Raw genomic sequence first — 57,671 nt, 5'->3', positions numbered from 1 at the left:
TCATAAAAAAAGCGGGTATACGTTGTTTCCACGATTATTTGAAACAAACAGAGAAACAAACCAGCGAATATGATCAGCTTAAACAATTAGAGATAAAATATGGCTCAACTGAACCATATTTATGGTTGGGTAAATATTTTTTGGTTATTGCCCAAAAAGATACATGGTGAGTTGAATTATTCAGATAATAATTTTTCAATATCCTCGATCATTTCTGTAGGCTTAGTTGTGGAAGCATAACGTTTAGTTACTTCTCCTCGTTTGTTGACTAAAAACTTGGTGAAGTTCCATTTGACACTTTTGCTACCCATCACTCCAGGCGCCGCTTCCTTTAAATATTGGTATACCGGCGCTGTGTTTGAACCATTCACCTCAATCTTCTTAAACAAAGGAAATTTGACATTGAAGTTGAGGCTACAAAATTCTTGGATCTCGGCATCTGCTCCAGGCTCTTGATGACCAAATTGGTCACATGGAAAGCCAAGCACTTCTAAACCTTGTGGTTCAAATTGTTTATATAGGCTCTGTAGGCCATCATATTGTGGTGTAAAGCCACATTTACTTGCGGTGTTGACTATTAATAATACTTTGCCTTTATAGTCATTAAAATTTATATTTTCACCATTATTTAATATGGCCTCAAACTGATATATGGTATCCGACATAATCATTCTCTTTATTACACGTGTTATCTATATTGTCATTATCTAGCTGGTTTCAACTACTTAAGTCAATAATTTAAAATTAAGGTAAATCCTAATTAAGGAAAGTAAATTGGTACAAAAAATAGCGTTTATTGGTTTAGGAGTCATGGGTTACCCTATGGCTGGACATTGTCAAAAATCAGGTCATGAAGTTACAGTATTTAATCGCACTACAAATAAAGCCCAAGCATGGGTTGACGAATTTTCGGGAAACATGGTTGCCTCTCCTAAATTGGCTGCAGAACAAGCCGATGTAATTTTGTTATGTGTTGGCAACGATGATGATCTTCGATCCGTTATGTTAGGGGAACATGGCGTTCTTGCAGGAGTTAATGCTGGGAATATCATAGTAGATCATACTACCGCATCAGCAGAAGTAGCTCGAGAGATGGAAATAATCTGTTCAGAGTTGGGTGTTGGGTTTTTAGATGCGCCAGTTTCAGGTGGGCAAGCAGGCGCTGAAAATGGACAATTGACTGTTATGGTAGGTGGGGAAAAAATTCATTATAGAAATATTGAATCTATAATAGGTTGTTATGCTAAGTTCAGTCAATTACTGGGTGCTGTAGGGAGCGGTCAACTGGCTAAAATGATGAATCAAATCTGTATTGCTGGTGCAGTTCAAGGATTATCAGAAGCACTCAGTTTTGGAAAAAATGCTGGTTTAGATTGCCGTGCAGTAGTTGATGTTATTTCTAAAGGCGCAGCACAGTCGTGGCAAATGGAGAATCGATTTGAAACGATGTTAGCAGGTAAATTTGAGTTTGGTTTTGCTGTTGATTGGATGCGCAAAGACTTGGATATTGCATTGAATGAAGCGAAGAAAAATGGCTCTTCGCTGCCATTAACTGCACTGATCGACCAGTTTTATGCTGATGTTCAGAAAAACGGAGGAGGCCGTTGGGATACTTCTAGCCTGTTTACAAGATTGTGATATTTAAAACACATAACTAATTGGTTTACTCAACTTGCCACTGATGTTCGAAAAAACGAATTTTTGCCTTATCATATTCCCTGTCAGCTCGCCAAGTGCGGTTATTTAATTTGACCACTACACCTGGATAAAGGCGTTTATTGGCGATGACTTGGATGTCAGTTTGATATTGCTCTTTGGACTTGTGTATGTCATAGATTTGTTTTCAAGGCTGTCCACCAATTGTTTTTCACTTTTAAACATTTGATTTGCATCATCAACTCGTCCCTTCATATCTTGTGGAATGAACTGAGAGTTGATCAACTTGATACGCTCCAGGTGTCTATCATTATTTTGTGTTACTTTCTTTAAAAGTTCGTCGAGTGTGTCTTTACGTTCCAATAAAGTATTAAAATCTTCACTGTAATCAATAGTTAAATTACTTCCTGAAACAGCACCTAGAGTGCCTGCAGTAATTGAATTTCGACATTTAACCATGCAAGCGAAGATATTTCCATTAGGATTATCTATAGCACCAATTATCACTTTTCCACGGCAGTTAATTCGGCTGTATGCTAGTTGTCTGCCAACGGTAACATTGCCATTACAATTAATGTCTAAGCCCTGACCATGCTGAACATGAATATTACCTTTTGCAGTTAAACTGGTGCTATATTCAGTGGAACTTTCATTGACTTTCCCCATGGCGCCTTCTGTAATGATGATATCTCCACCTGCATGGATAATCGCAGATTCTACAAAGCCATTGACAGTGACATCTCCAGTTGCATGAATTTCCATTTTTTCATTCACGTCACCACTGACTAAAACTGAGCCATCATAATTAACGTTGCCGCTACCTACGTTCACACCTTTGCATGAATAAATGTTGTCGACCCACATTGATTGATCTATAAATTTGGGCATGCCAAAAATATCTGCCAACAATAAATTTTCATCGTCATCACTTATAACAGTACCATCACCAGGTTTAAATTTAACCCACTCCCCCTTTTTTGCAACAATAATATCCCCACCTATAGTAAATCCATTTCTGCCTTCAGTCGGTGGCATTCTGCGAAGAAGTTCGGCTCCCTTTTGTACGCATATAATCGCACCTAAGTTGCGCATATCTAAACGTGTAGAACCCACTGTTTGTGGTTTTAAAATTCTATCTAGAGCGTTTTGAACAAGCGGTTTCAATCTAGAAGGTTTGCCATCTTTAGGTGCTAAACCCTTTGCTATCAGTTCTTCAAATATTTCACCTGGAAAAGCTTGTGAAGTTTGTTGCACCAATCTAGTCAAACCCTTTTGACTAACACCGCGTTTTATATTGGCTGAATTCAATTCTTCTTGTAATGACTTAACTGATGGGACTTTCCCCGCGTAGCCAACAGTTGTTGTTAAATAAGCAGATAGTTGGTCTTCAGCGATTCTAAAACTTATCTCGGTATCTCTGCGTTCGCCAATTTGATGTTCTATGACTGTGGACATGTTATCTGCTGTCATCGTTTTATAACTATTTACAGCGTCTATGATATTTTCATCAAATATAAAAAAATGTTTAAATATGCTTTTATGCACAAGTTTAAGAATAACGGCAACTTCAACTTTTTCTTCGACAAGATCAGGGGCAATATTTAAATCTAAATATTGGTCTGTTTCATCAATTTTTAACGTTATGCCAAGCATTTAATTGCCTTCATTTAGAACACATAAATAGATTTGAATTTAAGTCTACTTTTGTATTTATCTATATCGACTTACTTCTGAGTTACATTAACAAATTTCCCCCCATCTTAACCATAAAGCAGTGAAAATTTCCAACTTTTAAAACCGATTATTGAGTCGTTATAAACTTTGAGCATAATTATAAAGAGCTTTTAATATGGCCAATTTATCAGGGTTTCGAGAATATTCGATACTCAATTGTTCGAGTTGCAATAAAAATTCAGGCATTTTAATACTCGCAGGCGACTCATCGTCAAAAAATTTAAAATGTCGGTAACGTTGCCATCGTTCAATCTCTTGCTCTGATAACGACTGTGGTGCATTCCTAGCTCGGTATCTAAACAATAACGTATGCAAACGTTCGTCTTCAAATGGTAAGCAAAGCTCAGTTAAGCTTTTTTCATCAGATTTAATAATTTGGTTCATAAGCTCTTTGTCGCTTAACGAAAAGAACCCGCCTGAATACAAAGCAAAATCAGGGTCGAGAGAATTAGGGCATTCTTGATGAACGAACACCTCTTGCAATTTATCGATAAAATGCAAGTTGTTTTTAATCTTCTGTAAGTTTTGTAAACAACGTTCCCTGTCGATCCCCAAACGCTTGGCATTTTCAGTGCTAAGAGTTTTAGCTGGGGCCAAGACTGGGCATTTATTAATATGTAGGAGCTTGATGGGCAAACGTTGTTCATTTTCTTCTAACATTGAATTTGGTGTGTATAATTTTTCTTTTATTTCATTAGCGGAGAGTGTAAAAAGTGGACTTGGATCAAGAGCTAAATTTAGTGTGATCACTGCATTTTTATTTGATGGATGCATCCCTACAGGGACTATCCAAGAACAGCAACCATAAACAGAGGGGATTTTTGAGGATATGTGAACCAGTGGTGTTAATTTTTTACAATTGATTTGTTCTAATACCTTTTTCTTGTTTCTTAAGGTAAATAGATAATCAAATAGTTTGGGTTGACGTTCTTTAATCAACTTGGCGACAGCAATTGTAGCGTAAACATCAGACATAGCATCGTGTGCACCTTGATGTTGAATACCATTGGCTTTGGTCAAGTCCTGTAATTTAAAACTGGGTGTTCCTTCTTTATTTAATGGCCAATTAATGCCTTCAGGTCTTAAAGCGTAACAAGCTCTGGCCAAGTCAATAATGTCCCAACGGCTATTCCCATTTTGCCATTCTCTTAAATAAGGGTCATAAAAGTTTCGATACAAGGTGTAGCGAGTAATTTCGTCATCAAACCGTATATTATTGAATCCCGCAACACAGGTATTGGGCGTTGAAAACTCCTTAAAAATCTTTGCGATAAAATCTCTTTCCGTGAGTCCTTCTTTTAAGGAGCGTTGTGGGGTGATACCGGTAACTAAACAAGCTTGAGGAACTGGGAGGCAATCATTAGCAATTTGGCTAAAAATCATCAACGGTTCACTTATTATATTTAAGTCTAAATCTGTTCGTATACCGGCAAACTGACATGGGAAATCTTTTTGAGGATTAGCTCCCCAGGTTTCATAATCATGCCAATAAATGCTCGCTGAATTCACACTGCTGCCTTTTTAAGTTAATTCGATTATTAAATTAAGATGATTTTTTTGATAGTGCTAAAAGCCTTACTTTTCCCTGTAGGTTCAAAACAGTGATGAACAATATTATATTTTAGCCATATTTATCAAATATTGTTATGTCTTAAGACAACCTTTATCCATGAAGATACAGAATTTTTTTATTAAGAATCACAGAGGGTTCCCTAAAAGTGCCACGATATGTGAATTCACGAACAGTCACATTCACCAGTGATATGCATGTATCAAAAGCGGTTGAATGGTTATTAAAGAATAAACAACTGGCGGGCCAGTTATCAATAACAAACACAAATTGCGTGTTTTTTGTCTGAACAAGATTGTCTGGTGAAGATGATTGAATCTAGTTACTTCCGAGAACAATTGTAGCTTGTTAAAGACATAATTAAAATTGAAGTACCGAAGACTAAACAATACACATTATTCACTGTAATAGCGCAAAATGATAAAAAAACAAAAAATATCCCATTGTTGATGATGGTTATCGGCTTGGCACAATTAATCGTTCAACTTTGCAGCACTGCATAGATTTGGATCTTATTTATGGCTCCAAGTTATGAGCTAGCTAAGTTATATTTGTTGAGTAATATTTCTGGTATTTGCTCTGCTCATCTTCTAGGATCATGTGACCGTTTTTATAGTTGTAATAGAGCAGTCGTCTTTGTCTTCAGCACAATCCAATCCAGAAATTAGCGTTAAACAACTTTCCAGTGATATCGCATCTTGTATGTCTAAAGATAAATTTAGACTTTTATCCCGTTTGCGTAAATTTCGTAATCTAACTGCAGATAAAAAACCAGAGTATCTAGTAAAATTACAACATGATGTAAATAAATCAGCTCAAATTTACACTACTAGACAAGCGCAACGTCCAGAAATTGATTTTCCTTCTTTACCCGTTTGTGAAAGGAAAGATGAAATAGCAGAGGCTATTACCAACAATCAAGTGGTCATCATTGCAGGCGAAACAGGTTCTGGGAAAACCACGCAAATACCCAAAATATGTTTAGATCTAGGTAGAGGGATTGGGGGGTTGATTGGTCATACTCAGCCTAGACGTCTTGCTGCTAGAACGGTGGCCAACCGTATTGCTGAAGAGTTGAAGACCCCACTTGGTCAACAAGTGGGGTTTAAAATTAGATTTTCAGATCATGTATCTGACAATACCTATATTAAATTGATGACAGACGGTATTTTATTGGCTGAAATTCAACAAGATAAATTTTTAAGTCAATATGACACGATCATTATAGATGAAGCACATGAGCGTAGTTTAAACATTGACTTTATTTTGGGTTATCTGAAACAACTCTTGCCAAGACGTCCTGAGCTCAAACTGATTATTACTTCAGCAACGATTGATCCATTACGTTTTTCTAAACATTTCAACGATGCACCGATGATTGAAGTCAGTGGCAGAACTTACCCTGTAGAAATGCGTTACCGAAAAACTGACAGCAGCGATTACGACCAGATTCAAGCAATCACTGAAGCCGTTAATGAACTTCTGACTGAAGCTGGAGGTGATATTTTAGTGTTTTTGAGCGGAGAACGTGAAATTCGCGATACTGCTGATGCACTGAACAAACAACAATTTCGTAATACAGAAGTGCTACCACTGTATTCAAGGTTGAGTAACAGCGAACAAAACAAAGTCTTTTCTGTTCACTCTACGAGGCGAATTGTACTTGCCACTAACGTTGCTGAAACGTCACTCACTGTGCCAGGTATTAAGTACGTCATAGACCCTGGTACCGCTCGAATTTCGCGCTATAGCGTGCGTAGTAAAGTGCAACGTTTGCCCATTGAAGCCATTTCACAGGCGTCAGCTAATCAAAGGGCAGGGCGCTGTGGTCGTGTATCTGATGGTATTTGTATCCGCTTGTATACAGAAGAAGATTTTTTATCTAGAGATGTGTTTACCGATCCAGAGATATTACGCACTAATTTGGCTTCTGTTATTTTGCAAATGATGTCGCTGGGTCTAGGAAAAGTTGATGCTTTTCCTTTTGTAGAGCCACCTGATTCCAGAAGTATTAATGATGGCTTTAAATTACTCGAAGAGTTAGGAGCCATCGATAATAAACTGGGTCGTCAAGGATTAACTCATCAAGGTAGACAACTGGCCAGACTTCCCATTGATCCCAGATACGCGCGAATGGTGGTTGAAGCAGCGAAACAAAATTGCTTAAGTGAAGTACTGATTATTGCTGCGGGACTGAGTATTCAAGATCCAAAGGAAAGGCCCCAAGATAAAAAACAACAAGCTGATCAAATGCATGAAGATTTTACGAATAAAGAATCAGATTTTCTAGGTTATTTCCAGCTTTGGCAGGGATTCAAAGAACAACAACAAGCTTTGTCATCGAGCCAATTACGTAATTGGTGTAAGAAACACTTTATCAATTTTATGCGTATGCGTGAATGGCAAGATATTGTCAGCCAGCTTAAAAAATCAGTAGCCGAGTTAGGTTTTGGTATTACCTCTCAACAAGCAGAGTATCAAGCTATCCATCAGTCTATTGCCTCAGGTCTGTTATCCCATTTAGGCAATAAAGATACAGACCGTGAATACTTGGGTGCTCGCAATAGTCGTTTTAAGATTTTTCCCGGTTCTGGCTTAGCTAAGTCTCAACCTAAATGGATTATGGTGGCTGAGTTAGTTGAAACAGCGCATTTGTTTGGTCGAGTGGCAGCTAAAATCGAACCAGAGTGGATTGAACCGTTGGCTCAACACTTAATCAAAACAGAATACTCCGAGCCACACTGGTCAAAAAAACAAGGCGTCGTTCAGGCTTTTGAAAAAGTGAGTTTGTATGGGTTGATATTGATTAACCAAAGGCGAAAAAATTATAGCCAGATTGACCCGGAGATAAGTAGAAATATATTTATACGTGAAGCGTTAGTCAATATGGAGACTAAATTAAACTTTGCCTTTTTGTCATTTAATCAGAAAATGATAGAGAATATTGAAGTTTTAGAAGACAAAAGTCGAAGACGTGATCTCCTAGTAGACGAAGATACCTTAGTTGATTTTTATAGTGACAAAATTCCAAACCATATATGTTCTGAAGTCAATTTTAAGAAATGGTGGAAGAAACAATCTGTTGAAAACCCTGACGTGCTTAATTTTGATCCTAAAGCATTGCTAAAGAAAGATACCGGACATATCGACGCTTTGTCATTCCCAGAAACTTTTAGACAAAACAACCTTACACTAGGATTAAATTACCATTTCGATCCAAAAGATGAGGACGACGGTGTCAGTTTGATGGTGCCTTTAGCACTGCTTAATCAAGTGAATACTTTAGGTCTAGATTGGCTGATACCGGGGTTACGTCATGAACTTATTGTGGCTTTAATCAAGGCTTTGCCAAAATCTTTAAGACGAAATTTTGTGCCAGCACCCAATTATGCAGATGCTTGTTTGTCGGATATGCCGCAAACAGATAAGCAAGGTAATCCTATAGGATTTTTAAGCGCTTTATCATCAAAATTGAAACGTATGACTGGTCGTGATCTTGAACTAAGTGAATGGCAAATTGATAAATTGCCGCAACACTTAATGTTTAATATTAAAGTAATAGATCAACATGCCAAGTTAATTGCGCAAGGTAGAGACTTGTTTGCGCTGCAACAAAAACTTCAAGGAAAAGTGAAACAAAACTTACAGTCAGTAGCCACACCTGAACTTGAGAAAACTGGTTTAGTTACTTGGGAAATTGATACGTTACCAAATGAGTTTATCAACAAAACAGGTGGCTATGAAATTAAGGCCTATCCAGCGTTAGTGAATGAAGGTAAAACGGTGGCCGTTAAATTATTCGATCAACCACATATGGCCCAAGCATCACACAAGCTAGGATTGCGCAAATTGATTATTTTAGGGATCCCATCACCGGTTAAATATTTACAGGATAAATTGCCTAATAAAGCCAAATTAGGGCTGTATTTTAATCCATTCGGACAAATTAAAGCATTAATTGACGACTGTATAGATGCTGGAGTCGATCAGCTTATTAATCAATATTCTCATCAAAACAACAGTGATATCCGTGAAAAAATTCATTTTGATTCATGCTGTAATTTTGTCAGACAAGAAATTAACGATACTGTTTTGAATATTGCTCAGCAAGTAGAAGTGGGTCTGACTATTGCTCATGAAATCAAGAAAAAAATGAAAGGCAGTGTGCCACTGAATCTAATTTACGCTCATGGGCATATCAAAGGTCAGCTCGACTCGCTGGTTTACAAAGGTTTTGTGGCTGATGTAGGCGCGCACAAACTGGTTGATTGGCAACGATATATTAAGGCAATTTTTAAAAGGTTAGAAAAAGTTGCCATAGATCCAACCAAAGATAAATTACATCAGCTTAATCTAGAAAAAGCAGAACAAGCATATCAGACCAAATGTAATAAAATTTCTGCTAATCAGCCTATACCCAAGGAGTTACAAGAAGTACGCTGGTTATTACATGAATTACAGGTGTCATTCTTTGCTCAACAACTAGGTACGTCAGCGCCAATTTCAGTCAAACGGATACTGAATTATTTGGATTCTATTTAATATGCGTTGACATTGTTTTCAGAGCATTTTATAAACAGGTTAGTATTTAAAGAGCAAAAGGAATTGTATGATAGGCTATGATGATAATCGCAATTTTTTCCGGATGATGGTTAATTCTGTATGTGAACTTAAGATAGTGGACGAAGAATCTTCACGCAGTCTTCAGGCAGTTTGTAGGGATATAAGCGCAACTGGAATGTCTCTTGAAATAGAGGAAAGCACGGTTGAAATGGGCACCAAATTGAACGTTTATATTGAATCCACTAATTCACAAATCCCTTCATTTACTGCCGATACCAAAGTTGTGCGCTGTGATGCGATTGATGACAACTCATGCACAGTAGGTGTTGAAATCTTTGAATTGAAATAAGCGACGTTTAGCCGCTTAATTTCTTTCTCGAGTATGAGATATACTGTCTACAGGTCCACCTATAGTACCCTACACACTAATCCTTTTAAGTAAAATCCTTCTGGGTAATTACTCCCAACCGGGTGATCGGCTGCTTGTCCTAGCCTTTCGATAATTTGTACAGTTCTGCCTGCATCCAGAGCCGCGTCTGCCACCACTTTTTGAAATAAATCAAAAGACAATAACCCTGAGCAACTAAAAGTACATAAAATCCCACCTGGCTGCATAATTTGCATGGCTAACATATTGATGTCTTTATACCCACGACAGGCACGAACTAACGATGCTTTAGAATCTACAAATTTAGGTGGGTCAAGAATAATTTGGTCGAAATGTCTTCCCTGTTGTTTAAAGTCACGTAGTGCTTGGAATACATCAGCATTTATAAACTCACATTTATCTGTATCTAAATTATTTATCTCAATATTTCTTTTTGCAGTGGTTAAAGCTAAGTCTGAAACATCTATACTTGTCACCGACTTAGCGCCACTAGCCAAGGCATAACTTCCAAATGTGCCGGTGTAACAAAAACAATTGAGTAAAGTTTTATTCTCTACGTATTTTGCCGCAATGGCACGATTGTCTCTTTGATCAAGATAAAAACCAGTTTTATGTCCGACTTTGACGTTGACTATGATTTTCACACCGTTTTCTTCAATCACTACTTCTTCTGGAACCTCTCCATGTAATACCTGAGTAATTTGTTCTAAGCCTTCTTTCTTTCGTATCGCCACATCACTGCGTTCATAAATAGAACACTCTGGAAATTCTTTCTTCAATGCCCAAACAATTTTGTCGCGATGTTTTTCAGCTCCGGCTGATAACAACTGACAAACCAATACATCAGCATATCTATCAATGGTGACTCCAGGGAGTCCGTCTGATTCTGCAGCAATAAGTCTATAACCAGTTAATCCATGACGTTTGATTAAATCTTCTCTTGAGGCATGGGCTGTAGCAATACGCCTTTGAAAAAAACCATTATCGATACTTTCATCTTGTTCAAACGTCCAAATTCGAACTTGAATCTGCGACTCTGGAGACCAAGCTCCTCGGCCTAAAAACTTACCATCATGGGATAACACGTCTACGGTTTCTCCCATGTTGGTTCTGCCTATGGTTTTTTCTATCGCACGAGAAAAAATCCAAGGGTGTTTACGTAATAAAGACTTTTCACGACCGGGCTGCAAAATGACGCTAGATGACATAGGATAACTTTTATTAATAATTTGATTCAATTGTACATGAGGGTAAGGTTTTGCTAAACAGAATTTCTAATCCAAAAAAAGATTTAACACTATGAGCCGCTTCATGCAGTTTATAAAACACGAAAACGGTTGTGCACCTGACTCATTAGAAGTTTGTCAGACTGACATGCCTTCGTTGTCATCTGGACAGGTACTAGTAAAAGTGGCATGTTTTGGTTTGAATCGAGCAGATACCCTGCAAAGACAGGGTAAGTATCCTGCTCCAGCAGGTGAAAGCGATATTTTAGGTTTAGAAATGAGCGGTGAGATAATTCAATTCCATCCAGAACAAATGAGCTCTCAACAAATTAAAAATCAACCCTTTGCACTTGGTGATAAGGTGTTCGGTTTAGTGGCAGGTGGGGGGTATGCCGAGTATGTGGCAGTGCATAGTCAACATCTGATGCCAGTACCTATAAACATGGATATGCCTCAAGCGGCAGGTATAGCAGAATGTTTTCTGACAGCATACCAAGCCATGTTTATTGAAAATGATTTACAACCAAAACAGCATGTATTGATCCATGCAGGAGCCAGTGGTGTTGGACTTGCCGCTATTCAGTTAGCCAAACGACGTGGCTGTGCTGTAGCGGTAACAGCATCAAGTCAGGCTAAATTAGACTTATGTAAACAGCTAGGAGCAGATCTGGTTATTAATTATCAACAACAAGACTTTGCAGTTGAAATAGCCAAACATTGGCAAGGTTGTGATTTGATTATTGATTTTGTTGCTGGTGATTATCTGAATCGAAACCTTAAATTGCTTAATATTGATGGCAGTGTACTTTATTTAGCCATGCTGGCTGGCCGTTATGCGGATAAATTAGATATGGCAATGATGTTGGGTAAACGGGCAACAATCAAAGGGTCAACGTTGAGAAGTCGCGATGATCACTATAAAGCTCACCTTATAAAAGAATTTAGCCAGACATGTTTAGCCGATTTTGATAACCGCACGTTAGTGCCTAATATTGATACTGAATTTGCTGCCAAAAATGTCGGTAAAGCCCATCTTAGAATAGAGAATAACGATACTATGGGTAAGTTGATTGGTTGTTGGTGATCTAAATCTTCTTATTGCTTGTGTTGGATTGTGTTTAACAATATTTTTGCAACGCATAAACAATATTCCATGGGCACATATGTAAACCATTTCGTGCCTCTGAGGATAATCTAAAGGACAGGTATTGGCATTAACACCTACTTTGTCACAATATATTTTAAATATCACTTTATTTATCTTATCGGCCTATGCACCAATTTTTTATTCAATTATAATAATTACCTGACATTTGTGTCAGGTTTTGTTGTGAATAGAGCCCGTCACGATTTCTTCTTTTATCTATACAAATAAAATTGAAAACCATCATGCTATCGAAATAGGAAATTTTAAATGATTGAAAATACCCAACAGCAAAACAAACTAGCTGGTAAAGATGCTGAGCTAGAGTTGAGGTTAAAAACCTATTTTGTTGATTTAGCCAGCGAACGTGTTGGCGGCGAAACGTTGTCTTGCAGTGATGATTTTTTTGCCGAGATGGAAAACTTACTTAAATCTGGCCGTGGTATTTTTATAGACGATAAATACACACAACGTGGTAAATGGATGGACGGTTGGGAGTCTCGCCGCAGTTATGGTAGAAACAATGGTCGTGAATTTGATTGGTGTATTATTCGCCTGGGTATCAGTGGCGTAATACATGGAGTCGATATTGATACCAATTACTTTCGTGGTAATGCCCCCCAAACGGTTTCAGTTGAAGCGTGTGTCAGTGTCCAGCAACCAAATGAAAATACTGTTTGGCACACAGTGTTAGCCGAAAATGAAGTGTCAGCCCATAGTCAAAATATATTTGAAATTTCCAATTCCCAATCTTGGACTCATATTCGATTAAATATGTTTCCCGATGGTGGCATAGCGCGATTACGTGTTTACGGCGAAGCCGATGTGAATTGGAAAAACTTTGTAGATGATGAACTGATTGATTTAGCGTCTATTAAGAACGGTGCAAAAGCTTTGTTAGTAAGCGATATGTTTTTCAGCGATAAAAACAATTTGATCATGCCTGGTCGAGGCAAAGATATGGGGGATGGGTGGGAAACAAAACGTCGTCGTGATCCGGGGCCGGATTGGTCAATTGTTAAATTAGCAGCACCAGGGAGCGTCGAAAAAGTGATTGTCGATACTTGTCACTTTAAAGGTAACTTTCCAGACACTTTTAAGCTAGAAGGTATTAATACCAGTAGTGACAATTTTAATGATGCTAATGCAGAGTTAGATTGGCAACCCATTATTCCTCAACTTAAGTTGTATGCTCATCGCGAGCATCTATTTATTAATGAAATAGTGGCTGAAACATTACAACAATTTACCCACGTTAAATTAAGTATTTTCCCAGATGGTGGTATATCTAGATTGCGTGTATTGGGTAAACGTACGTCACGCTTGATTACTGAATAGCAACGGGATAATACCTTGATGACAACTAGCAAAATAATAATACCTAAAGCACTCACCCGCGAAAATTTCGCATCATTTGGTGATGTAATAGAAGTGAATGACAAGGCCAAAAATTTCAGTATTAACGAGGGATTTACTCAACGTTATCATGATTTAGCAGATGTTGATGTGACCCAAGAAAACGGCCGTACTTTGATTAATATTTTTCGTTCAACACCACTTGAACAGCCTGTTAGTATAAAGATGATGGAGCGTCATCCATTATCTAGTCAAGCATTTATACCGATGGGACCACAACCTTTTTTAGTCGTTGTTGCTCCTAAAGGGGAAATGGATATTACAAAAATTGAAGTGTTTTTGGCTTCATCACATCAAGGCGTAAATTATCATAAAGGTACTTGGCATCACTACTGCTTGGCGTTACACCAAGTCAGTGATTTTATAGTGGTTGATCGCGGTGGGGCTGGAGATAACTGCGACGTGATTAATTTAGACGGTTCACTCGTTATAGCCCAGTGTTAACGCAAACAGTAAATGTTAATCCAACACAATGCAGCCACAACTATCGATCTATTTGAAACGTTATAGGAAACACAATGTATAAACGATTTAATGAACATGGCTATAAAGTTGCCCATTGTCTTCACACTTTTATCAACCATGAGGTCCTTCCTGGTTTACGTATTAATCAACAAGACTTCTGGCTGGCAGTGGCGGATGTACTTAATGAGTTTATTCCAAGAAACCAAGCATTGTTAAATGCCCGAGTCGTATTACAAGCCAAAATTGATAACTGGCATTTGAGCAATGCAAACAGGGCTTTTTCACAACAAGCATACCAACAGTTTCTGACCGAAATAGGCTACCTTGTACCTGAACAAGGTGATTTTCAAATCAGCACTGAAAATGTTGACCCAGAAGTTGCCTTAATAGCAGGACCTCAGTTAGTTGTGCCATTAATGAATGCTCGATTTGCACTTAACGCAGCCAATGCTAGGTGGGGTAGTTTGTATGATGCGCTATATGGCTCTGATGTTATTGTTGATGATCTTAAACAAGAAAAAATAGCAGGTTATGACCCAATTCGTGGTCAAAAAGTGCAAACATTTGCACGTGATTTTTTGGATATATCTTTGCCTTTAATAAATGGCAGTCATCATGATGCAGTCAACTATAAAGTCGATAACCAACAGCTTATTATTACTTTTAATACTGGTGACCAAGTTAGTTTAAAAGATGTCAGTCAATTTGTTGGCTTCAATGGCTCTGAAGAAAACCCTAGCACTATATTATGTATTCACAATGGATTGCATATTGAAATTCAAATTGATGAAAACAATCTAATTGGTCAAACTGATGCAGCTGGAGTAAAAGACCTCGTTTTAGAATCAGCTTTAAGCACTATACAAGACTGTGAAGACTCAATTGCAGCTGTAGATGCCGCTGATAAAACCGCCGTTTATACTAATTGGCTTGGACTGATGAAAGGTGATTTATCTGAAACCATCAGTAAAGGTGGTAAAAAATTTACCAGAACTCTAAATCCAGACCGAGCATACAGTAACGCTGCTGGTGAGCCCTTAAGTTTGCCAGGCCGAAGTCTACAGTTTATCCGTAATGTTGGTCATTTAATGACAACTGACGCGATATTAACCACAAATAATGAAGAAGTGCCAGAAGGCATTGTTGATGCGTTGGTTACATCTTTAATTGCTATGCATGATTTAAATGGTTCATCCAATTATGTGAACTCAAAACAGGGCAGCATCTATATTGTTAAACCCAAGATGCATGGGCCCGAAGAAGTGCAATTTACCAATGACTTATTTAGCCGAGTCGAAGAAAGCCTTGGTCTTGATGAAAATACCATCAAAATGGGTATTATGGATGAAGAGCGCAGAACTTCAGCCAATCTAAAAGAATGTATTCGAGCAGCTAGCAGCCGTGTAGCCTTTATTAATACGGGGTTTTTAGATAGAACGGGTGATGAAATTCATACCAGCATGTTAGCAGGGCCGATGGTTCGTAAAGAGCTGATGAAAAATGAAAAATGGATTTCAGCCTATGAAAATAGAAACGTGGTAATTGGGCTCAAAGCAGGCCTCAAAGGTAAAGCGCAAATAGGAAAAGGCATGTGGGCTACGCCTGATGAAATGGCTGCCATGCTAAAGGCTAAAATAGGCCATCCAAAATCAGGTGCGTCATGCGCATGGGTACCTTCACCTACTGCAGCTACTTTACATGTGATGCATTACCATCAAGTCAATGTTTTAGAGGTACAACAGCAAATGTTAACTGAGGCTAATTTGAATGAAGATAACGCACAACTTGATGCGTTGTTAACTATTCCGTTACTAAAAAAACATTACTGATTTATCTGAGCAAGACCGACAGGACGAATTGAATAATAATGTTCAAGGGTTATTAGGTTATGTTGTACGGTGGGTTAATCAAGGGGTAGGGTGCTCTAAAGTCCCTGATATCGATAACGTAGGACGAATGGAAGACAGAGCGACCTTGCGTATATCAAGTCAACATATCTGTAACTGGTTACATCATGGTTTATTGAGTGCTGATCAAGTCATGCAAACTCTAGAACGTATGGCTGTTGTGGTGGATACTCAAAATGAGCAGAACAGTTCTTATATTGCAATGGCGCCTAATTTTGAGACAAGCTTAGCGTTTCAGGCCGCTGTAGACCTTATATTTTCAGGCAAGGAACAACCAAGTGGTTACACTGAACCTTTGTTACATAAGAGACGCAATGAGCTCAAACACAGCTTAGCCAGCTAACACCAAACATAATCATGACTATTAAAAAAGCAGAGGTGGGCGATATTCGTAAAAAGAATAAAGCGCTCATTCTGAATGCTGCCAAAAAAGAATTTGTTACCTTTGGTTTTGAAGGTGCATCAATCAAACGCATAGCCCAAAGAGCGAATATCCCTAGGGCGAATATACATTATTATTTTGCCAACAAAATGGAGTTGTACCAAGAATTACTCAGTAACATTGTGAGTATTTGGAACTCTAAATTTGACTCGCTGAATATGGATGATGATCCTAAAACAGTCTTGTCAGCCTATATTCGCTCAAAAGTGATGTATTCTCGTGATGAACCAGACGCATCACGAATTTTTGCTAGTGAGATAATTCATGGCGCGCCTGTGTTAAACGACTACCTATCCACAGACTTTAAAGTATGGGTGCAAACTAAGGTAGATGTTATTCAATATTGGATTAAGCAACAGCTAATAGACGACATCAACCCATACCATCTATTATTTTTAATTTGGGGGGCCACTCAACATTATGCAGACTTTAATGTTCAGGTACTTGCCGCTATGGATAAGGCAGAAATGGATGAACAAAGTTTTGATGCTGTTGTTAACTCAATCACCACTATCGTTTTAAAAGGCTGCGGAGTTAAAACGACGAAACACACTGATACATTGTTAGATAAATAGCTGTGCAAGCATACGTAATCCGGTAATGAGTAGTACCACCGCAAACACTCTTTTGAGTAGATTAGCGTCCATTATGCTTGCTAGTTTAGCCCCCATTGGCGCAAAAATAACAGTCAACGGCACAATACACACAAATCCTAAAAGATTAACTAAACCATAAGTACCAAAGGGAGCATCACTAGGCGTGACACCGAATGTCAGCATAGTTATGGCTGCTGGGAGAGATATTATTAGTCCTATACCAGCAGCAGTACCTACTGCTTTGTGTGCAGGATAACGATAAGCTGTAAGAATAGGCACACTAAACGTACCCCCGCCTATTCCGACCATAGCGCTGAAAAAACCAATTAAACTGGCAATCACTCTTTGACCAAACTTACCAGGCAACGAGTCTGCAACAGTTGATTGTCTAACACGAAATAACATGTTGAGTGCGGATAAACTGGCAATCACACCAAACAGTGAGCTAAGCCATTGGCCACCATATTCAGTGACTAACAAGCTACCAATAATCACTCCTATCAATATATATAGACCCCATGACTTAAGCAGACTAAGGTCAACGTTACCTTTATTATAATGAGAATTAATTGAACTGAGGGAAGTAGGGACTATAGTTGCCAATGAAGTGGCCGTGGCAATCAACATGGCACTTTGGGCTGACACGTCAAAACTTTGAAACAGAAAAAACAATACTGGCACAATTACTATGCCACCACCTACGCCTAACAACCCTGCTAACAATCCAGCAAAAATGCCCGTTGCTATTAACGCAAAAATAGTGGGTAGATTGCCTAGTACAACATCCATAAAATTCTCTTAGTTTACAAAGTGGCTGCAAACGCCTTACCATCACTGCGAGGATCTGTAGCCGCTGCAACAGTATTGTCCGGCCTTAATACCACTGCGCCAGCATGACCCATTAATTCATTGCATGCTGGAACGGTAGTTATTTGATGGCCCTTAGAGGCCAATTCTTGAATAACATTTTGCGGGATATCTTGCTCTACATGCAAGTTATTATTGTTATCCCCCCAAGTACGACCCAATAACCAACGGCTTTCGGATATGGCTTTAGGTAAAGCTTGTTGCCGGTAAACATAGCGACTAAACACTGCTGCTTGTGTTTGTGGCTGACCTTCGCCACCCATAGTGCCATAACACAAACGTCTACCATCCTTAAGTTCAGCAAATGCAGGGTTAAGTGTATGGAAAGGTTTTAATCCAGGTTTCAGTTGCTGAAGATGATCAGGCTGTAGACTAAATGTGGTACCTCGGTTATTCCAAACAATGCCCGTTTGTGGGGATACAACACCACTACCAAATTCCCAGTAGATACTTTGAATATAACTGACCATTCGGCCTTCTCTATCACAAGCACCCATCCATACTGTATCGCCTAATTTGCCAATATGCGGCCAAGGTAGCGCTTTATTAAGACGCACTTTTTTTGCCAGTTGATTGAGCTTTTCTTCTTGTAAATAACACTCTAAAGGCTCGGCTAAACGAGAAGGGTCGGTTAGCACTGCGTTCCGCACAATGAATGCTTGTTTAGTACATTCAACCAATAGGTGAATAAACTCGGCTTCAGTCTTTGCCTGATGTTGAACTTTATCAAATAATGCCAAAATGATAAGCGAAGCAATGCCTTGAGTAGGTGCCGGCAAGTTATATAATTTACCCGCAGACGTTTTCACGCTCAAAGGAGTGACCTGCTGCGCTCGGTAATCAGTAAAATCGCTTAACTGAATAGGGGATCCTGTCGCGGCTAAATCTTCAGCTAACAATTTTGCAATGTCACCATGGTAGAAATCATCTAATCCATTGCTGACTAATGTTTTTAATGTTTGTGCAATTTTAGGTAGTTTAAGTATTTTACCTTTTTCTAAACGTTGTCCTTGAATCATAAATTGTTCAAAATTGACTAATTTATGCAAGTCATTAAAGGTTTTTTCACTGGCATTTTGCAAACTCTGGGTTACTTCAATACCCCATTCAGCCTGACCGATGGCAGGGGACAATAATTGTTCTAATTCGAGTGATGGTTGCCAGCTTTTACTGATATCTAATGCTTTACTCCAACCGGCTACCGCTCCAGCCATATTAAGACAGGCACGACCGCCGCGACTCTCTATATTATCTTGACCTGCATAGAAATTCAGGTCTGCTCGTTTAGCTGCAATACCACTTGCATCAATACCAACTGGTACTTTTCCGGGTTCACTAATTAGCCAAAAACCATCTCCGCCCAAACTATTCATATGCGGGTAAACAACAGATATTGATGCTGCAGCTGCAACCATAGCTTCTATAGCTGTTCCACCTTGTAGTAGAATGTTTTGACCAGCCTGATTGGCTGAATAATGTGGTGCAGTAAAAGCAATAGATTTCGATGTTATTTTCAATCTTGTGTTTCCCTTTGATATTTTCATCATTTTAATAATGGGTGTGCTACTTGAAGCATTCTCAAAGTAGATACGCCAAATAAATCAGTTTGGAAACCCTTAGACCCGTGTTGAGCTAAATTACACCAACAGGTTTTACAGTAACTGCTAAACAATAGGCTAATCTTTAATGCAAATAGTAGGCAACTATCTTCGATTAGTTGTAAAAAAACCTCGGATTTTTATTCAAAAGAAAATAATGCTTAAAAGTAATTCTTGTGAAAATAATTCGTTTATAAAATATTCACTTATGATGTTTAAGTTTCCATGTATTTGTTATCAATCCGGATGTTTAAACCTCTGATGCCCCCTTATTTTAGCTAATGTACATTGTTATATGATGAATATACTAAAAATCGTGGTGTTAAAAGGCACAACTATTTCTGGCGAATCTAGATTAAATGCCCTTTAAAAATAATGCTGATTCATGGAAAACTCACAATATTGAGGAGGTAGCAATTTCTTAATACTCGATTGTAATGCAGATTGAGTCTAACGATCCTAAAATTAAAGGACAGGCAACAAAAACATGTAACATAAGCTGGAGTGTTTCTTTTCCGCTTGAATTTTAGCTTTAGCTTACAATGTATATTTATCAATTAAGATTACAGTGACCATTGTGGTGGTTGAAAATTTTCAAGCGGCATGACGCTGATGAGTCTGTCTCCATTGGAATATACTCGATAACCAGTTATGTTAGTCAGACTAGTTATTCTTTAGCTTTCTGCCTCGAGTTAAACCTAGGACCAAGTTCAGGTTAGAATAATTTTTACTAAAAACACTACGGACCTAAAAGTAAATTTGCCGGATGGTTTGTAGATATGTTACTCAAAGGGCATAAACTTGATTGAATATGTACACCAATATTGGTTGGAGTTTTTAACTATTGCTAGTGTGCACTTGTTGGCCGTCGCTAGTCCTGGTCCAGACTTCGCCATCGTATTGAAACACAGCATTAGTTTTGGCCGAAGAGCCGCTATCATTACCAGTATTGGTGTTGGGGTAGGCATACTGATCCATGTTGGCTATTCCTTACTAGGTATAGGTATTGTTATAAAAACAACACCTGTGCTTTTTCAAGTATTGAGTTATTTTGCTGCTATGTATTTACTGTATCTAGGATGGGGAGCGATAAGGAGCTCTGCGCCTAAACACTTAAATAGTGTAGAGTTTAAAAAAACAATGCACATTATTTCTGATAATAAAGCCTTTATGGTGGGATTTTTAACGAATGGCCTCAACCCAAAGGCCACCCTGTTTTTTTTATCGGTATTTGCTGTGGTCGTATCGCCAGATACGCCCAATGCAATTAAACTTGGATATGGGTTATATTTGGCCGTGGCAACAGGTATTTGGTTTTGTGTTCTGTCTTTGTTTTTAAGTTCTAAAAGAGTCAGGCTGTATATTGCTAAAAAAGGTTATTGGTTTGATAGGGGTATGGGTGTTGTATTGATTTTGTTGGCGATAAAATTGGTTATGCCTGTATAGTGCGCTTTTATAAAGTAATGCCAAAGTGATCGTTAAATAGGAATTTAAGTGGAAGAACAAAAACAGTTTAAAATACAGGGTGGCAGCCTCGAAAAGTCACTCAAGGGCGAAACCCAATTAGATCTAAAAGCGATTGCTGAAGAGGCTTGGAATTTATCAAAAAATACTAAAACAGTCGTTTTACATGGTGTGTTATTATTGTTTTTTATTGCCATCGTATTTGCTTGGGTATTGCAATCATGGTTCGGCATATCTGATTTAAGTGTTGTCCCTCAAAGTATGATGATTTCACTAAAGGTCGCAGGTATTATTGTTACTACACCTATAATAGCTACTATGTTTTTGTTAGGTATTTCACATAGTGTAGGGATCAAGCCAAGATTTTCATCTATTCTTAAAAACGTAATGGGCTCTATTCTAGTTATTTTATTGGCGCTGCTATTAGCAGCAATGTCAGACGTTGGCTCTTTTGTTGGGTCACAGATCAGTGTTTTGTTAGGTGTGGCGATGTTGTTTTATGTTAATCTTGCAACAGGTTTTTCAATCATGTTGTTGATTGAAAAAAGGCTAGCTCCGAGTCAATCTGTGATCCAGTCTTTAAAAGTGTTCCATAAATATTGGATGCCCCTTTCGGTGTTTTACCTTGTGTATTACCTGTGTTTATTTTTAGGTGCTCTGTCTTTAGGTTTTGCGTACATTTGGATTATTCCCTTTTTCATCAATATGAAAGGTATTTTATATCGTGAATTATTTGGAGTTAAAGTACTCAATGTTAAGTCACAATCAAACCCTGATGAGTCGATATTTCATGCGTGATGTTGTTAAAATATGTGTTGTCATAATTGCAGTTATAATCACCACCGTAACGTTAATTGTTTTATTACAGCAATCTAAAATTAAAGATGTTGCACAGGACATTATTAGCCTTGATGGATTGCACATACCTTCATTAGACAGCAGTACTAAACCGGTTCCTGTTTTTTCTGATTATAGTGATGTTATTGAGAAAAAACGCGCATTCTTCGCTTATTTACAACCTGAAATTCAAAGACAAAATGAAATTATTTTAAAAGAGCGGGAAATGGTATTTGCGTTACAAAAAATGATGCTGCAACAGCAAGATTTTAATCAGTATCAACAAGAGGTATTTAATCAGTTAGCAAAAAAATATCAGTTTTCAGGTGATAAAAAGTTATCTTTAGAGCAGACGTTAAAAATGTTAATAAAAAGAGTTGATACGATACCTGAGGCACTTGTTTTGGTTCAGGCTGCAAATGAGTCAGGTTGGGGAGCCTCAAGGTTTGCTCAACAGGGGTACAATTTTTTTGGACTTTGGTGTTTTAAAAAAGGCTGTGGTTTCGTACCTAAACAACGCAATGACAACGCAGTCCATGAAGTTGCAAAATTTAGAGACCTATCTCATGCGGTTATGACTTACACACGTAATCTTAATCGTCACTATGCATATAAAGACTTACGTATGATAAGACAAAATCTAAGACAGGCTGACAAGCCTGTTTCTGCAAAAGCTCTAGCTGCTGGCCTATCAAGTTACTCTGAACGGGGACAAGCATACATAGATGAATTGCTCAGCATGTTGCGAGTGAATAGAAAACATATGGATACAGCGGGTTGAAAATAACACTATTTATATTAGGGCATATGATTTTAAGTACATATGCAATCGCAGACACGTTAGAAGTACAATATTCAAGCTTTTATAGTCATGTTAAAAAACTTGATGAGCCTGACACTAACGCATTAAGATTTGCCTTTGGATTTCAACATATTGCGGAAAACCGCCTTTGTCACATCATCCGTGCTGATATAGTTACGCAAAAACAAAGATTGCCATTGACGGTTGAAAACAATGAGCGATTTACTGTGCCCAAAAATAAAATTCTTAAGATGGCTAAGGCACAAGTGGTCATTGAGTTAGATGATCAGGCCAATCGATGTGATATGTCTGTGCAGTTAGAGACGTTACCGAGCTACCTGAAGACACACTATACTCATGATGATTTGTTATTATTATTTGATCAGTATCAGGCTTTTTTTGATGGGATGGGAGGTTTTTTGTCTTTTATGATGCCCTCTGCAGAGGGTTTATCGTTTCATTTTGACCGAGAGATAAATTTACCAGAAAGTTTACAACCTTTAATGAATAAAGAGGGAACCATAGCTTTGAGTAAAGCGCGGCTAATGCAAGCTAACGGGCTAAAATTACCACATAAACCGTTACGTATCACCGCTATCATTGAAAAATAAATGTTGAATTAATGCAGGGTGGTTTACTTGTCCCTGCATCTGATCATTGGATATTATTACATTATCCTTGAGAATAAACGTCTACTTGCACCTTTACTTCGACCGCGACGCATTTGAGAACGAAGCTCTGTTCTCTTGCTAGTTAGCCAACTGTCTCTATTCACATTCGCTTCAGCGCCTCTGCGATTTTCTTCCGTTGTTCTGTACTTACAAAATTGTTTATAAGCAGCCAAATCTTGTGACAACTCTTGAATAACCAACTCAATCATGATGGCATCATCCACATAACCTAAACCTGGAATATTGTCAGGCACTAAATCTTCTGGCTCACTAAAATAGGCAAGCGAAGTTAGAATTTCATTTTTTTCATCTTCTGGCATTTGCCATTCTGGATCTTCCAAAGCTGATATAAGTGTCTCAAGAGATTCCATTCTGTGTTTAACAAAATCAGGCAAATTAGCCTGTTCCATTTCCGCACAGACGGCACGTGCTTTTTCTAATACTTCGGCAGGTGGATATTCACTGGCTTTTTCCATAGCGGCTTTCATCATTGAGCGAAAGTGCTCTAAGTCGCTGTCAGAGAGTTCGAAACTAATTTGTATTGGCATGTAAAAATTCCTTTTTTTAGTTGTTAATCATATACCTTAGAGAGCAGCCGAGAGTCTGTCAATTATACTGTTTAAATATCGTACTTAATTATTCAGCACCTAATTGATATTTAATTTGGTCTGCAATTCTATATACGCTAGCACGGCCATGTTCAATGAGCTCTTTAGCTCGGTAAAATTCCATCATACCGAAATCACGAAGTTGTGGTTCAATTAGGATATCCGGCGGATCGCCAGCTAGGCGAGAGCGTGTGACTCTTGCAGATAGAATATCTAATGAACCTGTCATCGCATTGATGATCGAAGGGGCAGGAGGTATAACAATATGCTCAGTCCCCAATATACCTTCTGTTATTTGCTGTTCGATGTTGGCAGGCTCAAGTATTTCTAAACATGCTTCAGTTAAAAATTCTGGGTCTGTAATTAAATCTTGTTCAGTTGGAGTGTCCCCATCTTTTTTAAACCATTGTTGAATTTGTTGTTGACTACGTTTAAAAAAATCTGTGGTCTTTTTTTGATTATTCCCATGATCAATTGGATTAGCGACTATAGATTGAGGTCTAAAGTCTGCACTTAAATTAACAGCAATCACCACATCAGCCCCTAACAATCTGCACATATTAACGGGCACAGGGTTGACTACCCCCCCATCAACTAACCATCTATTCTCAAATAAAAGCGGAGGAAACAAACCAGGAATAGCACATGATGCTTTAACGGCTTCAATCACAGAGCCATTCATGAAATTTACTTCTCGGCCACTGTATAAGTCAGTAGCGACAGCTGCAAAAGGTTTATGTAACTCTTCAAAAGTTTCAAAGCTAAAATTATCTTGTAGTGCTTTAAATACTTTTAAGCCACTTACTAGACCCCCTTTATGAAAACCCACCCCCATCAAAGCAAATACCTGCCAATCTGTAAGGCTTTCAACCCATTCGGATAACGCTGGTAATTTTCCTGAGGCATAAGCTGCTCCGACATAGGAGCCAATAGAGCATCCAGAAACTACATCTATTTCGATACCCATTTCTTCCAGAGCTTGGATCACTCCGATATGAGCCCACCCACGTGCTGCACCACTGCCTAATGCTAATCCGATTTTCATATAATTCCTTTAATCCTAAATATTAGTTATGACAATTGGCGCTACTATTTCAAACTTGTTCATATCGGATGAGCTCAGTTCGGGAGGATCAAAGCCAATGTCACCATTTTCAAATGGTATTGTTTGGGTTTTTAAATCAACGAAATTAAATTGAGCGTTATCTGCTAAGTGCGAAGGCACCACATTTTGTAATGCTTTTGACATGGACTCTATTCTACCGGGAAAATGCTGATGCCAATTTTGCAACATGCTTTTAATGACTTTTCTCTGGAGGTTTTCTTGAGAGCCACACAGATTACATGGAATAATAGGGAATTTAAGGTGCTGCGAATAAACAGCGATATCTTGTTCAGCGCAATAAGCTAGCGGTCTTATGACCATTTGTTTGCCATCATCACTGACCAATTTAGGAGGCATCGATTTTAGCTGCCCACCATTAAACATGTTCAGAAAAAGTGTCTCCAACATATCATCTCTATGATGTCCCAGTGCAATTTTTGTCGCTTTTAAACGGGTGGCAGTATTATATAAAATTCCTCGGCGAAGCCTTGAACATAGTGCACAAGTTGTTTTACCTTCAGGTACTTTATCTATTACAATTGAGTAAGTGTCTTCTTCAACCACTTCAAAATCTACACCAAGCTGGGTGAGGTATTCTGGTAATACGTGTTCTGGAAATCCAGGTTGTTTTTGGTCAAGATTAACCGCAATAATACTAAAAGATATAGGGGCTACTTTTTGCATATGTAGCAACATATCCAACATCGTATAGCTATCCTTTCCGCCAGATAAGCAGACCATTACTTTGTCGCCATCTTCAATCATATTAAAGTCAGCTATTGCTTTGCCAGTATGATGTCTGAGTCGTTTTTGTAACTTATCTAAGCTTCGTGTGTTTTTTTGTTTAATGCTAGCTAATTGGTTCATGAATATGGCTTATATTTTATCGACTAAAAAGGTTGCCTCATTTGGCAGGATAATTATACTGGAAAATTGGTTTCTTTCTTAACTAAACCTTTTTTTAATGGATATGTTGTTTTTATGCCTTACAGTTTAGTGATAAAAGATCTACTTTTTTCTTGGTCAAAGCAAAGTGATTTTGTTCTGAAAATACCTAATTGGCAGGTGAAAACAGGTGAGAAAGTGTTTTTATATGGTCGTTCAGGGGAAGGTAAGTCTACGCTGTTGAATTTAATTTCTGGCATTGAAAATCGTTATTCAGGCGACATAAGAGTCTTAGGTCAAGACATGACCACATTAAATCAAAGACAAAAAGATACTTTTAGAGCGAATAATATTGGGATCATCTTTCAGCAGTTCAATTTATTGCCTTATTTAACTGCAGGACAAAACATACTATTGGCTCAGCGATTTAGGAGTGTGGATAAGACACCTCATTCAGGCCAATTAGCTTCAATATGTGAACGATTAGAATTGAGCAATAATTTACTTAATCGAAAAGCAATTGAGCTAAGTGTTGGTCAACAACAACGTGTAGCTGTTGCTCGGGCATTGTATACATCGCCTGCGCTTATTATTGCCGATGAGCCCACCTCTGCGTTAGATTCTCAAACCAGAAATCAATTTATTCAACTACTTTTAGACTGTGCTAATACTTCAACGGTTGTATTTGTTAGCCACGATATGTCTTTAGCGCCACATTTTAATCAACAATTAGCGCTGGCAGATTTACAGCAACCAAAGGGTGATGTTGATGCTGCTTAAATTAGTTCTGGCAAGTTTATGGTCACGTCGGGTTATGGCTATTCTGACTTGTACATCGATTGGCATAAGCATGTTGGTGCTTATTGGTGTTGAGCATTTGCGTGCTGAAGTAAAGAACAATTTTGAACGCACTGTCTCTGGGGTAGATTTGATTGTAGGTAGCCGCACCAGTGGGATTAATTTATTATTATTTTCGGTGTTTAAAATCGGTAACCCTGCCAACAATATACAATGGAAAAGTTACCAAGATATTGTTACAAAAAATCAAGTAGCTTGGTCAGTTCCGCTTTCAATGGGAGATTCTCACCAAGGGTTTTCTGTAATTGGTACTACAGATGACTATTTCAAATATTTTAAGTACGGTGACAAACAAAATATTTCCTTTGTTCAAGGTGGACCCTTTAAACGGTTATATGAAGTAGTACTTGGTGCAAATGTTGCTAAGAATTTAGGCTACCAAATCAATCAATCGTTAGTCATGTCTCATGGAACAGGTAACGTCAGCTTTACCCATCACGACGAACATCCTTTTAGGGTGGTAGGAATATTAAAGTCCACAGGCACGCCAGCTGATCAATCTTTGTATATTCCCTTACAAAGCATCGATATTCTTCATCAAACACAACACATTCATGACGAATTGATAACGGATGTGCCTTTAGGTAAACAATATCAACCTCAGCTCAGCGCATTTTTACTTGGCAGTAAAAACAAAATAGCCATATTACGATTACAGCGAGATATTAACCAATATAAACAAGAGCCTCTTAGCGCAATTCTTCCCGCTTTGGCACTAAGAGAGCTTTGGAAGATAGTGGGTGCAGTTGAAATTAGCTTAAGGGTTATTTCATGGCTTATTTTAGCTACGGCACTCATCTGTATGACAACTATGCTGTTGGCCTCTATGAAAGAAAGGGAGAGGGAACTGGCAGTATTACGGGCGTTGGGTGCTAAGGCACACATCATTATTATACTGATTGGCACTGAAGCCTTATTGCTTACATTATTGGGTTCATTAACAGGTTATTTGTTAGTCACTGTGGGGTTATTAATTGGCCAGCCTTTACTAGAACATCACTTTGCTTTGTATATCAGCCCATATGTGGATCTGCCCTCTGCAGGACAATTCGTCTTAATAGCCGCATGTGCAGCTATTTTGTTGTCTTTTATTCCAGCATTATCGACTTATAAAAAGTCATTGCTGAATGGCCTCAAGCAATAAGTACCGTAGATAAATACCTAACATTTGACTGGTGATACAAAACCATCAGGTTTAATAGCCAATACGTCACAATTAATTTTATCTATCACATGTTCTGCGGTGTTACCTATCAGTGCCGCAGAAATCCCTTGTCGACCGACTGTTCCAAGCACCACCAACTCTGCATCTAGTTGTTTAGCGTATTTTGGTACCACGTCCTCTGGCAAGCCAATATCCACATGACAATGTGCTTTACTTATATGATGTCTATTTGCGTGAATTTGCATAGAATGCTCATGATGCTGCTTAGCCGACTCGTCATAAGCTGCAGGGTCAAATTCGGGTATTTCAATGACAATATTGGCAGGTGTGCCAGTATACGAGTTTACTAAGTGAACATTTGAAGATAATAACTTAGCAAAATGTAATGCTTGTTTAGTAATTTCTTCATTTAATGAAATGTGTTCTTTGACATTCACTCCAACGTTAATTGCAGCAATAATTTGACCTCCCAAAGGCCAGTCATGCTCTTTTACCAAGAGCACAGGAACAGGAGCTTTACGCATAATATGCCAGTCAGTAGGGGTGAAAATGACTGATTTTAATGAATCGTGTGCTTTTGTGCCTTTAACAATTAAATCGTATCCTTTAACCATGACTTCATAAATTATGCTCTCATAAGGTCGATTATGCCAAACGATCTTCACATCGATGCTCACGCCTTGAGTACTGAACTGGTCTGAGACTAAATTTACTAACCAGTCAGTTCTATCATCTATGACAGCCTGTCGCATATTTTCACGTTCGTCCATTGACAACATCGTTGTCATTTCGTAAGAAAAGTCATAGATAGTTAAGAATGCTGTAATACTGGCGCCATTAATCTTAGCTATGTCGATTGCTCTGGCCAGAGATTTTTGAGTAGGGAGTTCCGGTTCTATAACGGCTAATATCTTTTGATAATTCATACCTAACCTCTATATAAAAATAGCAAACAACAAGATTAAGCTTATGAAATTATTTAATATTATTCCAGTTAAAACATATCGAAAACGGATCTGTTTTATTGAATTGAAGCTGATATAGCTTGGAATAATTGGTTTGTAGCAAACATCATCAGTAATAAACCCATTAAAATTTTTGTTTTAGGGTTTTGAATCAGTTGTTGGATTTTATTGAACCCAGTAGCCATTAATATCATGATCGGTAAAGTGCCTAGACCAAAACCTGCCATAATAATGGCTCCTTGCAGCGCGGACCCACTTGCCAAAGACCAAGTTAGTACTGAATAAACCAATCCGCAAGGCAACCATCCCCAAATCATGCCATAGGGTAGGGCGTGTAATGGGCTTTTAAAAGGTAATAGCTTTTTAGACCAAGGGCGAATAAATTGCCAAAAATTGCGTCCAATTTTTTCAATATTACTAAGACCTTGCCACAAGCCCGCAACATAAAGGCCTAACAAAAACAGAAAAACACCGCTAACAAATTGTAAAATTACAATGCCTTGATTGATTTGTTGTGCAAACAAATACCCAGCCCAGCCAGTAATAGAGCCAGCAATGATGTAACTTATTACCCGTCCAAAATTGTATGCCAAGGTGTAAGGTAACATAGCTGAATGCTTAGGAACCGCGTAAGTAAACGCACCTACTATTCCCCCACACATACCTACGCAGTGAACCCCGCCTGCTAAACCGATTAGAAAGGCCGAAAAAAAACTTAAGTCATTTATCACTTTTTTTTGTTTCTAGCTGTGGTTTAGATGTTTTTTTAGGGAGGTCATCGTCGAACAAAATACTGCTGCCGTGACGTTCTAAATCCTCAAACTGATTAGATTTAACGGCCCAAAAAAAACACACCTATTGCGATGCTCACCAATAATATTGCAAGTGGGATCAAAACATAAATACTGCTCAAGTGTAGGCCCCTATTATTTTAGAAGTCGAGTGGAATTCACCACCACTATTAAAGAACTCAACGACATACCCAATACCGCCATCCAAGGGCTTAGTAAACCCATAACTGCCAAGGGCAATATCAATAAATTATATCCTATTGCCCAGGCTATATTTTGTTTGATTTTAGTTTTACATCTTGCAGCAATACTAAAGATTGTTTGTAACTTAGCCAATTCGTTATCAAGTAACACTATATCTGCAGAAGATTTAGCTAAATCTGAGCCTGCACCTAGAGTAATAGATACATCTGCTTGGGTTAATACTGGACCATCATTGATCCCATCACCAACCATCAACACCACGTGTTTTTTGTTCTGGGCTTCTTTAATCGTTTGTAACTTATCTTGTGGGCTTTGTTCCGCTAACCAATTATTTATTCCTAATTCTGCGGCAACGGATTTAACTATGGGTGCAATATCACCACTAATTAAATTAACATTGTAGGGTTTTAGATAATTGATTAATGCCGCACCCTGCGGCCTGAGTTTGTCGGTCAGTAAAAAACCACAAAGTAATTCATTATTTGATTGGAGAAAAACGTTACAAGCTGACATGCTTTTTGGGATCTGAATATTCATAAAAGTAGCGGCTCCTAGTTTATATAGGATCCCTTCTATTTTGCCACTGACACCTTTACCCATTTCACTTTGAAAATCACTCACTGTGAATGGTCTCTCATAGTGTCTAAATGCCTGAGCAATAGGATGAGACGAATACTGCTCTATGCTTGCCGCTATTTTAAAATAATCACTATCAGGCTGTTCACTTGGGTTAACGCACTGAGTGATTGTGAATTGCCCCTCTGTTAGGGTGCCAGTTTTATCTAAAGCAATCCAGTCCACTAATGTAATTTGCTCTAATGCATCGCCTCGCTTTAATAACACACCTTTACTGTTCAAATTAGCAATAGCACAAGATAAAGCTGAAGGTGTGGCCAGTCCTAAAGCACAGGGGCAAGTAGCGATTAATACTGCCACCATCACCCAAAGAGCCTGAGATGGGTCTATTTGTTGCCAGACGATATAACTAATACATGAAATAAGTAACACAACCCCAACAAAATATTGAGAGAACCGATCAGCTAAACTCGCGATTCTCGGCTTAGTACTCATGGCTTGAGTTTGTAATTTACTAATTTGATTAAGAGTAGAATGTTGCAAGCTTGCTGTGACTTTCACTGTCAAGGTACCTAATTGGTTTAAGCTACCTGCTAAAACTTGATCACCTGTGTATTTACTTATTAAATTAAACTCACCCGTTAACATAGCCTGATCAAGTTGTCCTTGTCCCTGGGTAATAATACCATCAACAGGAACAAGCTCACCGGCTTTAACTAAAACTAATTGATTAACCTTCAGGGACTTAGCTAACACTGAGGTTAATATTTCACCCTCTATCAAAGTAGCAGTAGTGGGCAAATACTCAAGCATATTAGCTGATGCCTGAGCCGCTTTATAACGTGCACTCTGTTCAAGATAACGACTCACTAGCAGTAAAAAAACGAACATACACAACGATTCAAAATATGTTTGACCGGTATTTTGTGCAGTAGCAAACACCCCTGATATATAAGTAATACCTAAGGCCAAAACGATAGGCACATCCATATTAAATGTGTGAGCACGTAATCCGCGAATGGCACTGGTGTAAAATTCTGAAGCTGAGTAGAGGATGACTGGAGTCGTCAATAACAGGCTGATCCAATTAAAATATTGCTTGGTTTGAAGGTCTATATGACCAAATATATCAAAAAACACACCGATGTTTAACATCATGACTTGCATCGTCATTAAGCCAGCCAGCCCCAGGCGTTTTAGAAAAGCTTTATTTTCTTGCCTGAATGTAATCTCATGTTGTTCAGGTTGAAAAGGTTTTGCGTGATAACCTATTTTTTCAATATGACTCAGGATTTGGCTAAGTTTTAGTTGCTGACTATTCCAGGTTACACTTGCTCGTCTGGCAGAAACATTCACACCGACCTTCATTATCCCATTTAATTTAGCCATTTGTTTTTCAATTAGCCAACCACATGCTGCACAATTAATACCACTAATCGTTAATTGAATTTCGCTGACATCTTCCTGACTTTCAACAAATTCTTGCAATATACTATCGTCATCAAATAATTTAAGTTTTTGTAATAACTCATTTTCGTTCTCTGATGCTTTTTCTGCAAACTCGCTTCGATAATGATAATAATCTTCCAAGCCATTGCTCACTATTGCATCTGCGACAGCGCAACATCCAAGACAACAAAAGGATTGTCGTTTTCCCAATACATCAGTGTGATAGTTATGATGAGGGTCTATATGCAAACCACAATGAAAGCACTTGAGCAGCATTGCGATTAATGTTTTAAATCGAAAGGACTGGTTTGTGGCAGTGAAACTACTTGTTGAATTTTCCAGTTTTCGTTGAATGGATGTAAACTCAATTGCCATTTACCCAAAATATCTTCTGTTAATGGCGCGCGATATACTCCATTGGCGTCACGAAACAAGGTCACTGAGAAATCCTTAAATTTTTGTGTGGAATGAAAAAAGTCTAAAGTCAGAGCTTCGCCATTTTCAGGCTCGCCGCTGATGAAAATGACTTCTACATAGTCTGAAAACACCTGAGTCTTAGTGGATATATTGAGGTTTTGAGCTTGTTGTAATTTTTGAATTTTAAGATTGATTGCTCTACCTTCTTTATAATAATCATCAATGACCATGCTGTCTTCGCCAGTAAATGCCAAATTCATCATAGTAAAGCTAAGGACCATAGATGTGAGGGGCACAATGATTAGAAACCAGGGCCAGAACTGTTTGTACCAAACTTTTTGAATATCAGATTGCATGTAAAGGAACTACTTAATGTTAAAAATATTAAAAAAGCCCCGTAAACGGGGCCTCCAGTAAATCACTTAGAAACTATTTATCCTGAGATAAACTGTATACGTATGCACTAACCAGATGGATTTTCTTTTCTCCAAGTGTCTTCTTAAATGCAGGCATGACTCCGTTACGACCATACCTAAGGGTTTCAGTGATCGACTTATCAGTGCCACCATATAACCAAATTTGGTCGGTTAAATTTGGTGCACCAATTAACTGATTACCTTTACCATCTTGACCGTGACAAGCTGCACATACAGTAAATCTTGCTTGGCCTGCATCTACCATGGTTTGTTTTAAATCAGACCTATTACTTAAACTTAGAACGTAAGCCACTAGTTCTTCGATACCATCCTCACCGTGTGCAACTAATTGGGCGGGCATCATGGCTTTACGACCGTTAATTAAGGTTTCAGTTATTTTTTCAGGTGACCCACCATATAACCAATCATCGTCAGTTAAATTTGGAAAGCCTCTTTGACCCCGGGCATCAGAGCCGTGACATTGTGAACAATTCTGACTATACAACCGTTGGCCAATTTTAAGTGCTTCTGTATCTTTCGCTAACTCAGTAATAGGTTGTTTGTAATAAGCTTCAAAGATAGGGGCAAAAAGTTCATTAGCAAATTCCACTTCTCTATCATATTGATTTATCACTCCATTGGTCTTATTGGCTTCAATGGCTGCTCTAGACTCTGCTAATGATTGAATGTTTTGGTTAGAACTTTGCCAGTTGATCAGCCCTTTATAATTGCCTAAGCCAGGATATAAAGCTAAATAAATAAGTGCCCAAACGATACAAATATAAAATAAAATCGTCCACCATCTAGGTAGCTGGTTATTGAGTTCGATGATGCCATCGAACTCATGGTGCATATCTTCACCTTCTGCGATACCTGTTTTATTGGATAAACACCAACGAAGCAATAAAAAACAACCTAATATTGACCCCAATGTAATCACAGTGATCCAGATACTCCAAAAACTACTCATCTACTTTAGACTCCCGTTTTTCTTGTTTTGGCTCATCATCAAAAATAAGCATTTCGGCCTCGTCAAAATTTGCTTTTGACTTTTTACTATAGGCCCACCAAACAATTCCAATAAAACACACGAACACTAATACAGTGTAAATACTGCCACTTATTGCATAATCCATGTTATTTCAATGCCGTGCCGAGTGACTGTAAATAAGCGATAAGTGCCACCATTTCAGTTTTACCTTGAACCGCTTCTTTAGCGCCAGCAATATCTTCATCGGTATAAGGGACACCAAAATCTTTAAATACTGATAATTTTTTTGCTGTTAACTCCCCGTCTAGAGTATTTTCCATCAACCAAGGGAAACCAGGCATATTGGATTCTGGTACTAAGTCTCTAGCATTAATCAGATGAATTCTGTGCCAATCATCACTGTATCTACCGCCAACACGCGCTAAATCTGGCCCTGTTCGTTTTGATCCCCATAAAAATGGGTGTTCCCAGACTGACTCTCCAGCTACTGAATAATGACCATATCGCTCTGTTTCAGAACGAAAAGGTCGTATCATTTGACTGTGGCAACCCACACAGCCTTCACGGATATAGATATCTCGGCCTTCCATTTGTAACGCGGTGTAAGGTGTCAAACCATCCACAGGCTCCATCAGTTGTTGTTGGTACATAAGAGGTGTAATTTGCGCCATACCACCCAAACTAATAGCAATCAGTATAAGAATGGCCAATAGGCCTACATTTTTTTCAATTAACGCATGTGCATTTTTCATAATCTGACCTCCTTAAGCCGGTTGTATTTCTGGTTCAATTGCCTTTTCTTCACTCTCACTTTTAATGGTTCTGTAAACGTTGTAAGCCATGATTAACATGCCCACCACAACTAAAACTCCCCCAATAAAGCGAACAAGATAAAATGGTTTGGAAGCTTCAAGTGATTCAACAAAACTATAAGTGAGAGTTCCGTCGGCATTTATTGCACGCCACATCAAACCTTGTAAGACACCTGACATCCACATGGCGACTATGTATAACACCACGCCAACTGTGGCCAACCAAAAGTGTACGTTGATTAACCTAATACTGTACATTCTAGGCTTATCAAATAAGACTGGAATAAGGTGATAAATAGAACCAATAGATACCATAGCAACCCAACCTAAGGCACCAGAATGCACATGACCAATAGTCCAGTCAGTATAATGTGATAATGCATTTACAGTTTTGATTGCCATCATGGGTCCTTCAAATGTCGACATGCCGTAGAAGGACAATGAAACAACAAGGAAGCGTAATACAGGATCAGTACGCAATTTATGCCATGCACCAGATAACGTCATGATACCGTTTATCATGCCGCCCCAAGAAGGTACAAATAAAATAATAGACATGGCCATTCCTAAAGACTGAGTCCAGTCGGGTAGAGCCGTATAATGTAAATGGTGTGGACCGGCCCAAATATATAGAGATATCAGCGCCCAAAAATGTACTACTGACAGACGGTACGAATAAACAGGACGCCCGGCTTGTTTAGGTACAAAGTAATACATCATGCCCAGGAAGCCAGCTGTAAGGAAAAAGCCAACCGCATTGTGCCCATACCACCACTGGATCATCGCATCTACTGCACCAGCATAAATAGAGTAAGATTTGGTCAAAGAAACAGGTATAGCCATACTATTGGCGATATGCAGAACCGCAACAGTTAACATAAATGCACCAAAAAACCAGTTAGCTACATATATATGGGAAACTTTTCTGATGACCATAGTACCGAAAAAATTGATCACGTAGGATAACCAAACTATGGTGATTAATATATCGATAGGCCATTCCAGTTCACCGTATTCTTTTGAACTGGTTAGTCCCATCGGAAGAGTGATTACAGCTAGAACAATAACAAGCTGCCAGCCCCAAAAAGTAAATGATGCTAATTTGTCGCTGAATAGCCTCACGTTGGATGTTCGCTGAACTACATACAAAGAAGTAGCAAATAAGGCACATCCGCCAAAAGCAAAAATAACCGAGTTGGTATGCAGGGGTCTTAGCCTAGAGAAAGTTAACCATGGCGTGTCAAAGTTTAACGCTGGCCAATATAGCTGAGCGGCAATTAAGACCCCTAAAGCCATACCAATAATTCCCCATACTACGGTCATCACCGCAAATTGCCGAACTACTTTATAGTTGTATTCGGGATGTGCTTGAATAGCTACACTCATTTAATGAATCTTCCACTCTTGTTAACGATAAATTTACAGGCTTATTACAAATAAAAAACAAGCATCTATTGTTTTTTATTATTATTATAAGATATTGATATTAATACAAATAAAATACAAAATCTTGATTTATTTAAGTTATATGTTTAAAAATAAAGATAAAAACATACTTGTTAATTTCTTTTTTTTTTATCACACTTATTCAGTGTTTAATCTAACTACTGAGTAAATGTGATACCTACTTTTTTTTCCAGAATATTGCTTCCTTTGCTGGTTTTCGCAGCTGCTGTCGGTATTTATTTAAATTATATCGATTTCCCTTTAAAAAATTCGGTAAAACAGTGCAACATTGATCTAACGCAAGAATGTATAGTGTTTGATCAGGGCCAACAAATTTCAGTTCAATTCCTGCAAGAGATTGAAGTAGAGGAGGAAATATCACTCACTATCACTACAACAACTGATACGAAGATCAAAAAAATGTGGGTGCAAGGTGTCAATATGTATATGGGGAAAAATGCTGTTCTTGTTGACTCTATGTACGCAAAGGAAATGAAAAAGGTTTACAACGCGCATTTATTTTTAGGCTCTTGCAGCGAACCAGAAATGAGATGGCAGTTAATTGTCCAGACAACAGATAATAATGAATTAGAGCAATCTTGGTTTTTTAATTTTTCTACAGACAGAAACAAAAAAAACTGATTAAGCACACGCTCATCCAGCTTATTTAAACCTAATTTTAGTTACATCTGTGATTGCAAGTAATTAGATAAGCCTAAACGTTTTATCAAGCCTATCTGTTGTTCAAGCCAGTGAGCATGATCCATTTCAGTGTCATCTAATAATATCAACAATATGTCTCTAGTGACATAATCCTGCTCCGTCTCACAAATGCTAATGGTATCTTTCAAGGCTTGTGCAACAGCATACTCAACACGCAAATCACTTTCTAACATCGAAGGAACATCTGTCCCTATCATCAGTCCCTCACGATTGACCATATTAGGCAAACCTTCTAAAAACAGCATACGCTCTATTAATTTTGTAGCGTGGCCCTTTTCATCATCAAATTCATGGGATATACGTTCGTATAACTTACTTAGACCCCAGTCTTGGTACATTTGAGAATGAATAAAGTATTGATCCATTGCTGCTAACTCAAAGGCGAGTAGGGTATTTAGTTGATCTATTATGACTTTTTTACCTTGCATGTTAGTTCTCCTCAACTTGGCTTTGTAAATAATTTTCTAGCCCTAAATGCCTAATTTGATATTGTTGGGTTTCAATCCAATCAATATAGTCTTCCTCGTAGCTTAAAATCGACTCAAGTAAATCACGCGATACAAAGTCTTGTAATCCTTCACATACACTGATGGATTTTTTTAATAAAGGTATTTGTAAGTTTTGAAAAGCCATATCGCAGGTCAACATTTCGACAGTTTCTTCACCTATCATTAATTTACCCAACATTTGTAAGTTAGGTAACCCCTCAAGAAATAAAATACGTTCTATTAACTGGTCGGCTTGCTTCATGTCTTTAATTGATTTTTTATAAGCTGCGTTATTTAGTTTTTTTAATCCCCAGTTATTAAACATGCGAGCATGTAAAAAATACTGATTGATAGAGGTGAGTTCGAAGGTAAGTATTTCACTTAACACCACTAATACTTCTTTATCGCCTTTCATTATAAGTAATCCGTTTGTAATAACTAATAAAGAGAATTATAGTAGTAAGTGTTATGAAAAACCACTAGTTAATAAAAAATAATCATATAAAACAGTGTGATACATAATGCTAACGATTGTCGTTTAAGTTATTATTGAGGTTTAAAGTATTGTGGTAAAAGTTGCAAACTTTCCTCAGCAAAACCTGTTCCTGCTTCTGTGAAAAAGTTAAAAACTTTGTCTGAGCCTGCATCTATAAGCGGTTGTATTTCATCTTCATAACGAGCAATTGAGGCTATTTTCCCTGCATAATTAGCATGTTGAAGTTGTTCAGTTATATTGCAAATATCTTCTATAGAAGGTAACGCTAATAAAATTAACTGTATTTGGGTTAAATCCATATTCTCCCATAAATCAACGTCCTCACCGTCTCCCACCATAGCCTGATAGCCTACGTTTTTCAGGTGTTTTATTCGAATAGGGTCAGCGTCCATTCCCCACACTTTATTACCCACTAAGTTGTTTAAGGATAAATAAGCACCTTTGCCAACCCTTCCAAGACCAATCACGATAATTTCTGCCCTAACCGGTTGTACGTAGACATCCTCAGGTAGTCTGTGTGGGCTCTCAAAAGACTTAAGACGATCTTTAAATTTGGTGTATTGGTTATGTGAGGTTTTGTAAACTAAGCCGGTTAATACAAATGAGAACGATACAGACAGCGCTAAAACCACTAACCACTCAGCACTTAACCAGCCTAAACTTACCAATAATGCTACTACAATGAGACCAAATTCACTGTAGTTTGATAACACCAGACTCGCCAAATAACTGGTGCGAGCTCTTAATTTGAAAAAAGTAAATAACGAAAAGAATAAGACAAATTTAATTGGGATAAATAGGCAAAGTATTATGGCGGTAAATATTAAATCTAGGGTTGGAAGCGCACTAAAACCAATGGTTAGAAAAAAGCCAACTAAGAACATATCTTTAAAATTCATGAGAGCTTTTGACATTTCTACCGATTTCACATGTGTCGCAATAAACATTCCGATAATTAAGGCACCTAAATCGCCTTTAATTCCTAAAGCTTCAAAAAGTTCATAACCACCTAAAGCGAACATAAATCCTGACAATATGAGTAATTCGCCATGACCTACACGAACTAAAATCATGGACCATATTGGTTTCGTGAAAAATAAAAGTAATAATAATAATGCCCAAATAGAAGGCACTTTCCCCGTAGCTATAACCAAAAAAAGCACCGCTACAATGTCCTGTATAATCAACACCCCAATTGCTAACTTGCCATGGCGAGTTTTTATTTCTCCACTTTCCTCGAGAATTTTAACGATGCAAACGGTGCTACTAAAACTTAATGAAAATGCGATTAGGGCTTGTGTTGATCCGTCTAAGTTAGTAAAAGCCGCTAAACCAAGCCAAGACACTAAAAATAATAGGAGGTTGATTAATGTTACCCATATAACTGAGTGGAAAACACTGCCTAACCAGACTTCTTTTTTATACAAATCACCTACATTAAGTTTTAAGCCAATGGTAAATAACATCAATGTTATTCCCAAATTTGCAATTGTCTGCAAGGCATCTGTTGAATGGAAACCGAGGTAATTTAAAGTAAAGCCAGCAATTAAATAACCAATCAATGGTGGTAACCCAACTAATTTCAGAGCTAAACCACAGATAAATGCGAGGAGAATAAATGCGAATTCCATGTGAACTCTATATCAATAGTGAAGGGGCTATTATGGTAACGATTTTATTTAAGAAAGCTAGTTAGACAATGCAAATGCAAGGGTTTAAGTGATAATCAATTAACTTTTGAGAAGGTTTATTTATCAATCGAATAAACTAAGCATTAACTTACCATTCGTTGACAAGAATCAATATCTCCTCGAGCAAATTCTGCACTATTAACCTCTAAAATTGTATTCAACATTAGTTATTAATATTCATTATCAGTCATTAACAAAAACTTTTTGCTTATTGTCGCATCACCTTGGATTTAATATTTAGGTGCAACTTTTAAAAAGGGACATTAATGTAATTAATATATTAAAGACCTCAGCAATATAACAATTGTAATAAAAATTAATAATTCAGAGCCAACTATCATTGTCGACTCAACAGGAATCAAAAAATGAGAATTGATAAATTTACCAGTAAATTGCAGTTAGCTTTGTCAGATGCGCAGAGCTTAGCATTGGGTAATGACAATCCAACAATTGAACCGGTACACTTATTGTTTGCCTTGCTCAATCAAGATGACGGCACTGCAAGGCCTTTGTTACATAAAGCAGATGTTGATATTAACAAACTGAGATCACAACTAGGCGAATCTTTAGAGCGCATCGCTAAGGTAGAAGACAGTAACGGAGATATTCACGTATCTAATGAACTGTCTAGATTGTTTAATCAAACGGACAAGTTAGCGCAGAAGCGTGGTGATAAATTCATTTCTAGTGACGTGTTTTTACTTGCTTGTACAGAAGACAAAGGGCAAGTCGGTAAGTTGATGCAAGAAGCTGGTGCCACTACAACCCTCATCAACAAGGCGATAGAAGATGCGACAGGTGGACAGCCTATTAATGATGTTAACGCCGAAGAACAACGTGATGCCTTAGATAAATATAGTATCGATGTTACAGAGCGAGCCGAGCAAGGCAAACTTGATCCCGTTATTGGTCGTGATGATGAGATCAGGCGTGTTATTCAAGTCTTGCAGCGTCGCTCAAAAAACAACCCCGTTTTGATTGGCGAGCCAGGGGTTGGAAAAACGGCCATCGTTGAAGGTTTAGCCCAACGTATTGTTAATGGAGAAGTACCTGAAGGTTTAAAAGGACGAAAATTATTATCTCTGGATATGGCTGCCCTGATTGCAGGTGCCAAATATAGAGGGGAGTTTGAAGAGCGTCTCAAAGCTGTTTTAAATGATGTGGCTAAACAAGAAGGCAACGTCATTTTATTTATCGACGAGATCCACACTATTGTCGGAGCAGGAAAGAGTGAGGGGGCCATGGACGCAGGCAATATGCTTAAACCTGCATTAGCAAGAGGTGAGCTTCACTGCGTGGGAGCAACAACTCTTGATGAGTACAGAAAATACATTGAAAAGGACACGGCTCTTGAGCGTCGTTTTCAGAAAGTCTTAGTTGAAGAACCTTCAGTCGAAGATACGATCGCTATTTTACGAGGTTTAAAGGAGAGGTATGAGGTGCATCATGGTGTCGCGATCAACGACTCCGCTATTGTAGCGGCTACGATGTTGTCACAGCGGTATATCACTGATCGCCAATTACCAGATAAAGCCATTGACCTAATTGATGAAGCTGGATCACGAATTAGAATGGAAATTGATTCGATGCCAGAAGTAATGGATAAGCTAGACAGACGGTTAATTCAATTAAAAATTGAACGTGAAGCACTGAAAAAAGAAACGGATGACGCGTCTAAAAAAAGATTAGACAACCTTGATGAAGAGGTAAACAGTGTAGAGTTGGAATTTGCTGATCTAAGAGAAACTTGGACGTCTGAAAAAGCGTACGTGCAAGGTGAAACACAAGTTAAGGAAGAACTTGAGCAAGCCAGAAGGGAACTTGAGGCTGCAGGAAGGGCAAGTGATCTAACCCGAATGTCTGAAATTCAATATGGAAGAATACCGGAGTTAAAAGCGAAATTAGTTGTTGCTAGTCAGAACCAAACCCAAGAGTTGACGTTACTCAGAAATAAAGTGACAGACGAAGAAATAGCGGAAGTTGTCTCGAAGTGGACAGGTATACCTGTATCAAAAATGCTGTCTGGAGAGCGTGAAAAATTGCTAAAAATGGAAGAAGCGCTTCATAGCCGAGTCATTGGACAAGAGGAGGCGATAACGGCAGTTTCAGATTCTATAAGAAGTTCAAGAGCAGGGCTGGCTGATCCACAAAGGCCAAATGGCTCCTTCTTATTTTTAGGACCAACAGGGGTTGGTAAGACTGAATTAACCAAGGCACTTGCTGAATTTTTGTTTGATACTGAGGATTCTATCGTTCGTATCGATATGTCTGAATTTATGGAAAAACATTCTGTTGCTAGGCTGGTTGGAGCACCTCCCGGATATGTCGGTTATGAAGAAGGTGGTTATCTCACTGAAGCTGTTAGACGCCGGCCTTACGCAGTTGTATTGTTAGACGAAGTCGAAAAAGCCCACCCTGATGTATTTAATATCTTGCTTCAGGTTCTTGATGATGGACGTCTGACTGATGGACAAGGACGCACGGTAGATTTTCGAAACACAGTAATAGTGATGACTTCAAATCTTGGAAGTGATTTAATTCTAGATGTTGCAGGTGAAGAAAATTATGAAGAGATAAAAACTAGAGTGTTGGAAGTAGTAGGCCAACATTTTAGACCTGAGTTTATCAATAGATTAGATGAAATGGTTGTGTTTCATCCACTCAAACAAGACCAAGTGAGACAGATAGCAAAAATACAATTAAACTATTTACATATACGCTTGGCGGAAAAGGACTTGTCATTAAATGTTTCAGAAGACGTCGTTGATGTAATTGCTGCCAAAGGTTTTGATCCAGTCTACGGAGCGAGACCCTTAAAAAGGGTCATTAAAAATAAAATTGAAAAAGAGTTAGCAAAACGCATACTTGGAGGTGAATTTAGCCCAGGGGATACCATAAACGTTGAGATGGAGGATAATATTATGACGTTCTCTAAAACAATAGCAGCTGACCTAATATAATACTTGGCGTATCGCTTACACCAATCAAAAGGAGCGCTATAAAGCCTGGTATTTGGGAATCGTGAAGGGTGAGCTATCGTCTAGTGCCGCCTGCATGTTTTTACTAGATGGTATTGGGATGGTATTGGGATGGTGCTTATTGCTAGGCCGTTGGTCAATGCTTTCAACAATGGTGTTGTCGGTCTAGTGAAAACAAGTGGCGCCGTAAATTACCTGGCCATCATCTATTACCAAAGACAAGCTGGAAAAACTTCTTCAGGCATTTATGGATGGTAGGGCAAAGCTTGTTATTCAATATGGTAATAATGAACCAAAATCTGGTACCAACGTCCAGGATGGGTAGACGCAGACCTTTTTAATTACACATTGGTGTAATTTTATTTAGTTACTTTATTATCGAGCCTGTAACAGATTCTGTGTAACTGCCATTATTTAAGATGTTTCTCGAGGCGGTCCCCGAACTCGATAATAAAGCGAACCATCGCCTGTCGCCAGTTATGAATTGGCATAGACCATTTTTTTGATGCTTCGGTAATAGCTAAGTACACCATTTTCTTAGCTGAATCGTCGCTTGGAAATATCTTTCGTTTCTTAAGTGCCTTACGGATAACGCTGTTGAGAGACTCAATCGCGTTGGTCGTATATATCGCTTTTCGGATGTCCGCAGGATAATTAAAGATAGTATTTAAGTTCTGCCAGTGTGCTCGCCATGACTTACTAATTTGCGGATATTGCTCGTCCCAGGTGTCGCTAAAACGCTCGAGTTCAAGCAAGGCTTCTTCCTCTGTACTTGAACGATACACACTCTTTAAATCAGTAGTAACAGCCTTGTAGTCTTTCCAAGAAACGTATTTAAGTGAGTTACGCACCATGTGCACGATACAAAGCTGAACATGGGTTTGTGGAAACACTGCGTTAATCGCATCAGGGAAGCCTTTGAGGCCATCTACACAGGCAATTAGGATATCTTCTACACCACGATGTTGCAGCTCAGTCAGCACACTCAACCAGAACTTAGCGCCTTCGTTCTCGGCTACCCACATGCCCATTAGCTCTTTGTGGCCTTCGGTATTAATACCAAGCGCAAGGAAGATGGATTTATTGATAACACGTTTATCTTGGCGAATTTTCACCACAAGACAATCGAGATAAATAATCGGATAAATGGGGTCGAGCGGTCGTGATTGCCATTCAACGACTTTGTCGATGACGGCGTTAGTCACTCTCGATATAAGCGTGGGTGAGATGTCTGCCCCGTACCATTCATCAAAGGCTTGAACGATTTCCCTTGTACTCATGCCTTGAGCATACAGCCAAAGAATTTTCTCATCCATGGACGTAAATCGAGACTGATTTTTTTTGACCAACTTAGGCTCAAAAGAGCCATCACGATCACGTGGTGTGTCGAGGTCGAACTCACCATCTTCCGTTTTTATACGCTTAGAGGTCATGCCATTACGACTATTTTTGACTACTGATTTAGCATGTTTCTCGTAGCCTAAATGCTCATCCATCTCAGCGTTTAATGCAGCTTCAACGGTTATTTTCTTCAGCATTCGACTGAAATCATTCAGGTCTTCTGGGGTTTTAATGCCTTTGGCCGCTTCTTTAGCGAAAGCTTCAAGTTCTTTTCTGTTCATTTGCATCTGCCTATCCTTAACTCTCAATAGAGTAATTTATGATAAGCAGTTACACAAAATTTGTTACAGCCTCTTTTTATAAATATCTGCTTTAGCCCTTGCATGAAATCCATGGGAATGGGAAAAAATGATTGTGTTACTTTTATCTCCTGCTATTTCAGTCAGTGTTTGTAAATATCTGAGTTGTAAGGCCTGAGGTTGTTTTGCCAAAGTGTTCGCTGCGCGGAGTAATTGCTCAGATGCCTCATTTTCTCCCAGTGCATGAATAACTTTAGCGCGACGGGTTCTTTCGGCTTCTGCCTGCTGGGCAATTGCGCGTATCATGCTTTCGTCCAAATCTACGTGTTTTATTTCCACGTTAGACACTTTAATCCCCCATGCGTCAGTTTGTTTATCTAAAATACTCTGTATATCAGCATTAAGTTGATCTCTTTCCGCGAGCATGTCGTCCAACTCGTGCTGACCTAAAACAGATCGCAACGTAGTTTGTGACAATTGACTAGTCGCAGCCAAAAAATCCTCTACTTGGATGATCGCCTTCTCTGGGTCAACAACTTTAAAGTAAAGCACTGCATTTACTTTTACAGATACATTATCCCTAGAAATAACATCTTGTGTAGGTACGTCCATCACAATGGTACGTAAATCAACCCGAACAATTTGCTGTATTAGCGGGATAACGATAATCAATCCCGGTCCTTTTACTTTTTGAAAGCGGCCTAAGAAAAAAATGACGCCTCTTTCATACTCTCGCAATACTTTAAAAATTGAAAAGACAAACAGGGTGATAAAAAATGCCAGTGGCATCCAAACATAGTCAAAAGTAAATGTAGTGTCCATTTTAGTGCTCCAATTGTTTTAACACATGTAATGTGAGTCCATTTATTGAGGATACGGTAACTTTATCACCGAGTATAAGGGGCTCGTTTGCTTGTACCTGCCATAACTCTCCTTGCAGTCGTGCTAAAGTGATATCTTTGTTAATTGATTCTATTTCGGCCGTTTCACCCAACAAGGATTCAATACCGCTTACCTTTTTTTGCTGACGAGATTTGAACAACATGCCAAACGTTAGAAAAACAAAGCCAATACTAGAGATTGCGACAGAAAGGATGATAGGCAAGGCAATTTGAAATGCAGGCTCAGGTGTGTCTATAAGTATGACTGAACCAATAATAAGACTCACTGCTCCAATAATACTAAATATGCCAAAGCTGGGAGAATATACTTCGGCTATCATCAACCCTATACCTAACAGAATGAGTGCCAAACCGGCATAATTTATCGGCAATACTTGAAAACCATACAATGCAGTTAGTATACAAACTGCACCAACAAGACCAAATACACCTCCCCCAGGATTTGAAAACTCAAAGATTAAGCCATAGATACCGATCAGTATTAATATGAAAGCAAAGCTAGGATTCCCAACTACTGAAAGAAATTTTTGTCGCCAATTTGCTGATATATTAACAACGTTAACGTCATTCAAATCAAGTGTGCTCTGCTGCCCGTTTATCACAACAGCGAACCCATTTAATTGTGTCAATAAATCATCTATGTCATAAGCAATAATATTAATGATGTTTGCTTCTAAGGCATCTTTCGCAGACATACTGGCTCCCGACAAAACGGCTTCAGCTGCCCACTCACGATTTCGACCTCTAAGGTCTGCAAGGCCTTCAATATAAGCAGTGGCATCGTTCACTATTTTACGTGTCATGGCATTATTATTGTCTGATTTATTGATTTGATCATCAGGTTCAGAACCTACCACAGGCAACCCGATTTGCACGGGTGTCGCAGCACCCAAATTTGTGGCTGGTGACATTGCCGCAATATGAGTTGCATACAAAATGTAAGTGCCAGCACTGGCAGCTCTAGCACCTTGTGGATGAACATATCCAACGATAGGGATATTTGAAGACAATATGCGTTTAATAATACCGCGCATTGCATTATCTAAACCACCAGGCGTATCTAGTTTCAGAATTATAAGAGTGGGTTGGATGGGAGAGTTATCACTATGGGCCAGATCAATAGAGGAAACAACATACTCCATAGTCGCCACACCTATTGGACCCCGAACATCAAGTATCCAAACGTCATTGGCAGCTGAAGACAATCGAGACACACACAAAAGTAATAAAAACATCCAAATACGCAAATAAAACATGTTTTTTACTCTAATTTTCCAACAGGTATATTGAAGAAGCTATTCGAGACTTTACTGATACTTATGTTTGGCTTTATGACACAGGTCAAAATTTAATAGATAACTCACCCGAACGTTAATGAGTAATCATTTTTAATTATTTTGTGGAAATAACTGCCCATGCTCAGGAATTCAAAGCTATTGAATATTAATATTCTAAGTTTCAGATTAATAACTTAAAAAACACCATGTTTTGGACTGCGAGCTTTCAACCCATCAGTCATAATAGTGGTTTTCGTCGCTGAAGATGACTTGATACGCTGTCTATATTTAGTAAATAGGCGCTGCATGAAACATAACACTATAAAATTGAAAGAAGATAAGTAGCTCTTTTAAGTGACAAATTTTTACATTTATTAAGATGAATTTGCTATAGACGTACATCTCATACCATCGTCCTTGAACCTGACCACCACTTTATAAAGTTGTTTTCACAAGGAACTTGAGCACTTTTATTTACGGCAATAACCCGTGGTGTATAGTCTTCAAAATGACGACTCGATTGCAATTCAATTCGATAAATAAAGCCATTCAGTGAGCCTGATATTGCTGTTTCACAATTCATTTTTTGACAAAAAATAGAGTTATCTTGATTTTCAGCATCTGCAAATTAGTTGAACTTCAATATAATCAACAGGCACGTCACCCAGATACACAGATACAACAAAGCTTGTACTATTAGAATGCTGCTCTACCCGCAAATCACCCCAGTGAATATTGTCTCCGTAGTGCACTAATTGGGTTTGCCATTGAGATAATTTATGAGCAAGTTCAATACCGTTTTCATTTCGCATTTTATAATCAGCTAGGGCAGGGAGATAAAGCTTTTCTGTGTATTCACGTAACATGCGGTTGCTACTGAATTTTGGGGTCAGGCAAGACATGCTATTACGGATCATTTGTACCCACTCAATCGGTATTCCATCTGCATCGCGACGATAAAATGCAGGTATAATTTGGTCTTCTAATAAAGTGTATAATTGTTGCGCTTCGATGTGATCCCAATCATTTTCATTGTGTTGTTCGCCGTCACCCAGTGCCCAACCCACATGAGACGTATAGGCTTCTGCCCACCATCCATCCAATTCTGAAATATTAAGCCCACCATTTACCAACACTTTCATACCACTGGTTCCACATGCTTCCCATGGACGGCGGGGGGTGTTTAGCCAAAGATCTACACCCTGAACCATATGTTGTGCCAGTCTAATATCATAATCTTCCAAAAACACTATGTGTGGTCTTACCTCGGGACGTTGCAAAAACGCAAACCATTCTTTAATAAAATGTTTGCCCTTGTTGTCTTGAGGGTGAGCTTTACCGGCTATGATGATTTGTAGTGGCATTTGGGTATTGGACAATAGATTGATTAAGCGTTGTTGATCTGTCAATAGTAAGTTTGGACGCTTATACTCAGTAAAGCGTCTGGCGAAACCCAAGGTCAGAATATTTGGATCGAGAATGGTTTGAGCCTGTTCAATGGGTTGCCCACTATTAGGTGAACGTCTTTTTTGATCGCTTAAACGACGACGAACATAATGTATTAAATCTGTACGCTGTTGTCCTCGCAAACTCCAGATTTCATTGTCGTCGAGTTTTTCAATTTTACTATTCAGACACTCTTGTGCGCCTAACCAACGGTCTTTACCGCAACTATCAGTCCATACTTTGTCGGCCAATGCTGAATCCCATGAAGGCATATGCACGCCATTGGTAACGTAACTTACGGGGATTTCAACTAATGGCCAATCGGGGTAAAGTCCAGCAAAAATCTTTTTACTGACCGCACCGTGTAATTCACTTACGCCGTTAATTCTGGCGCAAGTGCGAGCCGCTAGATAGGCCATATTAAACCGCTCATTGTTATCATCAGCAAACATTTTACCCATATTGAGTAAATGCTCAGGGTTGATCCCGAGAGTATCGGCATAGTGCTGTCCATAATGTTCCAATAAATCAGCAGGAAACGTATCAAAGGCAGCTACTACTGGCGTATGGGTAGTAAATATGTTGCCCGCGCGCGTTGCCCAAAGTGCCTGCCAAAAATTCAAGTCGTTTTTTTGCATAAAACAACGAGCACGTTCCAGCGCTGCAAACGCTGCGTGACCTTCATTTAGGTGGCATATCGTGATGTCCAGTTTCAAGGCTTCGATAACTTGCCATCCACCCACGCCTAAAACTATTTCCTGTATTAAGCGTAATTCCTCAGAGCCTGCATACAGTCGTCCGGTTATGGCTTGATCAACTGGGTTATTTAATGGGTCATTGCTGTCAAGTAAATACAGGGTCGTTCGTCCAACTTGTGCCTGCCATACTTGCAAGTATAATATTCGCCCAGGAAGAGTGATTTCAATGGTTAACCATGCTCCATCTTCAGTAATAACAGGCTGTAAGGGCAGGTTCCGTGAATCGTTGTGAGGGTACATTTCATGTTGCCAACCATCATTGTCTAAGTATTGTCGAAAATATCCTTCATCATATAATAAACCCATTCCGATCGCTGGAACTCCCAGATCACTGGCGGTTTTTAAATAATCTCCGGCTAAAATACCTAGACCACCGGCATATAGTGGCAAGGCTTCAGATAAGCCAAACTCCATACTGAAATAGGCAATCTGAGCTTGTTTACTGTTGGTAAAATACTGTTCTGCCCAACAATCTTTAGTTAGGTAGTCATTACGCGCATCTAATAAGTTGTGCAGATGTGTAGAAAAGTTTTTATCAGTATGCAGTTCAGTTAAGCGCTTTACTGATAGTTTTTGAAGAACAGCATAGGGATTACGGGTTAACATCCATGTTTTGGTATCTAAATAATTCCAAAACGTGTCTCCATCGTGGCTCCATGTCCATCGTAAATCGGTTGCCAAAGTTAAAATCTGTTTAACCAAAGGTTCTAATTCGATTGGAATATTTCGAGCAAGTAGCAACATGATTATCGATCTCTAGTTTTATGTCGACTAAGACAGTCGGTTTGCTAGGCAAAAGTCATTTGTTCATATCGACCATTGAAAGCTATGTTAAAATAACCAAAATTGCCTATGTCTGATTGGAGGATTTTTATCATTCGAGGCTTATTAATTTTAAGTCCAGGCTTTCTTGTAATATCAAATATGTTTTTATACTTATTTTTATTTTTTTGAACCCGTATCTGACTTAAGCGGGAATTATCTAGCCTACTAATTTTCAACGCTTGACTAAGATCAAAGAAAGCGGATTCCATTCTTTAGAATGAGTCCGTGTTAGTTTCTTATAGGTTACAACGGAACGCTGAGAGCCCAATTAACTATTTCATCATGGTTCATTTTTTTGTCTGTTCGCGCTAGTTCTTCGTTTTGATAAAATATACCTATGGTTTCAGCCACAGATATTCCAAGTGCAACAGCTGTATTTTTTTCGCTATCTATGTTAATTCTTGCAAGCCTAATATGTGGTTCTAATGACTGAACACAGTCGTCAAACGCCAATACCATTTTAGTGTTAGAGTTGGAAAAAAAAGACCAGAAAAGAATCATCAGTGGAATATCATTATGGCCCAAAAATTGGCCGATATTAACACTCGATAATTCTATGGTTTTCCCCATGAAAAGAACGTGATGACATTTTCCACACATAGGTTTGCGTACAATGTGTTCATATTGAAGTTTGTTGATAGCCCAACAGATTGGACATGCGATTTGAATCTGGGTGTTCATTTATACTTTTCCTCCAGGCCATTATTTGTTTTACAAACAATAGTTGCGTAATTTTTCAAGTCTGTGTCCGTATAATGCTAGATGTGTTCTATTGCCTTCCATACTGCATAAAGTGAATTTTGTTAATTGGCGCTATTAGTCCTATTAGTGCTAATACGGCTAATGTTTTTACAACTAAATTTACATACTTACCAAGTTAAGTATTGACGCCGATCAAATTTCATTTTTGTATTTTATTTAGTTTTGAAAAAGACAAAGATACATTGGGTTGGTTTATGAAAGGGTTAATGATTTGTGGGCTTTGGCTGAGCTGTTTATTTTCATCTTTTGTTTATTCGCAACAAACAGATACCGACGCCCTTCAAAATTTAAGTTGTACCAGTATTGAAGTATTTTCAAGACAAGGCTGTCCGCACTGCAAAGCAGCATATCAAGCACTGGAAAACCTTACCTCCCTGCATCCGCACCTTAGAATAAGTAAACGTGATATTCAGCAAACCGAAGCAAACTATGCACGTTTTGTCAGTCTTAATAAGACCCACAAAATAGATAAGCCCGGTGTGCCATCATTTTATATGTGTGGTCATTTTTGGGTTGGGTTTGACCAGGTATTCACACCACAGCAAATATTGAACTATTCTGGTTTAAAAACAACCGAACGCCTTGACGAAGCGGCTCCTGTAAAATCGGTGCGGATGCCGTTTTTCGGAGACATGACTGCTCAACGGTATGGTTTACCTATTTTCACTGTTGTGACGGGCTTGTTAGATGGCTTTAATCCATGTGCCATGTGGGTGTTGATGTTTCTGTTGTCAATGCTGGTCAATGTTAAAAGTCGTAAACGTATGGTCATCATAGCTGGTGCTTTTGTGTTGGTCAGCGGTGTTGTATATTTTGCTTTTATGGCTGCATGGTTAAATCTTTTTATCATTATTGGGATTTCCCGAAATGTTCAAATTTTGATTGCAACCGTTGCCATAGTGGTTGGTAGTATTAATCTGAAGGACTACTTCGCATTTAAAAAAGGGTTAAGTCTAGGAATACCTGAAACATCAAAGTCAGGTCTATATGTGAAAGTTCGTAATATTGTGCAGGCACAGAATATTACCGCAGCTCTTTTAGGGGTAGTGATGGTTGCTGTGTTGGTCAACCTTTTGGAGCTGATTTGTACTGCTGGATTACCGGCAATCTATACACAAGTGCTTACCTTACAAAAACTACAACCAATGGAATATTATGCCTATTTGCTGCTTTATAATTTGGCCTATATTTTTGATGATGCACTTATGGTCTCTGTTGTGGTGATTACATTACATAAATATAAGGTTTCTGAAAAACAAGGTCGATGGTTAAAACTGATAAGCGGTGGATTCATCATTGCTTTAGGTTTTATGTTGTTATTGATACCAGAATACCTGTTTTAAATGACTTATAGCTGTATTTTACGTCGACAGTTTATTTTAAAATCAGAATAGGATGTTATCCAGTCTAATTGTGAAACAACGAATACCGGTGACATTTTAGTCAGGCTCTCCCTTTTGTGATAAGCGTCATAGGCGAAGTACATAATTAATATTGATCATAATGTCCAAAAATCGTAAAAAGACTTTAAAAAAAACTGGCTACATATAAAAGATAACGGCATCAAATATACCTGTATAAGGTTAGTTAATAATACAGGTCGGTGTTTGATGAACATCAACATTTTTACATTAGAAACCAACAAAATAGTCATTTATTAAAAAAAACTATCTGTCTAAAAGGGTGGGATCTATGAATATAAGATTGAGTTTTAGTGCTTATTTACCAGCACAAATTGCTGCAATGGTTGATGAAATTGGCGTAAAAAAAAGCAACAATGCCTATTTTACCTTTAGTGATGCTGGGGATGTTGGCAGGTTCGTTTATTGGTTTAGGTGCAATGTTGTATGTGTTAATTAAATCAGATAACACATTAAGTTTTGCCAGTATTCAGCTTTTAGGTGGACTGGCTTTTTGCTTGGGACTTATATTAGTGGTTGTGGCGGGGGCAGAATTGTTTACCGGTAATAACTTAATTGTGATGGCATGGGCGGATAACAAGATTTCATTGTACGGGTTGCTTAGAAATTGGACGGTAGTGTGTATCGCTAATTTGTTTGGCGCGGCCGGTATGGCAACCCTCGTTTTTTTATCGGGGCACGTACTTATGAATGACGGAGCGATAGCTGAACAGTATTTGAATATCGCAGCGACTAAAAGTGACTTAACAAACACTGAGGCTTTATTTCGCGGAATACTATGTAATATTTTGGTTTGTATGGCTGTATGGATGGCAATTGCTGGTAAAACAGTCACCGACAAAGTGGTGGCAATTATCTTTCCCATAACCGCATTTGTAGCAGCTGGATTTGAGCATAGTGTGGCAAATATGTATTTTTATCCAATGGCTCTGCTGATCCAACACTTTTCAATCCTAGATATACCTGGAAGTCTCATCACATTTATAGATTTTTTTCGAAATATTTTTTTTGTGATTATAGGTAACATCATCGGTGGTAGTATTTTTGTTGGATTGGTGTACCACATTATCTATCAGCGAAAATATTGAGTTAATGAATTTTTTAGAATAAATAGCATAAGTTTGATATCCGTCAAAATAAAATTCCAAATAGTAATTTTAATAGATGTTAAATATTTAATGGCTAGGCTGACTATTTATGAGTACAACTCAGGTTAACAGCATCTGTCCTTTTTGTGGGGTAGGATGTGGTATTGCACTCGTGGCGAGTGATAACAATATCATTGCTGTACAACCTCTTAGTAAGCATCCAGTTAGTCAAGGAAAGTTGTGCGCAAAAGGCTGGAACACGCCCTTTGGCATCAGTCGTCATGGTCGATTAACGCAACCTTTAATGAAAGTAGATGGCAAGTTTAAGGTTGTGAGCTGGCAACATGCTCTAAGTCATATAGCCAAAAGTCTTAAACAGTTCATCAAAGAAAGTGGCCCTCAAAGTGTCGGCCTTATCAGTAGTGCTAGAGCAACCAACGAAGATAACTATGCGGCGCAAAAATTTGCCAGAGCCGTATTAAAAACCAATAACATCGATCATTGTGCACGTATTTGTCACAGCCCCACAGTCGCCGGTCTCAAGAAGACCTTAGGGTCGGGTGCGATGACAAATAGCATTGATGATGTGGGCAAAGCCGATGTGATATTGGTAATTGGTGCCGACCCTACTGAAAACCACGCAATAATTGGTGGGCAGATCATGAAAGCCAAGCTGAGTGGGGCAAAACTTATTGTGGTTGATCCACGTCAAACACGCCTTGCCAAAGTGGCTGACATGCACCTGCAACTTAAGATTGGAACTAATATCGCACTATTAAACGGTTTGTTGAATATTATCTTTGACCACGGTTGGCAAAACGATGATTTTATTAAACGACGCTGTGAGGGGTATGACGCTCTCAAGGCTCATGTTGCAGATTATACTGTTGAAAAAGTATCTGAAATTACCGGTATAAAAGGCGCCGACTTAGTAAAGACGGCAAAATTATATAGTCAAGCAAATGCCGCATTTCTTGCTTACGGAATGGGCATAACCCAATTCGTCAGTGGTACAAATAATGTGATAGCTGTATCAAACCTTGCGCTTGTTTGCGGCCAAATTGGCCGCGAAGGAACAGGCATTAACCCGTTACGAGGACAAAATAACGTGCAAGGTGCATGCGACATGGGATGTTTACCTAATGTTTATCCTGATTATCAAAGCGCCATTGACAAACAGGTTAGAGAAAAATTTAGTCATGCATGGCAAACAGAAGTCGCACTTTTACCGGGTTTGACATCACTAGGAATGAGTCATCAGGCACGACATGGTAACTTTAGAGGATTACTTATATTTGGTGAAGATCCAGTGGTGACTGACCCTGACCGCAATAAAGTCGCCCAGGGAATGCGGGCAATGGACTTGTTGGTGGTGATTGAACTATCGATGACAGAAACTGCTAAAATGGCGGACATCGTATTGCCTGCTGCTAGTTTTGCTGAAAAACAAGGCACATTTACTAACTGCGAACGCCGAGTTCAGTTGATCCACAAGGCCGTTGCACCTCCTGGTGAGGCGAAAATTGATTGGCAGATATTGAGCGAACTGGCAAACAAAATGGGGATGTCTGAATTAATGAATTGGCAAACAAGTGAGCAAGTTTTTGATGAAATGTGTCAATTAACCGACTCATTTAGCAGCATGTCATATCCTCGTTTAAAACAAAATAATGGCCTGCAATGGCCCTGTAACAAAGAATTTCCAGATGGTAGTCGTTGTTTACACACAACAACTTTTCCTATAGGTAAAGGTAAACTTATTCCTGTGGAATATGAATTGACCGATGAAATACCTAGTACCGATTATCCATATTGGTTTACCACCATGCGCTTGCACTTTCATTATGGTTGCGGCTCTATGACCCGAAAATCACCATTGTTAGAGCGCGAGACTCCGATTGGACTATTGTTTATTCATCCACAGGATGCATTGGACCTAGGATTGAAAAATCATCAAGGGGTGACTGTTTCTTCAAGACGTGGTTGTGTCGAAACAAGGATTGAGATCAGTCACCAAGTGAGTCCAGGTTTGTTGAGTATGCCTTATCATTTTAAAGAAGCCCCTTCCAATTTTTTGACTAATGATGCAATGGATCCGATAACAGAAATGCCAGAACTTAAAGTCTGTGCTGTCAATATCATTCCATTACCTGAAAACCAAACGCCACGCTCGTCTGTATTAAGCGATGTGGGGAGTAGTTATGACTGAAGCAAATAATATGGCTAATAAGTTATTAATTAATGACTTAGATGTTTTGAAACATCATATTGCTAAGTTTTATTCGGTAGTGCAGATCCAAAAAGATGTTAATGGTCAGGAACTGTGGACAGAGCAACTTGGTGATAAACTTGACCCTTTATTTGGTCATAATCATTTACCTTTAACTTCTCCAAAAGGTTTTTTGTTTGCTGAAAAAGAAGTTCTCTACAAATTTGATGGCGAAACCTTCGAGACCATATTGCCTCGAGTTCATCCAAAAGTTCTGTTCGGTGTTCAGGCCTGTGATTTAAGTGCTATCGCCTACCAAGATAAGTTTTTTGAGCACGACCCCTATTATCAAAAAAGACGTGAGCATATTCTTCTTGTTGGGATCGATTGTGAGTCACCGTGTGCAAACGGGTTTTGTGTTCAAGTCGATGCTGGTCCACACGTTAAAGATAATACAGCCGATTTGGTGTTGAGCCGTTTAAGTGTTGATGAAACTAATGAATCCTCTGAATGGCTAGTGATTGCCCAGACTGAAAAAGGTATTAACAGCATTAAAGGTATGATGTTAGATAAGGCCGATAACAAGCATCTAAAAAGGCGCAGAGAATTGTTTGAAAAAGTACGTTCTGAGTTTGTTGATTATAGCTATATCAGTAACGCTATTGAGTATATAAACGACAATTCAGTTCCAGCACAACTTTGGGAAGAATTAAGTGTGCGATGTATGGGGTGCTCTGGTTGTACCAATCTTTGTCCTACCTGCTCTTGTTACAGTACCTATGAAGTGGTTGAAAAAAAGACAGTCACTCCTGCATCAATATCCAATGAAGTAAAACTCGAGGTTACCCATTCTGAGACAATAAGATGTTGGGATTCCTGTCTGTTTGAAGGATTTCAAAAGGAAGCCAGTGGTCATAATCCTAGTCAAAAGGCTGCCCAAAGAGTTGAAAGATTTTGGTTTCATAAGTTTTCGGATGAATACCTACCTGAGTTCCAACGATACGGCTGTGTAGGTTGTGGACGATGCGAACAAACCTGCCCGGGCAGCATTGGAGTGCATTCGGTTATGAAAAGGATAGATCAGCAATGTTGCAACTAACACCTCAAACAATCCGTATCATTGATGTGTACGATGATGGTACTCATGCAAGGCACTTTACCTTTGAACCAAAGGGTTTTGTGCATGACGAACCGATTAGTATTGGCCAATTCTTTATGTTAACCGTACCTGGTGCAGGTCTTGCCCCTTTTACTTACACATCTATTCCTGACAAAACAGGTCGCTTTAAAGCCCTCATCAGAAATGTTGGACATTTAACCAAAAAGGTATTTTCCTTAGGAAAGGGAGATGTACTTGGATATAACGGTCCATTTGGTAGGGGATGGCCAGTAGGGCTTGTAATGCATAAAGAAGTATTAATTGTTGCAGGTGGTTGTGGGTTAGCCCCCGTAGCATCCACCATTGACTATTTGATTAAAGGTGGTTCTTCAAACTCAGTCACATTGTTATATGCTTCTTTCGACATCGCGTCACAGGTACTCAAAAAAGAAAGAGCACGTTGGTCCTCCAGCATCAATCTGTTTGAAACGCTGGAAGTAGGTGGGGTGAGCGGCCGTTCTGGTTTACCAACACAATACTTATCCCATCTATTAAACAAAAATGATAGACATCCAGACATTGTGCTTACCTGTGGGCCGGAAGCGATGATGATGGCGGTTGCTAAATCCTGTCTAGACCTAGGCTTAAAAGCGTCAGATATTTGGATGTCAATTGAACGGCGAATGCGCTGTGGGGTAGGGCTATGTGGTCATTGCTATGTGGCCAATAGTTATGCATGCAAACAAGGGCCTACTTATCGTTATGATGAGTTTGTAGCGCTTGAAAACAAAACCGTAGCCTTCGAAAAGCATCAAGGTTTATTTCAGTATTGCTAAGTGCAATGCTGTTTTGATAATATTCAACGTTTTCAAGACTTGTGCGATAACACTATTAGTACTGACTATAATAATTAAACACAATAACAGTCATAGAGGTTTCTGTAACAAAAGAACATAACCCCTGATAATGAAAAAGCTCCACGAACGCGAGTTTCTTGAAAGGTCTCACGCACACTAAGCCTTAACGCTATGTGCTGTTAGTCAAGAAGATGCCCTGAACTCAATCTCATAACGCTCAGCACCATCAGGTGCTGTTGCTATCTTATACAATGAGTAGATACCACCTATCAAAATACAGACAACCATCATTAGGTATAACCATCCTTCTAGTTTCTTCATGAGCAATATCCTTATTGTTAGTGAGTAATGTTGGTGAGTAGTAGTAAATAGGTTTGTGAATAGGTTAGTTATAGTCTTTGATTGGCAAGGTTGCTTTTAATTTCCCTATATTTTTTAATGCTTTTAATCATAAATACTTACATAGGCCCTAGAACCTAGCCGTTAATTGCTGTGGCTCTCGGTTGTTTACACTCCACACTTTAGAGGGATGAATCGTGCAAGCTGCACTAGATGCAGGTAGTAGTCACCACCAGTCTCTGGCTTTTAATCAGAAAGACTTACGCGCACGAGACTGTGAAACGTGTGATAGTTAAGAATATAGCCCTGACTGCGTATGCTACGTTTTCTACAGCACCTTCTACGGCAAGTTTACTGGGAAAGCTTACGGGCCCCTTTGGCGCAATACTCAATTGATTCAGAACTAATTTTTTGTATTTTCTCAATAACCTTATCTACCGTTGCATAGATTTTTGTTTCTACTTTAACTTTGGATTTCGCGGGATAAGACCCCCTGAATCTTCTAACTGGCATGAACCCCGTTTTTCCGCTTCGTATCGTTGCCAATTCCTGAAGTTCAATATCCATTCTTATATCAAAAATATTATCTCTATACATACCAATTGCTTGGGTGACTCTCGCGATTACATCAAAACGGT

At 38.6% G+C, this 57,671-nt stretch carries 47 protein-coding genes and 3 pseudogenes (2 of these 50 cut by a window edge); 22 read left to right on the top strand and 28 right to left on the bottom strand.

The window, feature by feature from the left end:
- On the top strand, positions 1 to 170 hold the final stretch of the coding sequence (locus tag Q0Y52_RS00525) for a methyltransferase domain-containing protein (protein WP_297816584.1). 598 nt of this gene lie to the left of the window's left edge; the window shows 170 of its 768 coding nt (coding positions 599-768); its start codon lies off the left edge, out of view; the stop codon is at positions 168 to 170.
- 6 nt (positions 171 to 176) lie between these two features.
- Here the strand turns inward: Q0Y52_RS00525 and Q0Y52_RS00520 are convergent, their stop codons facing one another.
- A complete protein-coding gene (locus Q0Y52_RS00520; RefSeq protein WP_297816581.1) occupies positions 177 to 665 on the bottom strand; it encodes a glutathione peroxidase in 489 nt (162 codons plus the stop codon).
- A gap of 109 nt (positions 666 to 774) precedes the next feature.
- Between Q0Y52_RS00520 and Q0Y52_RS00515 the strand changes: the two genes are divergently transcribed.
- Positions 775 to 1,638, top strand: a complete 864-nt coding sequence (locus Q0Y52_RS00515) for an NAD(P)-dependent oxidoreductase (RefSeq protein WP_297816578.1) — start codon at positions 775 to 777, stop codon at positions 1,636 to 1,638.
- 25 nt (positions 1,639 to 1,663) lie between these two features.
- Here Q0Y52_RS00515 and Q0Y52_RS00510 read toward each other — a convergent pair.
- Positions 1,664 to 3,309 (bottom strand): annotated as a pseudogene (locus Q0Y52_RS00510) (FapA family protein).
- A 159-nt stretch (positions 3,310 to 3,468) separates the two neighbouring features.
- Positions 3,469 to 4,899: an exodeoxyribonuclease I gene (sbcB, locus tag Q0Y52_RS00505; protein ID WP_297816575.1), complete on the bottom strand. Its 1,431-nt coding sequence runs from the start codon at positions 4,897 to 4,899 to the stop codon at positions 3,469 to 3,471.
- A gap of 697 nt (positions 4,900 to 5,596) precedes the next feature.
- Here sbcB and hrpA point away from each other — a divergent pair.
- Positions 5,597 to 9,502 carry an ATP-dependent RNA helicase HrpA gene (gene hrpA / locus Q0Y52_RS00500; protein ID WP_297816693.1) on the top strand — a complete coding sequence of 1,302 codons (3,906 nt, stop codon included), beginning with the start codon at positions 5,597 to 5,599 and terminating at the stop codon, positions 9,500 to 9,502.
- Positions 9,503 to 9,569: 67 nt separating this feature from the next.
- Entirely contained in the window at positions 9,570 to 9,872 is a 303-nt protein-coding gene (locus Q0Y52_RS00495; RefSeq protein WP_297816572.1) for a PilZ domain-containing protein, read from the top strand.
- A gap of 59 nt (positions 9,873 to 9,931) precedes the next feature.
- Here Q0Y52_RS00495 and Q0Y52_RS00490 read toward each other — a convergent pair whose 3' ends face one another.
- Positions 9,932 to 11,119 carry a class I SAM-dependent methyltransferase gene (locus Q0Y52_RS00490; protein ID WP_297816568.1) on the bottom strand — a complete coding sequence of 396 codons (1,188 nt, stop codon included), beginning with the start codon at positions 11,117 to 11,119 and terminating at the stop codon, positions 9,932 to 9,934.
- A gap of 103 nt (positions 11,120 to 11,222) precedes the next feature.
- Between Q0Y52_RS00490 and Q0Y52_RS00485 the strand changes: the two genes are divergently transcribed.
- The 5 genes and pseudogenes from Q0Y52_RS00485 (at position 11,223) to Q0Y52_RS00465 (ending at position 17,086) form a co-directional block, all read left to right on the top strand.
- On the top strand, positions 11,223 to 12,221 hold the full coding sequence (locus Q0Y52_RS00485) for an NAD(P)H-quinone oxidoreductase (protein ID WP_297816565.1): 999 nt from the start codon (positions 11,223 to 11,225) through the stop codon (positions 12,219 to 12,221).
- 330 nt (positions 12,222 to 12,551) lie between these two features.
- Positions 12,552 to 13,619, top strand: a complete 1,068-nt coding sequence (alc, locus tag Q0Y52_RS00480; RefSeq protein ID WP_297816562.1) for an allantoicase — start codon at positions 12,552 to 12,554, stop codon at positions 13,617 to 13,619.
- 18 nt (positions 13,620 to 13,637) lie between these two features.
- Complete coding sequence (locus Q0Y52_RS00475) at positions 13,638 to 14,141, top strand: ureidoglycolate lyase (RefSeq protein ID WP_297816557.1); 504 nt, start codon at positions 13,638 to 13,640, stop codon at positions 14,139 to 14,141.
- Between the two features lie 74 nt (positions 14,142 to 14,215).
- Positions 14,216 to 16,412, top strand: a pseudogene (locus Q0Y52_RS00470) (malate synthase G).
- A 14-nt stretch (positions 16,413 to 16,426) separates the two neighbouring features.
- Complete coding sequence (locus Q0Y52_RS00465; protein WP_297816555.1) at positions 16,427 to 17,086, top strand: TetR/AcrR family transcriptional regulator; 660 nt, start codon at positions 16,427 to 16,429, stop codon at positions 17,084 to 17,086.
- Here the strand turns inward: Q0Y52_RS00465 and Q0Y52_RS00460 are convergent.
- Positions 17,075 to 17,896: a sulfite exporter TauE/SafE family protein gene (locus Q0Y52_RS00460; protein WP_297816552.1), complete on the bottom strand. Its 822-nt coding sequence runs from the start codon at positions 17,894 to 17,896 to the stop codon at positions 17,075 to 17,077. The two genes, Q0Y52_RS00465 and Q0Y52_RS00460, sit on opposite strands and share 12 nt — an antisense overlap.
- A gap of 14 nt (positions 17,897 to 17,910) precedes the next feature.
- Positions 17,911 to 19,491, bottom strand: coding sequence for a gamma-glutamyltransferase (locus tag Q0Y52_RS00455; RefSeq protein WP_297816550.1), 1,581 nt, complete (start codon positions 19,489 to 19,491; stop codon positions 17,911 to 17,913).
- Between the two features lie 882 nt (positions 19,492 to 20,373).
- Between Q0Y52_RS00455 and Q0Y52_RS00450 the strand changes: the two genes are divergently transcribed.
- Genes Q0Y52_RS00450 through Q0Y52_RS00435 form a run of 4 tightly spaced genes read left to right on the top strand, consistent with a single transcriptional unit; the run spans position 20,374 to position 23,286 of the window.
- Positions 20,374 to 21,018, top strand: coding sequence for a LysE family translocator (locus Q0Y52_RS00450; RefSeq protein ID WP_297816546.1), 645 nt, complete (start codon positions 20,374 to 20,376; stop codon positions 21,016 to 21,018).
- Positions 21,019 to 21,066: 48 nt separating this feature from the next.
- On the top strand, positions 21,067 to 21,834 hold the full coding sequence (locus Q0Y52_RS00445) for a hypothetical protein (RefSeq protein WP_297816544.1): 768 nt from the start codon (positions 21,067 to 21,069) through the stop codon (positions 21,832 to 21,834).
- Complete coding sequence (locus tag Q0Y52_RS00440) at positions 21,788 to 22,654, top strand: glucosaminidase domain-containing protein (RefSeq protein ID WP_297816541.1); 867 nt, start codon at positions 21,788 to 21,790, stop codon at positions 22,652 to 22,654. Before Q0Y52_RS00445 ends, Q0Y52_RS00440 begins: the two co-directional genes overlap by 47 nt.
- Positions 22,651 to 23,286 (top strand): DUF2987 domain-containing protein, encoded by a 636-nt coding sequence (locus Q0Y52_RS00435; protein WP_297816538.1) that lies wholly within the window; start codon positions 22,651 to 22,653, stop codon positions 23,284 to 23,286. The genes Q0Y52_RS00440 and Q0Y52_RS00435 overlap by 4 nt, the downstream gene beginning before the upstream one ends.
- Before the next feature lie 56 nt (positions 23,287 to 23,342).
- On the opposite strand, the gene Q0Y52_RS00430 is transcribed toward Q0Y52_RS00435, so the two are convergent.
- The 3 genes from Q0Y52_RS00430 to ttcA all read right to left on the bottom strand — a co-directional run bounded on the left by Q0Y52_RS00430 (position 23,343) and on the right by ttcA (position 25,926).
- Positions 23,343 to 23,894 carry a DUF1232 domain-containing protein gene (locus Q0Y52_RS00430; protein WP_297816534.1) on the bottom strand — a complete coding sequence of 184 codons (552 nt, stop codon included), beginning with the start codon at positions 23,892 to 23,894 and terminating at the stop codon, positions 23,343 to 23,345.
- Between the two features lie 88 nt (positions 23,895 to 23,982).
- A complete protein-coding gene (locus Q0Y52_RS00425; RefSeq protein WP_297816531.1) occupies positions 23,983 to 24,999 on the bottom strand; it encodes a patatin-like phospholipase family protein in 1,017 nt (338 codons plus the stop codon).
- A gap of 15 nt (positions 25,000 to 25,014) precedes the next feature.
- Positions 25,015 to 25,926: a tRNA 2-thiocytidine(32) synthetase TtcA gene (ttcA, locus tag Q0Y52_RS00420; RefSeq protein WP_297816528.1), complete on the bottom strand. Its 912-nt coding sequence runs from the start codon at positions 25,924 to 25,926 to the stop codon at positions 25,015 to 25,017.
- Between the two features lie 114 nt (positions 25,927 to 26,040).
- On the opposite strand from ttcA, the gene Q0Y52_RS00415 reads away from it, so the two are divergent.
- Positions 26,041 to 26,724 carry an ABC transporter ATP-binding protein gene (locus tag Q0Y52_RS00415; protein WP_297816525.1) on the top strand — a complete coding sequence of 228 codons (684 nt, stop codon included), beginning with the start codon at positions 26,041 to 26,043 and terminating at the stop codon, positions 26,722 to 26,724.
- Positions 26,714 to 27,946, top strand: a complete 1,233-nt coding sequence (locus tag Q0Y52_RS00410; RefSeq protein WP_297816522.1) for an FtsX-like permease family protein — start codon at positions 26,714 to 26,716, stop codon at positions 27,944 to 27,946. The genes Q0Y52_RS00415 and Q0Y52_RS00410 overlap by 11 nt, the downstream gene beginning before the upstream one ends.
- Positions 27,947 to 27,963: 17 nt before the next feature.
- Here Q0Y52_RS00410 and uspE read toward each other — a convergent pair whose 3' ends face one another.
- The 9 genes and pseudogenes from uspE to ccoN all read right to left on the bottom strand — a co-directional run bounded on the left by uspE (position 27,964) and on the right by ccoN (position 35,974).
- Entirely contained in the window at positions 27,964 to 28,893 is a 930-nt protein-coding gene (gene uspE, locus Q0Y52_RS00405) for a universal stress protein UspE (RefSeq protein ID WP_297816519.1), read from the bottom strand.
- 95 nt (positions 28,894 to 28,988) lie between these two features.
- Positions 28,989 to 29,660, bottom strand: a complete 672-nt coding sequence (locus tag Q0Y52_RS00400) for a sulfite exporter TauE/SafE family protein (protein WP_297816690.1) — start codon at positions 29,658 to 29,660, stop codon at positions 28,989 to 28,991.
- A pseudogene (gene ccoS, locus Q0Y52_RS00395) lies at positions 29,653 to 29,845 on the bottom strand (cbb3-type cytochrome oxidase assembly protein CcoS). Before ccoS ends, Q0Y52_RS00400 begins: the two are co-directional and overlap by 8 nt.
- 13 nt (positions 29,846 to 29,858) lie before the next feature.
- On the bottom strand, positions 29,859 to 32,228 hold the full coding sequence (locus Q0Y52_RS00390) for a heavy metal translocating P-type ATPase (protein WP_297816516.1): 2,370 nt from the start codon (positions 32,226 to 32,228) through the stop codon (positions 29,859 to 29,861).
- 5 nt (positions 32,229 to 32,233) lie between these two features.
- Positions 32,234 to 32,725, bottom strand: coding sequence for a FixH family protein (locus Q0Y52_RS00385; RefSeq protein ID WP_297816513.1), 492 nt, complete (start codon positions 32,723 to 32,725; stop codon positions 32,234 to 32,236).
- 73 nt (positions 32,726 to 32,798) lie between these two features.
- Positions 32,799 to 33,755: a cytochrome-c oxidase, cbb3-type subunit III gene (ccoP, locus tag Q0Y52_RS00380; protein ID WP_297816510.1), complete on the bottom strand. Its 957-nt coding sequence runs from the start codon at positions 33,753 to 33,755 to the stop codon at positions 32,799 to 32,801.
- Positions 33,748 to 33,921 (bottom strand): CcoQ/FixQ family Cbb3-type cytochrome c oxidase assembly chaperone, encoded by a 174-nt coding sequence (locus Q0Y52_RS00375; protein ID WP_297816507.1) that lies wholly within the window; start codon positions 33,919 to 33,921, stop codon positions 33,748 to 33,750. Before Q0Y52_RS00375 ends, ccoP begins: the two co-directional genes overlap by 8 nt.
- A gap of 1 nt (position 33,922) precedes the next feature.
- Positions 33,923 to 34,528, bottom strand: a complete 606-nt coding sequence (ccoO, locus tag Q0Y52_RS00370) for a cytochrome-c oxidase, cbb3-type subunit II (protein WP_297816504.1) — start codon at positions 34,526 to 34,528, stop codon at positions 33,923 to 33,925.
- Positions 34,529 to 34,540: 12 nt separating this feature from the next.
- Complete coding sequence (gene ccoN / locus Q0Y52_RS00365) at positions 34,541 to 35,974, bottom strand: cytochrome-c oxidase, cbb3-type subunit I (RefSeq protein ID WP_297816501.1); 1,434 nt, start codon at positions 35,972 to 35,974, stop codon at positions 34,541 to 34,543.
- Between the two features lie 231 nt (positions 35,975 to 36,205).
- On the opposite strand from ccoN, the gene Q0Y52_RS00360 reads away from it, so the two are divergent.
- Positions 36,206 to 36,676: a hypothetical protein gene (locus Q0Y52_RS00360; protein ID WP_297816496.1), complete on the top strand. Its 471-nt coding sequence runs from the start codon at positions 36,206 to 36,208 to the stop codon at positions 36,674 to 36,676.
- Between the two features lie 41 nt (positions 36,677 to 36,717).
- Here the strand turns inward: Q0Y52_RS00360 and bfr (Q0Y52_RS00355) are convergent, their stop codons facing one another.
- The 3 genes from bfr (Q0Y52_RS00355) to Q0Y52_RS00345 all read right to left on the bottom strand — a co-directional run bounded on the left by bfr (Q0Y52_RS00355) (position 36,718) and on the right by Q0Y52_RS00345 (position 39,372).
- Complete coding sequence (gene bfr / locus Q0Y52_RS00355) at positions 36,718 to 37,185, bottom strand: bacterioferritin (RefSeq protein WP_297816493.1); 468 nt, start codon at positions 37,183 to 37,185, stop codon at positions 36,718 to 36,720.
- 1 nt (position 37,186) lies between these two features.
- Complete coding sequence (bfr, locus tag Q0Y52_RS00350) at positions 37,187 to 37,660, bottom strand: bacterioferritin (protein WP_297816490.1); 474 nt, start codon at positions 37,658 to 37,660, stop codon at positions 37,187 to 37,189.
- A gap of 131 nt (positions 37,661 to 37,791) precedes the next feature.
- Positions 37,792 to 39,372 (bottom strand): cation:proton antiporter family protein, encoded by a 1,581-nt coding sequence (locus Q0Y52_RS00345; RefSeq protein ID WP_297816487.1) that lies wholly within the window; start codon positions 39,370 to 39,372, stop codon positions 37,792 to 37,794.
- Between the two features lie 425 nt (positions 39,373 to 39,797).
- Between Q0Y52_RS00345 and clpB the strand changes: the two genes are divergently transcribed.
- Positions 39,798 to 42,392, top strand: a complete 2,595-nt coding sequence (gene clpB / locus Q0Y52_RS00340) for an ATP-dependent chaperone ClpB (protein WP_297816484.1) — start codon at positions 39,798 to 39,800, stop codon at positions 42,390 to 42,392.
- Between the two features lie 428 nt (positions 42,393 to 42,820).
- Here the strand turns inward: clpB and Q0Y52_RS00335 are convergent, their stop codons facing one another.
- From Q0Y52_RS00335 to Q0Y52_RS00315, 5 genes are all read right to left on the bottom strand, one after another.
- Positions 42,821 to 44,032 (bottom strand): IS256 family transposase, encoded by a 1,212-nt coding sequence (locus tag Q0Y52_RS00335; protein WP_297816481.1) that lies wholly within the window; start codon positions 44,030 to 44,032, stop codon positions 42,821 to 42,823.
- A 63-nt stretch (positions 44,033 to 44,095) separates the two neighbouring features.
- Positions 44,096 to 44,872 carry a slipin family protein gene (locus Q0Y52_RS00330; RefSeq protein WP_297816477.1) on the bottom strand — a complete coding sequence of 259 codons (777 nt, stop codon included), beginning with the start codon at positions 44,870 to 44,872 and terminating at the stop codon, positions 44,096 to 44,098.
- A 1-nt stretch (position 44,873) separates the two neighbouring features.
- Complete coding sequence (locus Q0Y52_RS00325) at positions 44,874 to 46,208, bottom strand: nodulation protein NfeD (RefSeq protein ID WP_297816474.1); 1,335 nt, start codon at positions 46,206 to 46,208, stop codon at positions 44,874 to 44,876.
- Between the two features lie 635 nt (positions 46,209 to 46,843).
- Positions 46,844 to 49,177, bottom strand: coding sequence for an alpha-glucan family phosphorylase (gene glgP, locus Q0Y52_RS00320; RefSeq protein ID WP_297816471.1), 2,334 nt, complete (start codon positions 49,175 to 49,177; stop codon positions 46,844 to 46,846).
- 324 nt (positions 49,178 to 49,501) lie between these two features.
- Positions 49,502 to 49,939: a hypothetical protein gene (locus Q0Y52_RS00315; protein WP_297816468.1), complete on the bottom strand. Its 438-nt coding sequence runs from the start codon at positions 49,937 to 49,939 to the stop codon at positions 49,502 to 49,504.
- Between the two features lie 275 nt (positions 49,940 to 50,214).
- On the opposite strand from Q0Y52_RS00315, the gene Q0Y52_RS00310 reads away from it, so the two are divergent.
- The 5 genes from Q0Y52_RS00310 (at position 50,215) to Q0Y52_RS00290 (ending at position 56,673) form a co-directional block, all read left to right on the top strand.
- Positions 50,215 to 51,363, top strand: a complete 1,149-nt coding sequence (locus tag Q0Y52_RS00310; RefSeq protein WP_297816466.1) for a glutaredoxin family protein — start codon at positions 50,215 to 50,217, stop codon at positions 51,361 to 51,363.
- A gap of 434 nt (positions 51,364 to 51,797) precedes the next feature.
- The gene (locus Q0Y52_RS00305) at positions 51,798 to 52,529 is read left to right on the top strand and encodes a formate/nitrite transporter family protein (protein WP_297816464.1); all 732 of its coding nucleotides are present in this window, start codon (positions 51,798 to 51,800) and stop codon (positions 52,527 to 52,529) included.
- A 109-nt stretch (positions 52,530 to 52,638) separates the two neighbouring features.
- Positions 52,639 to 54,738, top strand: coding sequence for a formate dehydrogenase subunit alpha (gene fdhF / locus Q0Y52_RS00300; RefSeq protein WP_297816461.1), 2,100 nt, complete (start codon positions 52,639 to 52,641; stop codon positions 54,736 to 54,738).
- A complete protein-coding gene (locus Q0Y52_RS00295; protein ID WP_297816459.1) occupies positions 54,731 to 55,837 on the top strand; it encodes a 4Fe-4S dicluster domain-containing protein in 1,107 nt (368 codons plus the stop codon). The genes fdhF and Q0Y52_RS00295 overlap by 8 nt, the downstream gene beginning before the upstream one ends.
- Entirely contained in the window at positions 55,825 to 56,673 is an 849-nt protein-coding gene (locus Q0Y52_RS00290; protein WP_297816456.1) for an FAD/NAD(P)-binding protein, read from the top strand. The genes Q0Y52_RS00295 and Q0Y52_RS00290 overlap by 13 nt, the downstream gene beginning before the upstream one ends.
- A gap of 204 nt (positions 56,674 to 56,877) precedes the next feature.
- Here the strand turns inward: Q0Y52_RS00290 and Q0Y52_RS00285 are convergent, their stop codons facing one another.
- Positions 56,878 to 57,015, bottom strand: a complete 138-nt coding sequence (locus tag Q0Y52_RS00285; RefSeq protein WP_297816453.1) for a hypothetical protein — start codon at positions 57,013 to 57,015, stop codon at positions 56,878 to 56,880.
- Between the two features lie 369 nt (positions 57,016 to 57,384).
- Positions 57,385 to 57,671 carry the 3' portion of a hypothetical protein gene (locus tag Q0Y52_RS00280; protein WP_297816451.1) on the bottom strand. It continues 133 nt past the right edge of the window, so the window shows 287 of its 420 coding nt (coding positions 134-420); its start codon lies off the right edge, out of view; its stop codon occupies positions 57,385 to 57,387.

Origin of the sequence: uncultured Paraglaciecola sp., assembly GCF_943787955.1 — a bacterium.
Classification (GTDB): Bacteria; Pseudomonadota; Gammaproteobacteria; order Enterobacterales; family Alteromonadaceae; genus Paraglaciecola.
This window is presented reverse-complemented; position numbering and strand designations above follow the sequence as displayed.

What these genes read in the sequence shown, in the direction of transcription:
- Q0Y52_RS00520 (WP_297816581.1), bottom strand. Translation starts at nt 665, where the DNA reads ATGTCGGATACCATATATCAGTTTGAGGCCATATTAAATAATGGTGAA.
- Q0Y52_RS00495 (WP_297816572.1), top strand. Translation starts at nt 9,570, where the DNA reads ATGATAGGCTATGATGATAATCGCAATTTTTTCCGGATGATGGTTAAT.
- Q0Y52_RS00490 (WP_297816568.1), bottom strand. Translation starts at nt 11,119, where the DNA reads ATGTCATCTAGCGTCATTTTGCAGCCCGGTCGTGAAAAGTCTTTATTA.
- Q0Y52_RS00485 (WP_297816565.1), top strand. Translation starts at nt 11,223, where the DNA reads ATGCAGTTTATAAAACACGAAAACGGTTGTGCACCTGACTCATTAGAA.
- alc (WP_297816562.1), top strand. Translation starts at nt 12,552, where the DNA reads ATGATTGAAAATACCCAACAGCAAAACAAACTAGCTGGTAAAGATGCT.
- Q0Y52_RS00475 (WP_297816557.1), top strand. Translation starts at nt 13,638, where the DNA reads ATGACAACTAGCAAAATAATAATACCTAAAGCACTCACCCGCGAAAAT.
- Q0Y52_RS00465 (WP_297816555.1), top strand. Translation starts at nt 16,427, where the DNA reads ATGACTATTAAAAAAGCAGAGGTGGGCGATATTCGTAAAAAGAATAAA.
- Q0Y52_RS00460 (WP_297816552.1), bottom strand. Translation starts at nt 17,896, where the DNA reads ATGGATGTTGTACTAGGCAATCTACCCACTATTTTTGCGTTAATAGCA.
- Q0Y52_RS00440 (WP_297816541.1), top strand. Translation starts at nt 21,788, where the DNA reads ATGTTAAGTCACAATCAAACCCTGATGAGTCGATATTTCATGCGTGAT.
- Q0Y52_RS00430 (WP_297816534.1), bottom strand. Translation starts at nt 23,894, where the DNA reads ATGCCAATACAAATTAGTTTCGAACTCTCTGACAGCGACTTAGAGCAC.
- Q0Y52_RS00425 (WP_297816531.1), bottom strand. Translation starts at nt 24,999, where the DNA reads ATGAAAATCGGATTAGCATTAGGCAGTGGTGCAGCACGTGGGTGGGCT.
- ttcA (WP_297816528.1), bottom strand. Translation starts at nt 25,926, where the DNA reads ATGAACCAATTAGCTAGCATTAAACAAAAAAACACACGAAGCTTAGAT.
- Q0Y52_RS00415 (WP_297816525.1), top strand. Translation starts at nt 26,041, where the DNA reads ATGCCTTACAGTTTAGTGATAAAAGATCTACTTTTTTCTTGGTCAAAG.
- Q0Y52_RS00410 (WP_297816522.1), top strand. Translation starts at nt 26,714, where the DNA reads ATGCTGCTTAAATTAGTTCTGGCAAGTTTATGGTCACGTCGGGTTATG.
- uspE (WP_297816519.1), bottom strand. Translation starts at nt 28,893, where the DNA reads ATGAATTATCAAAAGATATTAGCCGTTATAGAACCGGAACTCCCTACT.
- Q0Y52_RS00390 (WP_297816516.1), bottom strand. Translation starts at nt 32,228, where the DNA reads ATGCTGCTCAAGTGCTTTCATTGTGGTTTGCATATAGACCCTCATCAT.
- Q0Y52_RS00385 (WP_297816513.1), bottom strand. Translation starts at nt 32,725, where the DNA reads ATGCAATCTGATATTCAAAAAGTTTGGTACAAACAGTTCTGGCCCTGG.
- ccoP (WP_297816510.1), bottom strand. Translation starts at nt 33,755, where the DNA reads ATGAGTAGTTTTTGGAGTATCTGGATCACTGTGATTACATTGGGGTCA.
- Q0Y52_RS00375 (WP_297816507.1), bottom strand. Translation starts at nt 33,921, where the DNA reads ATGGATTATGCAATAAGTGGCAGTATTTACACTGTATTAGTGTTCGTG.
- ccoO (WP_297816504.1), bottom strand. Translation starts at nt 34,528, where the DNA reads ATGAAAAATGCACATGCGTTAATTGAAAAAAATGTAGGCCTATTGGCC.
- ccoN (WP_297816501.1), bottom strand. Translation starts at nt 35,974, where the DNA reads ATGAGTGTAGCTATTCAAGCACATCCCGAATACAACTATAAAGTAGTT.
- bfr (WP_297816493.1), bottom strand. Translation starts at nt 37,185, where the DNA reads ATGCAAGGTAAAAAAGTCATAATAGATCAACTAAATACCCTACTCGCC.
- bfr (WP_297816490.1), bottom strand. Translation starts at nt 37,660, where the DNA reads ATGAAAGGCGATAAAGAAGTATTAGTGGTGTTAAGTGAAATACTTACC.
- Q0Y52_RS00345 (WP_297816487.1), bottom strand. Translation starts at nt 39,372, where the DNA reads ATGGAATTCGCATTTATTCTCCTCGCATTTATCTGTGGTTTAGCTCTG.
- clpB (WP_297816484.1), top strand. Translation starts at nt 39,798, where the DNA reads ATGAGAATTGATAAATTTACCAGTAAATTGCAGTTAGCTTTGTCAGAT.
- Q0Y52_RS00335 (WP_297816481.1), bottom strand. Translation starts at nt 44,032, where the DNA reads ATGAACAGAAAAGAACTTGAAGCTTTCGCTAAAGAAGCGGCCAAAGGC.
- Q0Y52_RS00330 (WP_297816477.1), bottom strand. Translation starts at nt 44,872, where the DNA reads ATGGACACTACATTTACTTTTGACTATGTTTGGATGCCACTGGCATTT.
- Q0Y52_RS00325 (WP_297816474.1), bottom strand. Translation starts at nt 46,208, where the DNA reads ATGTTTTATTTGCGTATTTGGATGTTTTTATTACTTTTGTGTGTGTCT.
- glgP (WP_297816471.1), bottom strand. Translation starts at nt 49,177, where the DNA reads ATGTTGCTACTTGCTCGAAATATTCCAATCGAATTAGAACCTTTGGTT.
- Q0Y52_RS00315 (WP_297816468.1), bottom strand. Translation starts at nt 49,939, where the DNA reads ATGAACACCCAGATTCAAATCGCATGTCCAATCTGTTGGGCTATCAAC.
- Q0Y52_RS00310 (WP_297816466.1), top strand. Translation starts at nt 50,215, where the DNA reads ATGAAAGGGTTAATGATTTGTGGGCTTTGGCTGAGCTGTTTATTTTCA.
- Q0Y52_RS00305 (WP_297816464.1), top strand. Translation starts at nt 51,798, where the DNA reads ATGCCTATTTTACCTTTAGTGATGCTGGGGATGTTGGCAGGTTCGTTT.
- fdhF (WP_297816461.1), top strand. Translation starts at nt 52,639, where the DNA reads ATGAGTACAACTCAGGTTAACAGCATCTGTCCTTTTTGTGGGGTAGGA.
- Q0Y52_RS00295 (WP_297816459.1), top strand. Translation starts at nt 54,731, where the DNA reads ATGACTGAAGCAAATAATATGGCTAATAAGTTATTAATTAATGACTTA.
- Q0Y52_RS00290 (WP_297816456.1), top strand. Translation starts at nt 55,825, where the DNA reads ATGTTGCAACTAACACCTCAAACAATCCGTATCATTGATGTGTACGAT.
- Q0Y52_RS00285 (WP_297816453.1), bottom strand. Translation starts at nt 57,015, where the DNA reads ATGAAGAAACTAGAAGGATGGTTATACCTAATGATGGTTGTCTGTATT.